Raw genomic sequence first — 57,671 nt, 5'->3', positions numbered from 1 at the left:
CCCGGGAGCGCCGGATTCGACGTATTCGGTCTGGTAGCCGACCTCATCGAGCTGACGGGCCACCCATTGTGCGCACTCGGCTTCGCCTTTGGTGGTCTCGGGTTCGCCGGTGTTGGTGGTGTCAAACCGGATCAACCTGCTGACGACGTCGACCACGTCGTCGTCGGGAGCACCGGCTGGAACGGCCACAGTAGCTTTTCCTACCATTGTGGGGTCTGTGCGGTTGGGGCTGCCCCGGCGATCCGATAGCCTTAGCTGCCAGCCCTGGGTGGGTGGTCTTGTCCGAGTGGCGGAATGGCAGACGCGCTAGCTTGAGGTGCTAGTGCCCTATTACTGGGCGTGGGGGTTCAAGTCCCCCCTCGGACACCGTGGTGAGTCATCTGTCACCGATGTGGTGACCTCACCCACCGTTCGGACCCGGTGATCGTGCCGGTGCGACGGTCAGGTGATTCGCGAAACCCAACCTCTGGCGGGAAAACGGTGACGGTGGCCCCGAAACGCCGCACTGCACACATCGTCGGCGGGCTGGGTCCGTTCAGCACCCAGCCGGCAACCGGTCGGGCTTGCGCCGAACTGTCACCGCAGCGCCGGCTGCGGGGTTTGGATTCCTGGCCATACACCCAGCCGTGCCGTGGTGCCGGCCCGGTGCCGATTGCTTGTGGCGCGGCGAGGGCAGACCGTGGTGTTGAAATCGCGAAACCCATCTCGGTTAACCGGTCTCCGTAGCCCGCCCGCCGGTCGTAGGCTGGGGTGGCCAGCTCGGGAAGAATGGTGAGTACGACCAATGAACCGATCGAGTGGCTTTCTCCGGCGGGCATGGACACGCACCTTCCGTGACCGCCGCGAGGCCGGCCGCGTGCTGGCCCAAGAACTGGCGTCCTACCGCGACACTGCGCAGCTCGTCGTCTTTGGGCTGGCGCGCGGCGGCGTGCCCGTGGGCTGGGAGGTCGCCTCGGCGCTGCACGCTCCGCTGGATGTATTTCTGGTCCGCAAGCTGGGCGTCCCGCACTGGAGCGAACTGGCCATGGGGGCGCTGTCCAGCGGCGGCGGGGTGGTGATCAACGACAACGTGGTGTCGAGCCTTCATATCAGCGACGAACAGCTTCAAGCCGTGATCGACCGGGAAAAAGCCGAGCTCATCCGGCGCGAGCAGGCGTATCGGGGCGGCCGGCCGCTCACCGATCCGCGCGGCAAGACGGTGATCTTGGTCGACGACGGGATCGCGACGGGCGCGAGCATGCTGGCGGCGGTGCGGGCGGTGCGGGCCGCCGGGGCGGAGTCGATCGTGGTCGCGGTACCGGTGGGCCCGCCCTCGGCCTGCCAGCAGCTTGCCCGGGAAGCCGACGACGTGGTGTGCGCAACCATGCCGCCCGGATTCGAGGCGGTGGGGCAGGCTTACGTCGATTTCCACCAAGTCACCGACGACGAGGTGCGCGAGCTGCTGGCCACCCCCACTGACACGAGCGGCCCGAAAGACTGACCCGCGGCGGCCCGGGTTGCGGCCAGTGATTCAGCCCGTGCTGTCGTCGGCGTCGCTGCGGCCGTGGTCCGCGGGCACACCGGAGTGCTCACCGACGTCGGATAGCGATATGCCCTCGGCATCGGCGACGTCCGCATCCGGCGTGTCCTCAGGGTAATCCGCGTCGACGGCCTGCTGAGTGTCACCCTCGACAGCACTGGTCGCCGCCTCCGCGCCCGCATCGTCTGCGTGCGGCGGCGCGGACGGCTGCTGGCCGACCGGGCCGGCCGCCCGCGCCTGTCGCTCCTGCAGCGCGTCAACAATAAGCAGCACTACGCCCAGCACACTGGCGCCGATGCAGAGCCACGCCACGACTTCGTTGCTGGTGACGACCGCGAACACCAACGCGGCGAGACCGATCACCGCTAACACCAGGGCGATAATGAGCATCGGCAATCCTCCAGCCCAACGGGCGACACCGCCGGGACTACATCTTGCCGGCCGGACGGTCCGGCACGGTTGGGCTAGTTATTACCCCGATTGAACTGACTAAATCCACTTGCCTCAGCGCTGGAATCGACGGGTGCAGCCGACCCGCGCTGCCCTAATTCCTCCAGCTGCGATTCCAGGTAGGTCTTGAGCCGGGTGCGATACTCCCGCTCGAAGGTGCGGAGTTGCTCGAGGCGGCCCTCCAGAACGGTGCGCTGCTGGTTGATGGTGCCCATGATCTCGGAGTGCTTGCGTTCGGCGTCGGCCTGAAGTGCGTCGGCCTTCTCCTGGGCCTGGCGCAGCTGGGCCTCCGATCGAGTTTGCGCATCGGCCAGGATCGCGTCGGCGCGCTGCCGGGCTTCGGTGACGGTGGTCTCAGCTTCCCGCCGGGCATCGCCGAGTATCTGGTCGGCGTTGGCACGGGCATCGGCCAGCAGCTTGTCCGCCTCGGCCTTGGCGTTACTGGTCAGCCGATCAGCGGTGTCCTGGGCCAGGCTCAGGACCCTGGCGGCTTTCATGGCCTGGTCCTCACTCATCTCGGTGGCTGCCGGCGCCGCGGCTTCCCGCGGGGGCTCGTAGAGCGGCATGGCCTCGGTGGGCTGGGCGCTGGCGGTCGCGCGCACGCTGGCCAGCTCCTCATCGAGCTCTTTGACCCGTTGGCGCAGATCGGTGTTTTCTTCGATGAGTCGAGTCAGCTCGTTTTCGACCAGGTCGAGGAAGGCGTCGACCTCGTCCTCGTTGTAGCCACGCTTGCCGATAGGCGGCTTGCTGAACGCCACATTGTGGACGTCGGCTGGTGTAAGCGGCATTGTTTGCCCCCTCGAGTCTGGACAGTCAAACCGATTTTGGAAAGTGTAGAACGGCGCGGTAGCCGTACTGCAACTGCGGCCCATCCTGTCACACCAGACCCGCCTGTTGCCGATTAGCCCAATAAATTAAGAACGAATTTCACACTTTACGACCAAAGAAATCCGGTTCCCAAACGTTCCTGAAATCCGCGCGAGCAAACCCAACTGGGGTCTGCGGCCCCGCCTCCGGCCACCCGGCTGCTAAACGGCCGCCTCGAAAGCCAGCCGCATCCCGATAAAGGCCACCAGCAGCAGCACCATGATGGACAGGTCGAGGCGGACAGAACCGATCGTGAGCTGCGGGATAAGCCGGCGCAAAAGCGTCACCGGCGGATCGGTGATCGACATGATGAGCTCCAGCACCACCACGGTGGCACCCCGCGGATGCCAGTCACGGCTGAACGAGCGGACGAACTCAACGACGATCCGAGCGATCAAAAGCAGCCAGAAGACGAACAGCGCGAAGCCGAGGATCTGGAAGAACAGCCCCAACGAAAGCCCGACCTTAACGACGAGGATGTGACAGTGACGGTATCGCCGCCCCGCGTGCGACGAACGTCAGCCTACCGCGCAGCACCGCCGCGATCCGCGCAAGCCCGGCAGCCACACCGACGCGGCGGCATCCGAAGGCCGCACATCCGCGCCGCTACTGGTATGCGTAAAACCCGGTTTCGGCGATGCGGCGTCGATCCTCCGGGGAGACGTCGATGTCGGCGGGTGAGAGCAGAAACACCTTCGTCGCGACCTTGTCGAAGGAACCGCGTAGGGCAAAGGCCAGCCCGGCCGCGAAGTCGACGAGACGTTTGGCGTCGGCGTTGTCCATCGCGACGAGATCCATGATCACCGGGATACCGTCTCGGAACCGCTCGCCGATGGTGCGGGCCTCGCTATAGTCCTTTGGCCGCAGCGTCGTGATCTTCGACAGCGGGCTGCTGTCGTCGAACATCATCGCCATTCGGCGAGGATCCATGGCCAGCGCACCACGAGTGGTGCCCCGAAACAAGCCGAACCGGGGACGGGCGAGCTCTGTGCGGTCGAAATCGCGGTGACGGAACCGGTGCTCCTCACCGTAACCACCGCGGTAGCCGCCGGGCGGGTACTCGTCCGGCTCGCCGCGCGGATGGTCGTAGTCGCGCACCTCGTAGCGGCCGTAGCCGTCATCGAAGCGCGGGCGCGGGTAACCATGCTGGGTCGGAGCACGGTCGTCGTAGTACTCGTCGTCGTAGTCCTCCATCGGCGCCATACCGAAGTAGGCCTTGACCTTGTGGAGTGTGCTCATCGCGGGAACCCTTCTGGGCATCTGGCGGTTGTGGTGTCTGTGATGAAAGTGTGACTACAGTGACTGTTCACGGTGACCGTAGCGGTCGCGGACCCAATAACGCGGTACCGACACGCACACACGTCGAACCATGTTTGACGGCGAACTCCAGGTCGTGCGACATCCCGGCCGACAACCCCACCGCGCCAGGGTGGGACTCGAGCACCCGGCGATGTTCGGCGCGCAGCCGGGCGAACGCTTCGTCCGGGTTCCAGCCCAGCGGCGGTATCCCCATCAGCCCGACCAGGCGCAGGACATCCGACTCGGCGACCTGCGCGCAGACGTCGTCGACCGCGCCGGGCGCGGAGATGTCCACTCCACCGCGAGACACATCACCGTCGAGGCTGATCTGCACATACACCCGCAGCGGGTCGCGGCGCCGACCCTCGGTGAGCGCTGCGGTGACCGCGCGGTCGAGTGCGGTCACCACACGTGAACTGCTCACCGAATGCACCGTGTCCGCCCACCGGGCCACTGACCGGGCTTTGTTGCGCTGGATCTGGCCGACCATATGCCACTGCACCTGCTGCGCCGCGGGGCCCATCAACCGGGCCAGTTCGCCGATCTTCGCCGACGCTTCCTGATCGCGGGATTCGCCGACCGACCGACAACCTAATCGCGACAAAATGGCGACATCGGTTGCTGGAAAGAATTTGGTGACGGGCAGAAGTTCAATTTTGTCAGCCGCACGGCCCGCCGCCTCGGCGGCCGCCGCCAGCCGCGCCCGCACCCGGGTCAATGCGCGGGACAATTCGTGTTCCCGCCGCTGCGCCGCCGGCGCCGCGGCGCTCATTCTATCCACACCACCGACGCCAGCCGCCCGGTCGGCGCCTCGCGGCGATGACTGAACAAAGCTGGGTCCTCCACTGTGCAGCGCGGGTCGATATCGATGGCCGTGACCCCCAAATCTCGAAGCTGGCAAGCGATTCCGGCTCTAAGGTCGAGTCCGGGCGTGCCGGCCGATGTGGTGGTGCGGCTGCCCGGCAGAGCGGCCTCGACCTCGTCGGCCATCGCGGCGGGCACTTCGTAGTTGCGCCCGCTCACCGCGGGGCCCAGCAGGGCCGAAATATCGCCGGGGTGGGCTCCGACGGCCAGCATCACTTCCAGAGCGCGCGCGACGATCCCGCGCGCCGCCCCGACACGCCCGGCGTGTACCGCCGCGACGACACCGGCGCGGGCGTCGGCCAGCAACACCGGCACACAGTCCGCGGAGACGACCGCCAGCGCCAGCCGCGGTGTGCGGGTAACCACCGCGTCGGTGTCGTCGACTGCGCGGTCGGGCGGCGCGTCGATCACCGCGACGTGAGCGCCATGGACCTGGTTCATCCACACCACCCTGCTGGGGGGCAGACCGATGGTGGCGGCCAGCCGGGCCCGGTTGGCCGCCACCGCAGCCGGGTCATCACCGACATGGTCGCCGAGGTTGAACGTGTCGAACGGCGGCGCCGAAACGCCGCCGGCCCGAGTGGTGATCACTCGGCGCACCCGAAAGCTCATGTACCCAGTATCAGGGCCGCCAATCGTGCGCGAACGTGCGCAGATGTCCACCGGCGATCGGTGTGTCATGTACAGACACGCACGCTCGGGCGGATGGTCAGCGGCGCATGAACGGCGGCACGTCGACGTCCTCGTCGTCATCGCCGCCCACGTTGAGCGTCGAACCGTTGGTCTGGAGTGGCACACTGACCGGGTCAGGCGGCTCGAAGACTGTCGAGGTGATCCGGCCGGCCTGACCCGGCGCGATCGTCTGGCCCTGGGCGCTGCCGAGGATAGGCTTGCGGCCCGGTCCGCTGACGTCGAAGCCGGCTGCGATCACGGTAACGCGCACTTCATCGCCGAGCGAGTCGTCGATGACGGTGCCGAAAATGATGTTGGCGTCCGGATGGGCCGCCTCCTGCACCAGCGAGGCTGCTTCGTTGATTTCGAACAGTCCCAGATCGCTGCCGCCGGCGATCGACATCAGCACACCCTGCGCGCCTTCCATGGAGGCTTCCAGCAGCGGGGAGTTGATCGCGATCTCGGCGGCTTTCAGCGCCCGGCCGTCCCCGCGCGCCGAGCCGATGCCCATCAACGCGGTACCGGCCCCGCTCATGATGCCTTTGACGTCGGCGAAGTCCACGTTGATCAGTCCCGGGGTGGTGATCAGATCGGTGATGCCCTGCACCCCGTTGAGCAACACCTCGTCGGCGCTGCGGAAGGCGTCCATCAGCGAGACATGCGCGTCACCCATCTGCAGCAGCCGGTCGTTGGGGATCACGATGAGCGTGTCGCAGCTTTCCCGCAGCGCGGCGATACCGGCTTCGGCCTGTTGACTGCGCCGCTTGCCCTCGAACGAGAACGGCCGGGTAACCACACCCACGGTCAGCGCCCCCAGCTTGCGGGCGACGGTGGCCACGACCGGCGCCCCGCCGGTGCCGGTGCCGCCCCCTTCACCGGCGGTGACGAACACCATGTCAGCGCCGCGCAGCAGCTCTTCGATCTCGTCTTTGGCGTCCTCGGCGGCCTTGCGCCCCACCTCCGGGTCGGCGCCGGCGCCCAGCCCGCGGGTGGAGTCGCGGCCGACGTCGAGCTTGACGTCCGCATCACTCATCAACAGCGCCTGGGCATCGGTGTTGATCGCGATGAACTCCACGCCCTTGAGACCCTGTTCAATCATCCGGTTGACGGCGTTGACGCCGCCGCCGCCGATCCCCACGACTTTGATGACGGCCAGGTAGTTATGCGGGGGGGTCATCATTCGTCTTCCTCCCTGGTGGGACTGTCCGTGGCGGCTTCCGCCTGGCAAACCCTCAACCTCAACCAGAGGCTTAGAGTTATGTCAAGTAGTTGTGCGCAAACAGAACGGTATGGCCACCGCGCGCGCGATCGACGCAGGCGCGCCGACGGGGCGGCGGGCGAATTTCGGTCGATTTCCGTCACCATCGGGTCACCCGCTGAGAAGAGCAGCGACAGCATCATGGTCGGCCCTGGTCAACCCTTGACCGTGGGAAGGTCCGGGCTTGAGACGTCGTACGTCCGCCCGGGTTGGGTCAACAGTGCCGCCAATTTTTCTGCTTTCTCCTCGGTGCGGTCGGTGGTGCCCCAGATCACCACCCGGCCGTCGGTCAGCGTGAGGGTGATCGACGCCACCGACGGGGCCGCGACCCGGCCCACCTGGCCGGCGACCTCGGGACGCAGCGCGCCCAGCACCGCCAGCGCTGCCCTGGTCGCCGGGTCGGCCGGTCCCGGATTCGCGACGTCGAGGTAGGGCAGCGACGGCGGCGGCGGCGCGGTTGCGAAGTCCACCCCATCCCGGTCGTAGAGATGGGGGCCGTCTGGAAAATCCTTGACGGCCATTGGAATCCGTTCGACGATGGTGATACGCACCGCCGACGGATACTGGCGCTGCACCCGCGCCCTGGCCACTCGCCGGATGGCCGCGACCCGGTCGGCGACCTGACCGGTATCGATCTGCAAAAGTGGTGTCCCGCGCCGTATTCGCGCCGCGTCGAGCACCTCTTGACGGGTCACCGTTCCGGTCCCGACGACGATGATGTGGCGGGCGGACATCGCGGGCGTGAAATAGAGCACCAGCCCAAGCACGACCGCCGCAACAGCCAACACCAAAGTCCACAGCAGCATCGTCAGACCCCGGACCGCGCCGCGCGCGACAGGTTTGGGCTCTGCGGCGGCGTGGCTGCCGGCGCGCCGTTTGGCCTCGCGGCGTGCTTGCTCGATCGCTCGGGCGCGGGCCTGCGCGGCGCGGCGCTGCGCGCGTTCGCGCCGGGCCCGTCGTCGCGGACCTTCAAATTCGGCCTGATCAGGATGTCCGGCGTCGTCTCCCGGAGTCTGCCGGGCCTGCCCGGTGTCCCCCGTCTGGGGCGCGTCCTCGCCCGAGCCTGCCGGTGTGTGCTCGCCGGGTGGGGCCGGCGCATTGCCGGCGTCCTCGGCCGCAACCTCGGCGCCCGGCCCCTCCTCCTGCGGTATCACCGCAACGCCTCCGGCTGCCCCGGCGCACCGCGGTGTGCCCGCACCCGCACTGCGGCAACGATCTCAGGCGCGAGCATGGTGACGTCACCGGCACCCATGGTGACCACGACATCGCCGGGGGCGGTGGCTGCTGCCACCGCCTCAGCAACCTCGGAGAGGTCGGGCAGATAGCGCACCGGCACGCTGACGTGTTCGGCGACACGGGCACCGCTCACCCCGGGGAGCGGTTGTTCTCGCGCGCCGTACACGTCCAGCACAAACACCTCGTCGGCGGCATCCAGCGCACGGCCGAATTCAGTAGCGAAAGCTTTTGTCCGCGAATACAAATGGGGTTGGAATACGACCAGAAGGCGACCACCGTCCTGCTCCAGCAGGCTACGGGCGGCGGCCAGCGTCGCGCTGATCTCCGTCGGGTGGTGGGCGTAGTCATCGAACACCCGCACCGACCCGGCGGTGCCGACCAGTTCGAACCGGCGGCGCACCCCGTCGAAACCGGCCAGCCCGTCAAGCACGGTGTCAGCCGGAGCGCCGATCTCGACCGCGGCCAACAGCGCCCCCAGCGCGTTCAGAGCCATGTGCCGTCCGGGCACCGACAGCCGCATCAGCCGCGGGTGGCGTTCGCCGGCCAGCTGGATATGCGCCACCGCACCGCTGCCCTGCTGCTCCCACGACAACAGCGTGCCGGCCGGCCGGCCGGCCTGCGGGCTGCCGTAGCCCAGCACCCGGATGCCCAGTGCCGCCGTACGTTCGGCCAGGGCCGCAGCTCCCGGATCGTCGAGGCAGACCACCAGCGCCCCGCCCGCGGAAAGCCGCTCCACGAAAGCGTCGAACACCGCCGCGTAGGCAGCAGGACTGCCGAAGAAATCCAGGTGATCGCACTCGATATTGGTGACCACGGCGACATCGGGCGTGTACTCCAGCAGTGAGCCGTCGCTCTCGTCGGCCTCGGCGACGAAACAGTCCCCGCTGCCATGGTGGGCGTTGGTGCCGGCCTCGCCCAGCTCGCCGCCGACGGCGAATGACGGATCGCGCCCGCAGCGCTGCAATGCGACGACCAGCATCGATGTCGTCGTCGTCTTGCCGTGGGTGCCGGTGACCATCACCGTGGTGCGCCCGGCCATCAGTTTGGCCAGCACCGCTGGGCGCAGCAGCACCGGGATCCCGCGGCGACGTGCCTCGACCAACTCGGGGTTGGTCTTGGGGATGGCGGCGTGGGTGGTGATGACGGCGGTCACACCCCCGGGCAGCAGATCCAGACACGACGCGTCGTGGCCGATGCGGATCAGCGCGCCGCGGGCGCGCAGCGCGCGCACCCCGCGCGACTCCTTGGCGTCAGAGCCCGAGACCATGCCGCCGCGGTCCAGCAGGATGCGGGCGATAGCCGACATGCCCACTCCCCCGATACCGACCATGTGCACCCGCCGCAGCTCGGGCGGCAGCGCCCCGGCGGTCATGCTCCCCCCCGCCGACGAGCGCCAGGCTGGCCGTTGCCCGCTGTGCGGGCGATGTCGAGCGCGATCTGAGCGACCTGCCGCGCGGCGTCGCGATGTCCCGCCCGTGCCGCCGCCGCCGTCATCGCCGCCAGCCGGGCCGGGTCGCTGAACAACTCACCCACCTGCGTGGCCACCACATCCGGTGTCAGGTCGGCGTCGGCGATGAGCAGCCCACCACCGGCGTTGACCACCGGAAGTGCGTTGAGTCGCTGTTCGCCGTTGCCGATGGGCAGCGGCACATAGATCGCCGGCAGGCCCACCGCTGAGACTTCGGCGACCGTCATCGCTCCGGCACGGCAGATCGCCAGGTCGGCCGCCGCGTAGGCCAGATCCATCCGGTCCAGATAGGGCACCGCCAGGTAGGGCGGATCCCCGTCGCGCGGGGTGCGCAGGTGCAGGCTGTTCTTGGGCCCGTAGGCGTGCAGCACCGCCACACCGGCGGCGGCCAGAGCAGCGGCCGCGGCCGCCACGGCCCGGTTGATCGAGGCTGCGCCCTGTGAACCGCCGAACACCAGTAACACCCGCGCGTCGTCGGGGAAACCGAAATGGGCCCGCGCCGTTGTGCGCAGCGCCGCGCGGTCCAGCCCGGCGATCGCGGGACGCACCGGAACGCCGACCACGTCGGCGCCGCGCAGGCCGCACTCGGGTACTGCCGAGAGCACCCGGCGGGCGCTGCGCGCACCAACCCGGTTGGCCAGCCCGGCGCTGGCGTTGGCCTCATGGATGACCACCGGGACCCGCCGCCACCGTCCCGGGAGGCCGCGGGCGGCCAGATACGCCGGCAGGGCTACGTAGCCGCCAAAGCCGACGACGACGTCGGCCCCGACGTCGTCCAGCACCGCACGGGTCTGCCGGACCGCGCGCCAGATCCGCGCCGGCAACCGGATCAGGTCGACGCTGGGCTTACGCGGCAACGGAACCGGGGTGATCAGCTCCAGGCGGTACCCGCGTTGGGGCACCAGCCGGGTTTCCAGGCCTCGCGACGTGCCCAGCGCAGTGATGCGCACCCGCGGATCCAGAGCGACCAGCGCGTCGGCGACCGCCATGGCCGGCTCGACATGACCGGCGGTGCCGCCGCCGGCGAGCAGCACCGACACCGGGGCAGCACCGCGGTGTGTCCCGTCCTCATCACGAGTCCGAAGCCCACCAACCGGCTCTGTGACCGAGTCGTTCACCCGTAACGCTGACCTTCCAGGGCGCGAGCCCGCCGTATCGGACGCTGGCCGGCAGAGCGCTGACCAGCTCCATGATGCCCCGATCGGCGGGCCGGGCGATGGTCGGTCCGGCGTGGTCGGGGCGCGCCCGCGGCCCGGCCGGCCACCGGCGCCCGGTCCGACTTGCGCGCCGGTTTGACCGGGTGCGGATGTGCGCCGGCCCGGTTCCGCAGCGCCTCGACGCGGGTGGGCAGATACGGCTCCGGCAGCGGTAACCGCAGCAGCCGGTTCACCCGGTCGGTACGCCCGGCGCGCAAAGCGGCCACCGCATCAGGCTCGTGGCGAGCGGCATTGGCCATCACACCCACCATCAAAAGTGTTGTGGCCGTGGATGTTCCACCCGCGGAGATGAGTGGGAGTTGTAGGCCGGTAACCGGCAGCAGCCCGATGACGTAGCCCACGTTGATGAACGCCTGACCCAGCACCCACATCGTCGTGGTGGCAGTCAGCAACCGCAGAAACGGGTCGACGGATCGCTGCGCAATCCGCATCCCGGTGTAGGCGAACAACCCGAATAACGCCAGCAACCCGACCGCCCCGATAAAACCGAGCTCTTCGCCGATGATCGCGAAGATGAAATCGTTGTGCGCATTCGGCAGGTAGTTCCACTTGGCCGTGCCCTGGCCCAAACCGTCGCCGAAGATACCGCCGTTAGCCAGGGCGAACCTGGCCTGTCGGGCCTGATAGCCGGTGTCCTGCGGGTCCATGCCCGGGTTCAGCCAGGAGCGCACCCGCTCGGAGCGGTAGCCCTCGGACACCGCCAGGATCGCCGCCGACAGGATGACTGCGAAAAGTGAGCTCAGGAACACTCGCAGCGGCAGACCCGCGTACCAGAGCAGGGCCAGCAGGATGATGCCCAGCGACACAGTCTGCCCGAGGTCGGGCTGTGCCACGATCAACGCCAACGCCACGACGGCTGCCGGCACCAACGGAATCAGCATCTCGCGCAGGGAGGCTCGTTCCATCCGCCGGGCCGCCAGCAGATGCGCACCCCAGATGGCGAAAGCCACCTTGGCCAACTCCGACGGCTGCATCGACAACCCGGCGACCACGAACCATCCCCGAGACCCATTGGCCTCCCTGCCGACACCGGGAATCAGCACGAGGACCAACGTGACGATGCTCAGCACGAACCCCGGGAAGGCCATCCGCCGCATCAATCGCACCGACATCCGCAGCGCCAGATAGCAGGCCACCAGCCCGATGACCGTCCACAACACCTGCCGACCGAATATCACCCAGGCCGAGCCGTCATCGTCGTACGAGCGCACACCCGACGCCGAGAGCACCATGATCAAACCGAGCGTCGTCAACAGCGCAGCGACGGCGATGATGAGGTGAAACGATGTCATGGGCCGCCCCAGCCAGGTGCCGAATCGGGTGGGCACACCGATTCTGGCCGGCGCGGCGAGCGCTGGTTCAGCCGTTGCGGTGGCCGGGCCGGCAGCCGCGTCGACCGGCCCGGTCGCGCCGCCAGCGGTCAGGTGTCCGGCCGTCTCCGCAGTGGTCGAACCCCGGCGCAGCAACCGGGTCAGAACGCCCGCCACGCCCGCCTACCCGACCGCAGCGCGCACGGCGGCGGCGAACTTCTCGCCGCGATCGGCGTAGCCGCTGAACTGGTCGAATGACGCACCCGCCGGAGCCAGCAGGACGGTGTCACCAGGCCGGGCCAGGTCTCGAGCCGCCGCCACCGCCGCGGTCATCACGCGAGCACCGAGGGCCTCGTCGGACTCCGGGACAGATTGAGTCACAGTTGTAACAGAAGCATCATTCGTCTCACCCACACCAGCATCCTCGCCTGTCACAACCTGGACGACGGGGACTTCGGGCGCGTGTCGCGATAACGCCTTGGCAACCTCATGCCGATCACGGCCGATGAGCACCGCCCCGGCCAGCCGGGAGGCCACACGGGCGACCGTGGCGTCGATGGATGCGCCCTTGAGCAGGCCACCGGCCACCCACACCACCCGCGGGTAGGCCAGCACTGACGCTTCGGCGGCGTGCGGGTTGGTGGCCTTGGAGTCGTCGACGTAGCTGATGTCATCGACGACCGCCACCACCTCGCCGCGGTGCCGGCCCACCCGAAACGACAGCAGCGCCTCGGCGATCGCGCCGGCGGGCACCCCGACGCTGCGGGCCAGCGCCGCGGCGGCCAGCGCATCGAGCACACCCACCGGCCCCGGCAGGGGTATCGACGCGACCGGCGTCAGCGCCAAATCGTCGGCAAACGCGCGGTCGACCAGCAACCCGTCCCGCACACCGAGCTCGCCGCGGGCCGGTTCACCCAGACGGAAGCCAACCCGCACCGGCGCCGCCGCCGTGTTCAGCAGCGCGGCTGCCCGCGCGTCATCCAGCCCCACCACCGCCACCCGGCCGTCCAGCACCCGCGCTTTGGCCGAGGTGTACTCGGCCATGCTGGTGTGCCAGTCCAGGTGATCTTCGGCGATATTGAGCACCGCACCGGCGTCGGGCCGCAGCGATGTCGTCCAGTGCAGCTGGAAGCTGGACAGCTCGACGGCAAGCAGCTCCGCAGGCTCACGCAACGCCTCGAGCACCGGGCTGCCGATATTGCCGCAAAGCCGGGTGCGCAGTCCCGCGGTCGACAACATAGCGTGCAGCATCGCTGTGGTGGTGGTTTTGCCGTTGGTGCCGGTGACCGCCAGCCAGCGCCGCGGCGGTCCGTAGCAACCGGATCTGTCCAGCCGCCACGCCAGTTCGACATCGCCCCAGACCGGCACGTCCGCCGTGGCGGCGGCGGCCAGTACCGGCGCGGTCGGCGGCACACCCGGGCTGGTCACCACCAGGGCATAATCGGCAATCCGGTCCGCCGCGGCCGACGAACCGATGACCGGCACGCCCCGGTCGGCATGCCAGTGCCGGATGGCCGGATTGTCGTCATACACGGTCGCGACCACCCCCAGTGGAGCCAGCGCAGCCAGCACAGCCTTGCCGGTGACCCCGCCGCCGGCCACCAGCACGCGGGCGCCGGGCGCCAGCAGGCCGCCGCCCGCTACACCCCGCGCGCCGTCGTGTCGCATATCACCCACCGATGGTGGCCAGCCACTCACCGTAGAACAGTGCCACGCCCAGCCCGCAGGTGATTGCTGTGAGCAGCCAGAACCGGATGATCACGGTGGTTTCGGCCCAGCCGACCAGTTCGAAATGGTGGTGGAAGGGCGCCATCCGGAACACTCGCCGGCCTGTGGTGCGAAAAGCCAGGATCTGTAGCACAACGGAGGTGATTTCGGCGACGAACAGCGAACCCAGCACGACGGCGAGGATCTCGGTGCGGCTGGTGACGGCCAGCCCCGCGATGATACCGCCCAGCGCCAGAGATCCGGTGTCACCCATGAAGATTCTGGCCGGTGCAGCATTCCACCACAAAAATCCGACACACGCCCCCGCGGTCGCCGCCGCGATCAGCGCCAAATCCAGGGGATCGCGGACGTTATAGCAACCGAGGCCCGGCTGCGTCGCGCAGGCGTTGCGGTACTGCCAGAACGTGATCAGCACATAGGCGGCGGTGACCATCGCCATGCTGCCGCCGGCCAGTCCGTCCAGGCCGTCGGTGAAGTTGACCGCATTGGACCACGCGCTCACCATGAGCACGCAGAACAGCACGAAAAGCGCGGGAGCCAACGTCACGGTGGCGATCTCGCGCACGTAGGACAGGTCGGGGCTGGCCGGTGTCAGCCCCGCCGCGTTGCGGAACTGCAACGCCAACACCCCGAACACGACCGCGGCGCTGATCTGCCCAACTGTCTTGGCCGTTTTGTTCAACCCGAGGTTGCGCGACCGGCGGATCTTGATCAGGTCGTCGACGAATCCGACCGCCCCCAGCGCGGTGGCCAAAAACAGCACCAGCAGGCCGGAGGCCGAGGGTCCCGTGCCCCCGAACGCCAGGCCGGCGAGGTGGGTGCCCAGGTAGGACACCCAGATTCCGGCCAGGATCGCGACCCCGCCCATCGACGGTGTACCGCGTTTGGTCTTGTGGGTGGGTGGGCCGTCCTCGCGGATCTCATGGCCGAATCCCTGTTTCGAGAAAATCCGAATCAGCGCGGGCGTCAACAGAATTGACACCGTCAGCGCTATCGCGACGGCGATGAGGATCTCGATCATTGGCCGGGTTTCCTGGCGCCGGTCTCGGCGACCAGCGCGTCGGCAAGCGCCCCCAGCCCAGCCGCGTTCGACGCTTTCACCAGCACCACGTCGCCGGGCCGCAGTTCGGCGCGCAACAGCGCCAGCGCAGCGTCGGCGTCAGCGACGGCGCTGACCTCACCGCCCCACGAACCTTCCATGACCGCGCCGTGGTGCATGGCGCTCATCGACCTCCCGGTACCGACAACGACGAGTCGAGACACATCTAAGCGCACCGCCAGCCGTCCGATGCGATCATGCTCGCGAATCGTGTCGTCACCGAGTTCGGCCATCTCGCCCAGCACCGCCCAGCTGCGGCGCCGCCGACCGCTTCGACGGGCGATCCACACCAACGCCTGCAACCCGGCCCGCATCGAATCCGGGTTGGCGTTGTAGGCGTCGTCGATGACGGTTACCCCGTCAGCGCGAGTAACCACCTGCATCCGGTGCTGCGACACCGGGCCCGCGGCAGACAGTGCCTCGGCGACCTGGTGGATGTCGGCGCCGCATTCCAGTGCGGCCGCGGCCGCGCACAGCGCGTTGCTGACCTGGTGATCGCCGCTGAGGCGAAGGCTGACCGCGGCGGTGTCGTCACCGGCGTGCAGCGTGAAGCGTGCCCTGGCCAGCTCGTCGAGGGTCACCGGCCCGGCCCACACGTCGCTGGGCCCGGCGGCGGTGCTTGCGGCGCGGCTGACCCGCACCACCCGGGCCGCCGTTGCGCCGGCCATCGCCGCCACCGCCGGGTCGTCGACATTGAGTACAACCACTCCGTGTTCTGAAATAGATTGTGGCAGCTCAGCTTTCGTTGCTGCAATGGCTTCCCGTGAGCCGAATTCGCCCAGATGCGCGGTCCCCACGTTGAGCACCACTCCCACCGCGGGTGGTGCGATGGCCGCCAGCGCAGCGATGTTGCCGGGATGACGCGCTGAGAGCTCCAGAACCAAGTAATCGGTGTCGCCGGTGGCCCGCAGCACCGTCCAGGGATGGCCTAACTCGTTGTTAAACGACCCCGGCGGGGCCACCACCGCACCCAACGGGCGCAGCGCCGCGGCCAGCAGGTCTTTGGTCGAGGTCTTGCCCGATGAACCGGTGATCCCGATGACGGTCAGCCCCCGGGCAATCAGCTCGGCGGCGACCGCGCTGGCCAGGTTTGCCAGCGCAGCCAACACCGCCGCGCCCGACCCGTCGGCGTCGTGCTCGAGCACCCCGGGGTGCGCGTCAGAGCTGGGGTGCGACCGCGGGCGGACCACGATGGCGGGCACCCCGACCGGGCGCGCAGCCAACACGGCAACCGCACCGCCCGCCACCGCCACCGCCGCGTGGTCGTGGCCATCCGCACGCGCCCCCGGCAACGCCACAAACAAACCGCCGGGAGTCGTTCTGCGCGAGTCAAATTCGACGGTCCCAGTGACGCGCGTGGCCGCAGCGGCCTGTGGCGAGATATCGGCCAGCTCACCGCCCACGATCTCGGCGATCTGGGCCACGCTCAGATCGATCACCGGCGGCGCTCCTGCTGGTCGTGTCGGGCTGCATCCCCGGCGGCGGTCATGTGCAGGCCTCGAGCGCTGCGGCGAGTTCCACCCGGTCATCGAACGGGCGGGTGCGCCCACCACAACTCTGCCCGGTTTCGTGGCCTTTGCCGGTGACCAGCACCACGTCACCCGGGCGTGCCCAGGCCACTGCGTGCCGGATCGCCGCGCGCCGGTCGGCGATCTCCACAAGTTCGGCGTCACCGCCCGCCTCGGCCGCACCGGCGAGGATGGCGCGACGGATCGCCGCAGGATCCTCACTGCGCGGGTTGTCGTCGGTGATGACGACCAGATCGGCCAGTTCCGCGGCGATCTTGCCCATCGGGCCGCGTTTGCCGGAGTCCCGCTCGCCGCCGGCCCCGAACACGACCGCCAGGCGGCTGTCCGGGCGGCGCAAGCTCTGCAGCACCGCGCGCAGCGCGCCCGGCTTATGGGCGTAGTCGACCAGCGCGAGAAAGTCTTGGCCGCGATCGATTTCTTCCAGCCGACCGGGTACCCGGGTTTCGCGCAGTCCGCCGGCCGCCTGTTCCGGAGAGACGTTGACGGTATCGAGAATCGCCAGTGCGACAAGACAGTTGGCGACGTTGTAGCGGCCCGGCAACCGAATACCGATCCGGTGATGGACGCCGGCGGGATCGATGGCGGTGAATTGCTGACCGCTGGCGCCGAGGGGGCCGATATCTTCGGCACGCCAGTCCGCGGGCTGGTTTTCCGCGCTCACGGTGATCGCCTCGCCGGCACGCGCAGCCATCGCCCGGCCCGCGTCGTCGTCGACGCAGACCACCGCGGTTTTGGCGTGCAACGGCGAACCCGGGTCGAACAACCGCGCCTTGGCCTCGAAGTACTCGGCCATGCTGGAGTGAAAGTCGAGATGATCGCGAGACAGGTTGGTGAAACCGCCGACCGCGAACCGCACCCCGTCGACACGGCCCAATGTCAGCGCGTGGCTGGACACCTCCATCACGACGCTGTCGACGCCGCGGTCGGCCATCACCGCCAGCAGCGCCTGCAGGGCAGGTGCCTCCGGCGTGGTCAGCGTAGTGGGGATATCGGCGCCGGCGATGCGGATTCCGATGGTGCCGATCAGCCCCGCCGTCCGTCCGGCAGCTCGCAGACCGGCTTCGACCAGGTAGGTGGTAGTGGTCTTGCCCGACGTTCCGGTGACCCCGATGACGACCAGACGCTCGGACGGATGTCCGTACACGGTGTCGGCCAGTCCGCCGACCACCGTGCGCGGCGCGGGGTGGATCAGTATCGGTACGTCTTTGCTTGCGCTACTGTTGATTTCGGCAACACCGACCGCATCGGTGAGGATCGCGACGGCACCGCCCGCGACCGCCTCAGCGGCGTAGCGTGCCCCGTGCGTGGTCGACCCGGCCAGCGCCGCAAACAAGTCACCCGGCTGCGCGTCTTGGGCCCTCAGCGTCACACCGGTGATCCGCACATCCGGAACCACGCTACCGCCGGCGGGGACTGCCCCGACCTGCTCGGCCAGCGCCGCCAACGGCACACCGGCGCCGACGCCGGGGCGAAGCGCAGTGGGCACGGATATCACCTCCCGTCTGTCGCACTGCCGTCGACAGGATTTCAGCCCTGACACCCTATCGTGATCAACCACGACGCTGAATCGACGTGAACTGCGGCGCCAGCACGGCTGCTCGATCAGGCGCTGGCGGTCCAGGCTGCGGGGTGACGCCAATCCACCCTCGCACAGATACCCCTAGGGGTAATACACTGTCAGTCGAGTCACCTCATCCGGTGAGCTCAGTGAGAATCGAGGAGCGTCAATGGCACGAGTCGTCATCCTCGGCGCCGGCATTGCGGGACACACCGCCGCGCTTTACCTGCGCCGATGGTTACCCCGCAAACACGAGGTCGTCGTGGTTTCGCCGAACGCCGACTGGAACTGGATTCCATCGAACATCTGGGTTGGTGTCGGCCGGATGCAACCGTCGCAGGTACTGGTTCCGCTCAAACCGATCTACCAGCGCAAGGGCATCATCTTTCACCAGGGGTTTGCCACCGCGATCCGACCCGAGGGCACGCGTGAACAGCCGTCGCCGTCGGTGGACTTCACCTACACCGATCCGGCGCGCCGCGGCGAAACCGCTCACCTCACCTACGACTACCTCATCAACGCCACCGGCCCGCAGCTGAACTTCGCCGCGACACCCGGCCTCGGCCCTGGGGGCCATTCCTATTCGGTGTGCACCGCCGAGCACGCCGCCGAGACGGCCAAGGCGCTCGAGCAGGTCATCGCCAAGCTGAAGGCCGGGGAAAAACAACGTCTGGTCATCGGAGTCGGACACGGCACCTGCACCTGCGAGGGCGCGGCGTTCGAGTACGTCTTCAACGTCGAGCACGCGCTGCGTGCGGCCGGGGTCCGCGACCTGGCCGAGATCTACTACCTGACCAATGAATACGAACTGGGCGACTTCGGTGTCGACGGCATGCAGTTCGTCGAGAAGGGCTTTGTGCAGTCCAGCCGGATGTGGACCGAGTCGCTGTTCCGTGAGCGCGGCGTCAAGGCCATCACACAGGCCGCCGTGCACGAGGTGATGGACGGCAAGCTGCGTTACGAGCAGCTTGACGGCTCCGAGCACATCCTGGGCTTCGACTTCGCCATGCTGCTGCCGCCGTTTCGGGGGGTGTCCCTCACCGCCTACGACAGCGAGGGCAATGACATCACGTCCACCCTGTTCGCGTCCTCGGGCTTTCTCAAGGTCGATGCCGACTACTCGGGCAAACCGTACGACCAATGGTCCGCCGATGACTGGCCGCACACCTACGAGTCGCCGGCCTATCCCAATATCTTCGCGCCCGGCATCGCGTTCGCGCCGCCGCACCCGATCTCCCGGCCGCGCAAAAGCGCCAACGGGACGGTCATCACGCCCAGCCCGCCACGTACCGGGATGCCGTCGGGCATCATGGCCAAAACGGTCGCGCAGACCATCCGCGACCGCATCAAAAACGCCCAGGCTCCCGCTCGCCGCGCCTCGATGGCGACGATGGGCGCCGCATGCGTCGCCTCGGCCGGCACCGGCGTGCGCACCGGTTCGGCCGCGGCGATGACAATGTTCCCGGTTGTTCCCGACCCGGTGAAGTACCCGCAGACCGGTCGCGATATCACCGGCACGTCGGGCGAACTCGGCCTGGCCGGCCACTGGATCAAGCTGATGTTGCACCACCTGTTCATCTACAAGGCCAAAGCCAGGCCGTTCTGGTGGCTGATACCAGAATGACCGCAATGAAAGGCGCTCGTATGGACGACGACACCGACTCGGAAGTGAACATTCGGACCGCCGAACGCATCGCCGGCGCCCCGTTGCCCACACCTGCCAAGCTGCGGATGCGCCAGAACTTTTTCGTGCAGTTGGGACGTTTCGCGTGCATCAACCTGAGGATGATGCGGATCATCTTTCGCGGACACGGTTAGCCGCGAATCGATTCCCGGTCACATCGGCGCTCAGTCGCCAGCACAACACATATCGCGCCCTGTCGCCGACACCACGACGAACTCCGCCGACCGCGCGCCCTACACCTCCTGTAAGGTCAGCGGCGGCCCGGGATCGGGGGAAAGCGGGATGTTTTCGCGCCGCATGAGCCAGGATGCGATGTTGTGAAACAGCGGGGCGGCTGAGGAGCCCGGTGACCCGTCGGCGGCCCGCTGCGGGTTGTCCATCATCATCCCGATGACATAGCGCGGGTCGTCGGCGGGCGCCATGCCGGCGAACGTGATCCAGTACACGTCGTCGAAATAGCAGCCACAGGCCGGGTTGATCTGCTGGGCGGTACCGGTTTTGCCGGCGATTTGATAACCGTCGACCGCGGCCGCCGGCCCGGTGCCCTGCTGGTAGCCGCGCGGATCGCGCTGCACGACCGCGCGCAGCATGTTCCGCACCGTTTGCGCGGTCTGCGGGGACACCACGCGAACTCCGCCGGGACGCGGCTCTTCGGTGCGGGTGCCGTCCGGGGCGATGGTGGCCTTGACGATCCGCGGCGGAATCCGCACTCCATCGTTGGCGATGGTCTGATACATCCCGGTCATCTGTAGGAGTGTCATCGAAAGACCCTGCCCGATAGGCAGATTCGAGAAGGTACTACCCGACCACTGGTCGATCGGCGGCACCAGACCCGCGCTCTCACCGGGCAGTCCGACACCGGTGCGCTGACCGAGCCCGAACCTCTTGAGCATGTCGTAGTAGCGTTCCGGGCCGACGCGTTGCGCCAGCATCAGCGTGCCCACGTTCGACGACTTGCCGAACACCCCGGTCGTGGTGTAGCGCATCACCCCGTGGTTCCAGGCATCGTGCACCGTGACACCGCCCATGTGGATCGAGCCGGGCACCGAGAGCACCTCGTCGGGATTAGTCAGCCCGTATTCGATGACCGCGGACGCGGTGACCACCTTGTTCACCGAGCCCGGTTCATACGGTGAGGACACCGCGATGTTCCCCAGCTGTTTGTCTCCCTGACGGCCGATGTCTTGCGAGGGGTCGAAGGTGTTGTCGTTGGCCATGGCCAATACCTCGCCGGTCTTGGCGTCCAGCACGACAGCCGAGACGTTGCGGGCACCCGAGAGGTTCTTGGCCTGCTGAACCTGCTGCTGCACGTAAAACTGGATGTCGTTGTCGATGGTGAGCTGCACCGTCGAGCCATTGACAGCCCTGTGGCGGTTGCGGTAGCTGCCCGGGATCACCACTCCGTCGGATCCGCGGTCGTAGGTGACCGACCCGTCGGTCCCGGCCAACACGGCGTCCATGGAGTCTTCCAGGCCCAGCAGCCCGTGGCCGTCCCAATCGATGCCGCCGACGATATTGGCCGCCAATGACCCCCCGGGATATTGGCGCAGATCCTGCCGTTCCGCGCCGACCTCAGGGTATTTGGTGGTGATCGCGGTCGCGATGGCCGGGTCGACGGCGCGGGCCAGATAGACGAAGGTCTCGTTACTTTGCAGTTTCTTCAGTACGGTGGCGCGGTCTGGTTTGTTGTTCAGCCGGGCCGAAACTTCCTGCGCGATCTCGCGCAGCCGCTGCTGCGGGTCGGGCGCAGCCGGGGTCTTCTGCTTGGCTTCAGCCAGTTGCTTGCGGATTTTGCGCGGCTGGAAGGTCAGCGCGCGCGCTTCGATGGTGAACGCGAGCCGGTCGTTGTTGCGGTCGACGATGGCCCCGCGCACCGCTTTTTCGACGTCGGTCACCTTGAGCTGTCCGGCAGCCTCGGCGCGCAGCCCGGCGGCGCGGGGCACCTGCAGGTAAAACAGCTGGGCGGCCGCCACCAGCAGCGCCAGGAAAATCACGGTGTTACCGACTCGATGCCGGAAGACGAACGATGCGCTGCGCATCCCCACGTTCACCGCGTGGCGGGTCCGCTGTTTCCGAGCCGAGTGACCCGGCGTGGTGATGCTGCGTGCCGTCGGCTGCGGTGCCGCGGGCTGCGCGGATTTCCGGATCGCCCTCAATCGGTAGTGGCCACGCAGTTCATCTGATCGTTGCGGCGTGGGGCGACGCCCGCGCCGGTTCGGCTGTGACGGGCGGCTCCGCCGACGGTCGCCGCGGCTCACCTCGCCGTACCCGGGGTCGCGACGATGACCGGACCGAACTGCTCGGCGCGCACCGCTGTTTCGGGAGCGCCGGCACCTGCACCGGTCGCGGACGGCGCGGCGCCGGGTGCCGGCAGCGGGGTGGGCGCCGAGGGTACAGCGGCGGGCGAGCCCGGTATGGCCGGCGGGAACACCACGGCCCCCGGTGGGGTCGGCGCCGCAGCGGCGTTCGGGGGGATTCCGCGACCTGCGGGCAACGGACCGGGCAACGGCGCCGCTGCGGTGGATCCGGACCGGCCGGGCAGATGCTGGGTACCCAGTGTCGTCGCACCGTCGGGGGCGCGCACCAGCACCTCTGGTCCCGAGCCCGTCCGCGGTGTGGGCACGCCGGCGCGGGGCGACACCCGTACCGGCACTTCAGCCGGAGGTGGCGGAGGCGGTGCGGGCTTCTCGTCGGGCAACTTGGTGTTCAGCGGCGGAAGCGGCATCCCCTCGGCCGGCTTGGGGGTGCCGACCACGACCCAGTTGCCGGTGGGATCTTGGATGAGATGAGCGGTGTCTTTGGTCGGGATCATCCCCAATTTGCGGGCCGCTTCAGCCAGCGCCGGAGCAGATTGGGCTTGTAGCACATCGCGCTCGAGTGCTTCCTTTTGCTGCTGCAGTATTTGGTTTTTCGTCCTGGCCTTCCCAAGCTGATAGGAACGCTCTGCGGAGTCCGTGGATAACCACAGTGTGAGGCCCAACCCGATACCCAGCGAACCGATCACTAACACCACAAACGGCACCTTGGCGGCCAGGGTGCGTGGCCGCAGGTCAATCGACGCCAGCCGGGCGGCCACACGATCACGCAGAGGAGCTCGAACAAGCTTGGGCGCCTTGGCTTTTCGGGCCTTCGCGCGCGCTTTGGCCTGGCTGGTGCTTGTCGGCCGGGCCTGCCGCTCAGCGGGGCGGAGCAGTGGCGCGGTCTGCGGTCCGGACCGGGCCACGCGGGGACCGCGGTCCGGCGCCCCGGCCTTTCCGCGCCGCGCCCGGGCGCGGCGCGGCGGTGGATCGGCCGGCCGCAGAGCACTCTTCCGGTGGGCATCACCGTGGCCACCACGACGATCGCCGCGGCGCCCTACAGGCGTTTCACGCTTGCCCGTCATCAGTCGCCCCTCCTTGCACCCGGCGGTCCCGGCTCCACTCGTTGCAGCGCCCGCAAGCGCACCGGCGCGCTGCGCGGGTTGCGGTCGATTTCAGCGGCATCAGCGTGTTCGGCGCCGCGGGTCACCAAACGGAATCGGGGCCTGTGGCCGGGCAATTCGACCGGGAGAGCCACCGGTGTGCGAGAGCTGGCGGCGTCGGTGAACACGCGTTTGACGATGCGGTCCTCGAGCGATTGATAAGACAGCACCACGATGCGCCCGCCGACCTTCAGCGCGTCCAGCGTGGCGGGCAGAGCGCGCCGCAGCGACTCCAGCTCATCATTGACGGCAATACGCAGCGCTTGAAACGTGCGCTTGGCCGGATGCCCTCCGCTGCGCCGGGCCGGGGCCGGGATAGCTTGGTAGATAAGCTCAACCAGCTCTCCAGTCGAGGTGAACGGTTGACGTGCACGGCGACGGACGATGTGTGCGGCGATGCGGCGAGCGAACCTCTCCTCACCGTAGCGGTGCAGGATCTCGACGAGGGCGGTTTCGTCGTACGTGTTGAGGATGTCGGCTGCGGTCAGGGAGGTGTCAGGGTCCATCCGCATGTCCAGCGGTGCGTCCTGGGCATAGGAGAAACCCCGCTCGGCCCGGTCGAGCTGCATCGATGAAACACCCAGGTCGAAGAGCACAGCATCGACTGATTCTGTTGCAGCATAACCAGATTCATTCAGCACAGCGATGATGTCGTCATACCGTCTCCGCGCCAGGGTGATCCGCGCCGAAAATCGTGCCAACCGGGTGCGTGCGATCTGCACGGCGCTGGGGTCCCGGTCCAGCCCGATGAGCCGCACACCGGGCAGTTCGGTGAGGACGCGCTCGGCGTGCCCGCCGGCGCCGATGGTGGCATCCACCAAAACCGTGCCCGATCCGTCCGGATGCTGCCGGGTCAGTGCCGGGGCCAGCAGCGCGACGCACCGTTCCAGCAGCACGGGCACATGACCGAAATCGGCTGAGTCATCGGCCACGGCAACACCTTCCCGTCGAGCAGCCCGGCGGGCCGCCCCTGCATCGAGGTCCCTGTCCGACAGCGCGAACCTGGCGTTGGGGAAGTACGCCAGGGCCGGTTCGGGCAGAGGCCACGTTGCACGGGCGCAAGCCTCAGATGATGTCGCCGAGTGCTTCATCGCTGGCTGCGGAGAAGTTCTCTTCGTGGGTCTGCTGGTAGTCCTGCCAGGCCTGCGCGTCCCAGATCTCGAGGTAGTCGACCGCCCCGATCACCACACAGTCTTTGGACAAGTTGGCATAGCGGCGATGATCGGCCGACAACGTGATCCGGCCTTGGGCGTCCGGATGCTGCTCGTCGGTGCCGGCGGCAAGGTTGCGCAGGAAGGCGCGCGCCTCCGGGTTGTTGCGCTTGGCCTTGTCGGCCAGTCGGCGGGCCAACTGCTCGAACTCCGCGCGCGGGTAGACAGCCAGACTGTGGTCTTGGCTTTTGGTGACCATCAATCCTCCTGCCAGCGCGTCGCGGAACTTGGCGGGCAGCGTCAGCCGCCCTTTGTCATCGAGCTTGGGCGTGTAGGTCCCCAGAAACACCTGGCCACCTCCCGCCCCACCTCAGGCTCCGCATTCCGTTCTCTGCCACCATACCCCACTATCCCCCACTTTGCTCCATATCGCTAGAGAAGGATTGGTATCTTTCCTGCTACAGCCGTGCTGCCGTGGCTTCGCACACAGCCGTTACCTACCCGATTGCGAACCCATCGCGGAAAAAATTTCCTGTTCAGAGCCCTGGAACGGGCTCAGTGGGGCGTTGTGGGGAAAGCCTGCCGGCGCCACGCCCGGGCCGCGGCCTCATCCGCGCCCTCATCCCCGCACGACAAAAACCACGACAAAAACACGACAAGGACAAGGACACGACAAAAACGGGGTAGCGCACCTGGCTACCCCGTGGAAACCCGGCCGCTATTCGTTGAAGCGGCGGCGGAAGCGGTCCTCCATGCGACTGGTGAAGGTGCTGCCCCCACCCTTGGCACGACCTTTCCGCGCTCCGCCGGAGCGGTCCCGCTGCCCGGGCAGCCGCGGACCGGTGATGGCGAACACCACACCGGCGAACATCACGACAAATCCGAAAACCGAAAGGATCGGGAAGCTGCCGATCATCGTGGCTTTGAACGCCACACCGGACACCAGCATCCCCAGACCGATGACGAACAGCCCCGTGCCTTGCACCCGCCGCCGGGTTGTGGGCGCGTGCAACCCCACGCCACGAACACTTGACGCGAACTTGGGGTCTTCGGCGTAGAGAGCGCTCTCGATCTGCTCGAGCATCCGCTGCTCATGATCGGAGAGTGGCATTCGTCCCTCCTTGCCGAAAACCTGTCACGTGGCTGCCGAGAGCACGTGCGCACCCTAGTGTGGGCAACTACTTGAGATGATACGAGGTCAGTCTGCGCCGTACCACTGGTTCGTAGGCCGATTCTAGCGGCGACGGTTTGGCGGTCGGCAGCCGCCGCGCACTCCGATAATGGGGGAATCACCGCAGCGGATCAGCGCCCGAGGAGGACACCGCGAGTTGGCGACATTCCTCATCGATCTGCAGCCGCACGATATGCAGCGCCGCCTTGATGATGCCCTGGGGGTGTACGTCGACGCAATGCGCTACCCCCGCGGCACCGAAAACCAGCGGGCGGCTATGTGGCTGGAACACACACAAAGACACGGCTGGCAGGCGGTGGCGGCAGTCGAGGTCGATAGCCGCCCCGGCGACGCACCGTCGGCCGCGGAACTGAGCAGCGCACCCTTGGTCGGCGTGGCCTATGGATACTGCGGGGCGCCCGATCAGTGGTGGCAGCAGCAAGTTGTGCTCGGCTTGCAGCGCGGCGGCTTCACCGACCCCGAGATAAACCAGCTGATGGCCAGCTATTTCGAGTTGACCGAATTACATATCCATCCCCGGGCCCAGGGCCATGGGCTGGGTGAGGCACTGGCCCGGCGACTCCTCGCCGGGCGTGGGGAAGCCTACGTCCTGCTCTCGACCCCGGAGGCCAACGGCGAGACCAACCGGGCGTGGCGGTTGTACCGCCGATTGGGCTTCACCGACATCATCCGCGGCTACTACTTCGCCGGCGATCCGCGAGCCTTTGCGATTCTGGGCCGAAAGCTGCCGCTGTGACGCGCTGAATGTGTGCACGGCTGCAGCGATGGCGGCAGCGCATCGGGGACACCGGTCTGGCACGATGACCTGGTGCGCGCCAGTGTTCTCCGGTCCGTCGTCCGCGGGTGCATCGGGCGCCAGCGGGTGCTGGCTGCCGCGCTGCTGGTGGTGCTCGTGCCCCTGGTCGCTGGTTGCGTGCGGATCAAGGCGTCGATCACGGTCTCCCCCGACGACCTGGTATCCGGGCAGATCATCGCCGCGGCAAAACCACGCAACACCAAGGACACCGGCCCGCAGCTCGATCCCAACAACGTGCCCTTCAGCCAAAAAGTAGCGGTGTCGAAATATGACAGCGATGGTTATGTCGGTTCGCAGGCGGTCTTTTCGGATTTGACTTTCGCCGAGTTGCCGCAGCTGGCGAATATGAATCCCGATGCCGCCGGGGTGAACCTGTCGCTGCGCCGGGCCGGCAACCTGGTGATCCTCGAGGGCCGGGCCGACCTGACGTCGTTGAGTGACCCCGACGCCGACGTCGAGCTGAGCGTCTCGTTTCCCGGCCCGGTGACCTCCACCAACGGCGAGCGGGTCGATCCTGAGGTGGTGGAGTGGAAGCTCAAACCGGGCGCCGTGAGCACCATGAGCGCGCAAGCCCGCTACACCGACCCCAGTACCCGCTCGTTCACCAGGGCGGCGCTGTGGCTGGGCATCGCCTCGTTCGCGGTCGCAGGGGTGGTGGCGCTGCTGGCGTGGCTGGCCCGCGACCGCTCGCCGCGGTTCACCGAATCGGGTGATCAGGCGTCGCGGTGAGGCCTGCGGGTCAGCAGCGGTCGGGCGCCCAATAGGCGAGCATCTCGGCGAAGGTCTGGAACGCCGCCGCGGAAACACCGTACGTCGCCTCGAAATGCACGCTCAGCGGGAAACCGAGCTCTGCGACCCCGTCTATGACGCGTTTGTACAGATCGACCATGAGCTGGCGCTTGCGGGCGGGTTCGCTCTCCGCCAGTGTTGTCACGAACTCCTGCTCAGCGGCCACGGCAGCGTTGCCCGGATCCTGGATCAGCCACTTGATCAATCCGATCCGGTTTTCCACCTTCGGCACAAATCCGAATGAGAGCAGGATCTCGGGCCGGTGATCGGTGTTCCGGGCAAATTCCGTCAGAAAGCCCACAATCGCGTCGGAATACAGCAACTGGGTGAGCGCGAAGTTAGCGCCGCGCTCGCATTTGAAACCGAACCGGCCCTGCTCACCCGCGCGCGTGGGGATCAAGATCACGCCGCGGTTGTCGACCACGTCACGGTAGATCGACAAGGCATCGGTCGGCGCGACGCCGGATCCCTCACCGTCGTGCATGGTGCGCGGTACCCCGACGAAAACGACGCCCTCCATGCCGGCGGCGCACAGATCGGCGAGGCGCCGGCGCAGGGAGTGCTCATCCATGAAAGCCGTGACCTGGGTACACAGCCCCTTCACGGACAGCACCGGATTGATGAGCGACCAGAACTCAAGCACATCCAGCTTCGGCTTCATCTCGACCGGCCGATCGGCCTCTTCGGCGATCATCCCGGGGATCATGACGTGGCCGATCCGGCCATCGAGGCCGGATTCCGCGGACAGTTGCACCACCTTGCGGGCCTCTTCGGCCGCCTGCTCCACACCGTGTTCCACATTCGGCGGCACCAGCTCCAGTGCGACGGTGTTCAGAGTCACCTTGGCTACTCCTTATCGGACGACTTCTTCCCGTGGCGCGACAGCGTGAGGGCCGCAGCCCTTTCCGTCGCGACGCATTGCTGCCCGCCGGACCGAAACTGCACCGCTCCCTGCCGGCCTCACCGATGCTGTCGAGGACGCAGTCCCTCCCGCTGCCCGGTGAACTGGTGCACGTCATCCGACAGCATAAGTGCCAGATAGTGAGCCTGTCGAAGCAACCGGCGGCGGTTCACAAGCCGGGCAAGCGCACCGAGCTTTACCCTCTACGCTGGATGAACCGAGAACTTTCGCAATTCAGGGCCACCGACGGCGGAAAGGGGCGCCGCACTGAGCGTCGACACACCGGCGACCGCGGAGTTGGCCGGCGTCATCACCGAACAACTGCGGAGGTATTTGCACGGCCGCCGCCGCGAGACCGCCTACATCGGAAGCGACTTCGACGGGCTTGTCGCCGGCCTCGAAGAGTTTGTGCTCAGCGGTGGCAAACGGCTGCGTCCGGCGTTCGCCTACTGGGGCTGGCGCGCGGTCTCAACCCAAGATCCCGATACGCAAGTGCTGCTGCTGTTTTCCGCGCTGGAGCTGCTGCACGCGTGTGCGCTGGTACACGACGACATCATTGACGGTTCCGCGACCCGCCGCGGCCGACCGGCCACCCACCTGAGATTCGCCGAGTTGCACCGGGCGCGGCGCTGGCGCGGCTCACCGGAGAGCTTCGGGGTGGCGTCCGCTATCCTGCTCGGCGACCTGGCGCTGGCCTGGGCCGACGATATCGTCTCCAGGGTTGACCTGCCGCCCGACGCCCACCACCGGGTGTGGCGAGTCTGGGCTGACCTCCGCACCGAAGTGCTGGGCGGGCAGTACCTCGATATCGTCGCCGAAGCCAGTGACGCGCTCTCGATCACCTCGGCGATGACTGTCAACACGTTCAAAACCGCTGCCTACACAGTCGCGCGACCGCTGCAGCTGGGATTGGCCGCGGCAGCGGATCGGCCCGATGTGCACACGGTCTTCCACCAAATCGGCAACGATCTAGGCGTGGCGTTCCAACTTCGAGACGATGTGCTGGGAGTGTTCGGGGATCCCGCTGTCACCGGAAAACCATCCGGCGACGACTTGCGTTCCGGCAAGCGCACCGTATTGATAGCCGAGGCCCTGGAATTGGCCGAAAAGTCGGATCCTTTGGCGGCCAAATTCCTACGTCGCTCAGTGGGGAGCGAGCTGTCTGATGCGCACGTCAGTGAGTTGCGCGAGGTCATTGCGAGGGTCGGTGCGCTGGACGCGGTCGAAGACCGCATCGGTGCCCTTACCCGCCGGGCGCTGGCCACGCTGCAGGCCGCGCCCATCACTGCGGCGGCCAAGACGGGGCTGTCCGACCTCGCCAGGCTGGCTGTGAACCGGTCCTCTTGAGCCGTATGTCCGCGTCGACACCGACTCCCGCTTTCCGCCCGGCAGCCGTTGTGAGCCAACAAATTTCACGCCTACGCGGATTTGCCACCACTGCCGAGGCCCGGCCGGCCCGATGGGGTTTCCTCGGCTCGACGCTGATCACCACAGGCGGGCTGGGGGCCGGCAGCACCAAGCCGCACGACCCGTTGCTTGAGTCGATTCATCTGTCCTGGCTGCGATTCGGCCACGGCTTGGTGCTGTCGTCGATACTGCTGTGGTCGGGGGTCGCGCTCATGCTCATCGCCTGGCTGGCGCTGGGGCGGCGGGTCATCGGCGGCGACGCGACCGGCTACGCCGTGGTGGTCACCACCTGTTTCTGGCTGGCGCCGCTGCTGCTGTCGGTGCCGGTCTTCAGCCGCGACACCTACTCCTATCTCGCCCAGGGCGCGCTGCTGCGCGACGGCTTTGACCCCTATGTGGTCGCTCCAGTCGATAACCCGAATGCCTTGCTGGACAACGTCAGTCCGATTTGGACAATTACCACTGCGCCATACGGTCCGGCGTTCATTCTGGTCGCCAAGCTCGTCACAATCCTCGTCGGCAACCACGTGATCGCCGGGACACTGCTGCTGCGCTTGTGCATGCTGCCCGGTCTGGCGCTGCTCATTTGGGCGGCTCCGCGAATGGCCCGCCATCTTGGCGCCGACGGACCCACTGCGCTGTGGATCTGCGTGCTCAATCCGCTGGTCATCATCCATTTGATGGGTGGCGTGCACAACGAGATGTTGATGGTGGGTTTGATGGCCGCGGGGATCGCACTCACTTTCGGTCGTCACCATGTCGCGGGCATCAGCCTGGTCGCCGTCGCGGTCGCGGTGAAGGCCACTGCCGGGATTGCGCTGCCGTTTCTGGTGTGGGTGTGGACGCGTCATCTGCGCGACGGTCGCGGGGATCGTCCGCTGCGGGCATTCGCGACGGCCGCCGCGACCTGTGTACTGATCTTCGTCGTCGTCTTCGCTGTGCTCTCCGCGGTGGCAGGGGTCGGTCTCGGGTGGCTCAACGCGCTGGCGGGGTCGGTGAAAATCATCAACTGGCTGACGGTGCCGACCGCGACGGCGAATCTGGTCCACGCGGTCGGTGGATGGCTGTTCCCCGTCAACTTCTACGCCGTGCTGCACGTCACGAGGATCGTCGGGATCGTGATTATTGCCGCCTCGCTGCCGGTGCTGTGGTGGCGATTCCGCCACGACGATCGCGCGGTGCTGAGCGGAATCGCGTGGTCGATGTTCATCGTGGTGTTATTCGTGCCCGCTGCACTGCCCTGGTACTACAGCTGGCCGCTTGCGGTGATCGCGCCGCTAGCGCAGTCGCGCACCGCACTGGCAGCCCTCGCCGGCTTCTCCACCTGGATCATGGTGATCTTCAAACCCGATGGCGCGCATGGGATGTACTCCTGGATCCATGTGTCACTGGCGACCGCGTGCGCAGCCCTCGCGTGGTATACGCTGTACCGCGCGCCAGCGCCGTCGGGCGAAACCGCCGCCCAGCCGGCGACGCCCCGCTAGATTAAAGAGGCCACCTCAACGAGGTCAGCTAATAGGCCATCGCCTGCGCTCGGCGCACAACTTCGCGGGCCTGATGGGCATGCAAGGCGTCCACCGGGCGGGCGTTAGTGACGGCATCGCGCGTCCCGTCACGGGTGATGGTCAACGACGGGTCCGGGGTGAACAACCAGCGCATTATCTCGGTGTCGCGGTAGCCGCCGTCATGCAGGATCGTCAACAGGCCCGGCAGGCTCTTGACCACCTCCCCGGATTCGGTGAAAAAGACCCGGGGCACCACCACGTCACCGCCGCGCCGTATCGCGACCAGGTGACCCTCCCGCAGTTGCTGATGCACTCTGCTGACCGATACCCCGAGCAGCTTGGCGACCCCGGGCAGATCATACGTGGGTTCGTCGGGGTCCAGTACGTCCTCACCGGCCGGAATGCTACTCACCGCGCCCAGTGTAGAACTCATGCCGACGCTATGTGTACACGTTCGCACACCGTGAGCACACCGGCACCTACGATGGCCTCGTGACGGAAGCCGTGACGGGAGACGCCCTGGTCGGTGCGATGCTGGAGGGGCGCTACCGGGTTCTGGCTCCGATCGGCGCCGGCGGCACCTCGACGGTCTACCGTGGCCTGGACGTCCGTTTGGACCGCCCCGTCGCACTGAAAGTCTTGGACTCGCGCTACGCCGGCGACGATCAGTTCCTGACTCGCTTTCAGCTCGAGGCCCGCGCCGTCGCCCGGTTGAAGGATCCCGCCCTGGTCGCGGTCTACGACCAGGGCCTGGACGCCCGGCACCCGTTTTTGGTGATGGAGCTGATCGAGGGCGGCACCCTGCGCGAGCTGCTGGTCGAACGTGGCCCGATGCCACCGCATGCGGTGGCCGCGGTGTTGCGGCCGGTGCTGCGCGGGCTGGCCACCGCCCACCGGGCGGGACTGGTCCATCGCGACGTCAAACCCGAGAACGTGCTGATCTCCGACGACGGCGAGGTGAAGATTGCCGACTTCGGCCTCGTCCGGGCTGTCGCCGCAGCGGGAATCACCTCGGCCAGCGTCATTCTCGGCACCGCGGCCTATTTGTCACCTGAGCAGGTTCGCGACGGGAACGCCACTCCCCGCAGCGATGTGTACGCAGCCGGCATTCTCGTCTACGAGCTGTTGACCGGCCAGACACCGTTCCGCGGCGACTCGGCATTGTCGATCGCCTACCAACGTCTTGATGCCGACGTACCAGCGCCCAGCAGCACAATCGACGGCGTGCCCGGGCAATTCGATGAATTAGTGGCCCGCGCGACAGCCCGGGATCCCGGTGAGCGATACGCCGACGCGATCGCGATGGGTGCTGAACTGGACGCGATCGCCGCCGAGTTGGCGCTGCCGGCGTTTCGGGTACCCGCGCCGCGGGACTCCGCCCAGCATCGTTCGGCCGCGCTCTATGACAGCGGCTTGGATGGGCACCAGACCACTGACCGCGAGCCGCGGCAGGCCGCCCCTACCCCAAGACGTCATCCCACTCGCCGGCTCACCCGGGTGCCCGGGGCTTGGCCGGAGGAGCCCCATACACCGTACGAGCACGAATACCGCTTCTTGTCAGGCACGTTCGCCGGTATCGAGATGAGTGAATTCGTTGCGGCGCGGCAGCACGCCCAACGGATGGTGCTGATTTGGGTGGCGGTCGTGCTCGCAGTCACCGGCCTGGTCGCCGCCGCGGCGTGGACGATCGGCAGCAATCTGAGCGCGCTGCTGTAACCTCTCGCGAGAACCCCTCGCGAGCGTGCATGCAATGCCACCGATTGCGGCGTGTCGGTGTGCAAACACGCACGCTCGCAGCGGATGTCAGTCACGCAGCATTTCAGCGACCAGGAACGCCAACTCGAGCGACTGCTGGGTGTTCAGCCGGGGATCGCACGCGGTCTCGTACCGGCCAGCCAGGTCGGAGTCTGAAATATCTTGAGCACCACCAAGACATTCGGTGACATCCTCCCCGGTGATCTCGACATGAATACCGCCCGGGTGGGTCCCCAGCGCCCGGTGCACCTCGAAGAAGCCCTGCACTTCGTCGACAATACGGTCGAAATGCCTTGTCTTATAGCCTGTTGACGACTCGTGGGTGTTGCCGTGCATCGGATCACACTGCCAGATCACCTTATGCCCAGTGCCCTGGACCTTCTCGACGATCGGCGGTAGCAGATCACGCACCTTGTTGTTACCCAGCCGGCTTACCAGTGTCAGTCGCCCCGGTGTGTTGTGGGGATCAAGCCGCTCGACGTATTCCACCGCCAGCTCCGGGGTCATCGTCGGCCCCATCTTGACACCGATCGGGTTGGAGATCACCTCGGCAAACGCGATGTGGGCACCGTCGAGTTGACGGGTGCGCTCCCCTATCCACAAGTAGTGCGCGGACAGATCGTAGAGCTGGGGGTCCCCTTCTTCGTCGGACAGACGCAGCATCGCGCGCTCGTAGTCGAGCACCAAAGCCTCATGGCTAGCGTAGATTTCGGCGGTCTGCAGATTGCGGTCAGCCACCCCGCACGCGCTCATGAACCGCAGACCGCGGTCGATCTCGGTGGCCAGCGCTTCATAACGCGCGCCGGCGGGGCACGTCCGGACGAATTCCTGGTTCCAGTCGTGCACCAGGTGCAGCGACGCCAGCCCCGACGTCGTCAGCGCCCGAACGAGGTTCATTGCCGCGCTGGCGTTGGCGTAGGCGCGCACCAATCGTGACGGGTCGTGTTCGCGCGCAGCGGCATCCGGAGCGAAGCTGTTGATCATATCCCCGCGGTAGGAGCGCAAGCCCAACGCGTCGATGTCAGCCGATCGAGGTTTGGCGTACTGTCCCGCGATGCGGGCCACCTTCACCACCGGCATGCTGGCCCCGTAGGTCAACACCACCGCCATTTGCAGCAGAGTGCGGATATTGCCGCGGATGTGCGGCTCGGTGTTGTCCACGAAGGTCTCCGCGCAGTCGCCGCCCTGCAGCAGAAACGCCTCACCGTTGGCGACCTGGCCCAGCAGGCCGCGCAGCCGCACGATCTCGGAGGGCACCGTCACCGGCGGCACGCTTTCCAGGACCGTCCGCATCGCCCTGGCCTCCTCAGCGGACCAGCTGGGTTGCTGGGCGGCCGGTTTAGCTAACGCGGCGTCCAGCCGCACCCGCAGTTCCGGAGGCAGCGGCGGCAGCGCCGGCAGCTGGTCGATGGGGATGTCGACGGTCCAGTTCATCGGTCCATGGTAACCGGCGAGTTAGCTGATCAGCGCACGCGGTGCGGGTGGGCCTGCGGGTCATCGGGCGTGGTCGGCGGGAACCGTCCCCGCCCGGGCGTCAGCGATGATGAGACGGAAGCGGCGTAGCTGATCGCGGGCATCCACCAGCGCGTCGTGCACATCACGCGAGCGCGGCGGCATCCGCGGGCATCCACGGTCCTCCCATAGCTGACGCAATTCCCGCGTGAACCGGGGCATGGCCGCCGGCAGGTCGCTCATCGGTCCCCACAGTTGGCATAAGGCAACATGGTCGTAGGCTCCCACCCAGGCCCAAAGCTCGATCGGGTCGGCGCCGCCGACACCGAAGAACTGCTCGAGATCGGCGCGGATCTGGCTGCGCGAGCGCCACAGCTGCGAGGACGGCGGCGGCAGCTTGGGCAGCACATGGGTGCGGACCCAGGGACTCGCCCGCTCGGGATCGAACTCGGTGGACACCGCGTAATACTCACGGCCGTCCTCGGCGACAACCCCGATCGAGATCAGCTCGATGGTGCGGCCGTCCTCGATGAATTCGGTGTCATAGAAGTACCGCACGCCGGCAGCCTAACCGGGTGAGGCGGTCATCGGCTCAGAGCAGCGCGGCCGGCCGCCAGCGCGCGCTGAGGTGCCTCCGGCGCCGGGGCGGCATGCACTTCCCGATCCAGCTCGGCGTCGACCGTGCGCTCGTCGGGGAGACGGGGGGTGCCGGCGACCGCGCATTGCAACCACAGTTTGGCGCGCACGATCGGTCGGCGTAACGTACGTTCCCGCTGTAAGGCGCGCCGCATCTTGTCCGGCTGTTTGGTGTAGCGCCAGCGCGCCCACGGGGCATGGGGGCGGGACAACCGGATCGCGCCGATGACCAGCAGCACAACGAAGAACATGCCGACCAGCCCGGTCCACACCTTGCCCTTGAGCAACACCACCACCGCCAGCGGTGGCGTCAGCACCAATCCGCAGATCACCGCGACCCGCAGCAGCGGCGAGTGGGTGGTGTCATGCCATAGGGAAATGAAAAACATCAGCGGATGCAAACCCAGCACGAGCAGTCCGCCGACGGCGGTAGCGGCAAAAACCGCATCCACCGAGGTGCGGCCGTCCTCTTCCCAGTACACGTCGGACAAATGCAAGATCAACGCGTATTCATCGAGAACCAGCGCTGCTCCGATGCCAAAAACCGTTGCGGCTACAGTGAATTCGGGTTCTTTTCCGTCGACGGACAGGGCGACCAGTGTCACACCGGAGACCATCACCAGCACCACCCCGATCACCACGTGGTGAATGTGCACCGACCCGATGTGGATATTGCGCGGCTGCCACCACTTGGGCGGCAGGCCCTGTTCCGCACGGCGCCGGATGAAGCGCACGAAGCTTCTGGTCACGAAGAAGGTCAGGATGAACGCGACCAGACAGCACAGCAACGGCAACCGCCCGCGGTCGATGATGTCATGCTGTAACCAGCTGAGCACGGTTAAAAACGTACGCCCACTTTCGCGCAGACCGGGTTCTGCTATCGCGATCGGCGAACACGGGAGCACCGATAGGCTGTCCTGCGACATGAGTGAATGGCAATCGCCCGACGTGGGCACACAACACGGGCGGATCGCCATTGGGCAGATGTTGCTGTGGTGCGTGCTCTGGCTGCTGGGCCTCGCGGCGCTGGGCTACACCGCCTGGGCGTTGCTTGGGCACACTCCTTATCGCATCGATGTCGATATCTACCGCATGGGCAGTCAGGCCTGGTTGGACGGCCGTCCGCTCTACACCGGCGGTGTGCTGTTTCATACCCCGATCGGATTGGATCTGCCGTTCACCTATCCTCCGCTGGCCGCTGTCGCATTCTGCCCGTTTGCGTGGCTGCGGATGCCTGCCGCCAGCGTGGCGATCACGCTTACCACGTTGGTGCTGCTGATCACCTCGACGGTGATCGTTTTGACCCGCCTGGAGGTGTGGAGCCGCTCGCAGCTGGCGCCCGGGCCTGCGTGGTTACGCCGATGCTGGGTGGCCGTGGCGGTCGTGGCGCCCGCGGCGATCTGGCTGGAGCCGATCAAATCAAACTTCGCGTTCGGCCAAATCAACGTGTTGCTGATGACCCTGGTGATCGCTGACTGCGTGCCCCGCCGTACCTACTGGCCGCGTGGTGTGCTGCTTGGTCTGGGGATCGCCCTGAAGCTGACACCGGCGGTGTTTCTGCTCTACTTCCTGCTGCGCCGCGATACCCGCACGGTGATGACGGTGGTCGCGTCCTTCGCGGCGGCGACTCTGTTGGGTTTCGTGCTGGCCTGGCGCGATTCATGGGAGTACTGGACCGACACCGTGCGTAAAACCGACCGGATCGGCGCGGCGACGTTGAACACCAATCAGAATGTGGCCGGCGCCTTGGCGCGGCTGGGGCTCGATGAGCGTGACCGATTGCTGTTGTGGCTGGCCGGGTGCCTGCTGGTTCTGGCACTGACCGCATGGGCGACGCGGCGGGTGCTGCGCGCCGGCGAACCGTTCCTGGCAGTGATCTGCGTTGCCCTGTTCGGGTTGGTGGTTTCTCCGGTGTCGTGGTCACACCACTGGGTGTGGATGCTGCCCGCCGTGATGGTGACCACGGCGTTGGCGTGGCGGCGACGCAATGCGGTGCTGGCCGCGGTGAGCGCTGCGGGAGTCGCGCTGATGGTGTGGACGCCGATCAACCTGCTGCCCAAACACCATGAGGCGACTGCGCCCTGGTGGCGTCAACTTGCGGGATCTTCCTACGTGTGGTGGGCGCTGGCGGTCATCGTTGCGGCGGGAGTCACCGTGGCAGCTCGTCCAGCGCGCCCGGTCGCGGCGGTGCGCGGTCCGGCGTCGATGACGGCCGTCGGCTGAGCCGAGCGCGCCGCACGGCTGTCCGGGAATCCCGCTACCGAACGCCGTGGTGCCGCGGCCGGCGGTGGGCCGCCCCGGGCTGTCAGCCGACTGCGGGTTGGGGAATCCGATCGGCGTCGCTGGCCGACTCCTCGCCGCCGCTGCCACCGTTTTTGATGCTGGCGGCGTAGATGTCGACATATTCCTGACCGGATAACCGCATCAGCTCATAGATCACCTCGTCGGTGACCGCCCGCTCGATGAATCGATTACCGGCCAGCCCTTCGAACCGGGAGAAGTCCATCGGTCTGCCGAACCGGACGGTCACCCGCCCGAACCGCCACATCTTGCTGCCCGGCGGGTTGACTTTCTCGGTGCCGATCATCGCCACCGGTATCACCGGAACCCCGGTGTGCAGTGCCAGCCGGGCCAGCCCGGTCTTGCCTTTGTACAGCCGGCCGTCGGGCGAGCGGGTGCCCTCGGGATACATGCCCAGCAACTTGCCCTGTTTGAGCAGCCGCTCTGCGGTCTGCAACGCCGCCTGCGCGGCGTCGGCATCGGAACGGTCGATCGGCACCTGCCCGGTGGTGCTGTAGAACCAGCGAATAAACCAGCCCTTCACGCCGGTACCGGTGAAGTACTCCCGCTTGGCGAGGAATGTGATCCGGCGCGGGACCACCAGCGGTAGATAAAAACTGTCCGCCACCGCCAAGTGGTTACTGGCCAGAATAGCTGGCCCCGAGCGCGGGACGTGTTCCAGCCCTTCGACTCTCGGGCGACCCAGTAAGGCCAGGATCGGGCCCATGAAGATGTACTTGAACAACCAGTACCACATGGACCCTCCCTCGTACCCGCGCTGGATGATGTTCTGCGCCAACTGTACCGGCCAGGTGTGGCTGCGACCACCTGGCAAGCGGCCCCAATCGCGTGACACGTCCGCCGGGCGTCGCCGGGCCGGCTACTCCTCGACGGTGACCGGGATGGGCTGGTACCTACTTTTCGTGGCGGCCTCGTCGACGGCGCTCCCGGCATCGGCCCCGCCGCCAGGCGGATGCCCGGGAGGGGGTGTCGACGCCCGTTCAATATCGGCGACGAGATCGCGAACGACCTCCAGCAGCGCGACGCTGTGCTCGGCGATGACGGTCAACAAAGGATGCTGGTCACCTGTCACCAACGCGGCCAGCGCACAAAGCGGGCACCACACCTGCTGGCATTTTCCGGTGGCGGCACCGCCGGCTGAGGCCCGCAGCGCCGCCGCGCGTACCGCCGGGTCAATCCCGTCCAGGATGGCCTGCGCAAGCTTCCGGAGCTCGGGGCCAACGGTGGGGTGAGCGCCGGTCACAATGGCCACACCTCCGGATCTGGTCGAAATCGCACGGTCAGCTCGTTTCCTCGAAGATGCGCGTCCAGCACCGTGCAGCGGCGCAGCACCGATGCCAACCGGACTCGGCGGCGCATCCCACCGACACCGATGATGAGGTCGTCACCGACCCGGCCCAAGGTCAATTCGCCGGGATCGAGTTGTGGCAACTCTAACCGCAACCGATACACCGATCCCAGTCCCGTTCCTGATTCCCGGTCGACGACCGGGCGCAACGGTCCCGGCGGGGCCGAGCCGGCACGGCGATGTGCGCTTTCCAGCAGTTGGCCCAATGCTTTCGGGCCGATCGGCTCGCCGACCAGGTGCGGGGTCAGCACCAGGGCCACGTCACCGATCGTGGCGTCGAGTTCGTCGAGCACGACGCGCTGCTCGCGGATGCGCCCGGCGTACCATTCGAACGCCGGATGATCGGGCAGATTGTGGTATTCGTACGAATCGTCTTGCACCAGAATCTGGTTGACGATTAGCTCGGTAACGCGCACACCCATCAGCGCCAACGAGTTCAGCGTTCGAATCGCCTCAGCCGCCACGACGCGTTCAGCGGTGAGCACCAGGTGAGCACTCACCAGCGTGTCATCGGTCAGCAGCGCGCCGAGCTTCTCCACACCGGCGGCGATCCGCTCGGCCAGCTCCGCCACCGCAGTCAAGCGGGCATCGTCAGCGGCCACGGCCAGCCGTCGATGCCGGGGCCAGGCGCGTTCGACATAGAGCCCGACGGTGGCCGGCAGCGTCAGCATCCGCAACGCATCGGCGGTGGACGCACAGTCGACCACGATGCGGTCCCAGCGCCCGGCTGCCGCCAGCTCGCCGACCTCATGCAGGCCCAGTAGTTCCTGGACTCCGGGCAAAGCGGAGAGTTCTTCGGGCGCAATGGTATCGAGCTCCGACTCGGGAAACCGCCGGCGGAAAGTGCCGACAGCCTCACACCACCGAGCTTCCAGCAGTGCCAAGGTGTCCAGCGCCAGCGCGTCGAGAAACCCGCCGCCGGCATCAGCGTCGTCGGCAAGCACCCGAACGGGGTCACGGTGACCCGTCGGCGGTACGGCGACCCCCAGCACGTCACCCAGTGAATGCGCCTGATCGGTGGACACCACCAGCACGCGCTGACCGGCGCGTGCGTCACGCACCGCTGCAGCACACGCCAGAGTGGACTTCCCTACCCCACCCTTGCCGACAAAAAGGCTGATGCGGGCAGGAGTGGGCGCTGCGGATTCACTCAGCCTCGACTCGTTTCTTCAGATCCTTCAACGCGGTGTCGATCAACCTGCGCTCCGCCTTGCGCTTCAGCAACCCGATCATCGGGATAGCCAAGTCGACGGTAAGCTCATAAGTGACATTTGTTCCAGAGCCTTTGGGCGCCAAGCGATATGCACCATCAAGCGATTTTAACAACGAACTGGAAACCAGTGACCAGCGCACAGAGCTGCGGTCTGCCGGCCAATCGTAGGACAGCACCATAGTGTCTTTGATGACGCTGGTGTCCAGCACCATCCGGGCTACCTTCGGATATCCCTCGTCGTCGGCCTCAAGGACTTCGGTCTCCTTATACTCTGAGACCCACTCGGGGTAGGAACCGATGTCGGCGATCACGTTCATGACTGTGCGTGGATCCGCGTCGATGTAGATCGTCTGCGCCGTCTTCTCCGCCACGTGGTTGCTTCCCTTCAGGCTCCCGCAAGAACGGTACCGTGCTGACGTCGGCGGGGTTAAGCCACCGGAGAGACCCCCACCGGGCGCGACCGTTCCAGCGTCTCTTTGACCTCGAAGGCCATTTTCTTGCCGGCAACCCGACGACGGTGGGTCATTCTGGCGAAATTCATCCGGGCCAGCTGCCAGGCCGCCACGCCCGACGGCTCGGCGTGGAGGAAATAGTGCAGCAACACCCCATCCAGTGACGGCTCCAGCCAGATTTCCATGGTGCCGTGCAGCGCCCCGGTCACCGCCCACCTGATACCTTTCTCGCCACGGTCTTCGACGACCCGCAACCGCAGATCAGGCCACCACCGTCGCCAGCTGACACGATCGGCGATCACCGCACTGACCCGCGCGCCGTCCGCCGCGATAAACGTCTCGTCGGCGATGTGAATACTGTGCACGGCCCCAGCTTCACATACCGCTCAGCGCAACTCACCCCGGACACCGGCATCGTGGCCGCACCCCTGCGGCTCGTGCGGTTTCACCGCAGCTGTCGGGTCCGCATCGTCGCCGGACTAGGCTGGGGCACAGCGAGCCGACACCCCGGAAACGTCCCGTCAAGCGAGGTCAAAACAGTGCGTGAATTCAGTGTCCCCGCCCCGTTTACCGTCGGCGAGCACGACAATCTCGTCGCATCGGTCTTCGGACATGAGCGCGACGACCCGCACTACGTGATTTTCCAGCGCCTGGTCGACGGCGTCTGGACCGATGTCACCTGCTCCGCGGCGGCCGCCCAGATTCGCTCAGCCGCATTGGGTTTGATCGCGCTCGGGGTGCGGCCCGGCGACCGGGTGGCGATCTTTTCGGCCACCCGGTACGAGTGGGCGATCCTCGACTTCGCGATCCTGTCCGTCGGGGCGGTCACCGTCCCGATCTACGAGACGTCGTCGGCCGAGCAGGTGCGCTGGGTGATGCACGACTCGGAGGCAGTGCTGCTCTTCGCCGAAACCGACGCGCATGCGATGCTGGTCGCCGAGCTCACCGCTGAGCTGCCCGCGCTGCGGCACGTGTTGGTGATCGATGGTTCCGGCCCGAACGCGCTCGACCAGCTCGCCGGGCACGGCGCCTCGGTCGAGCCGGCCGAGCTGACCGCACGGGTGGAGGCGCTGCGGTCAGCCGACCCGGCCACACTCATTTACACCTCGGGCACCACCGGGCGCCCCAAAGGCTGCCAGCTCACCCACTCCAACCTGGTGTACGAAGCCAAGGGAGCCAAGCAAGTGCTTCCGACGCTGCTGCGCGAAGGTGAGCGGCTGCTGGTCTTTTTGCCCCTGGCGCATGTGCTGGCCCGCGCACTCACGCTGGCCGCCTTTCACTACAAGGTCACCGTCGGATTCACCAGTGACATCAAGAATCTGGTGCCGATGTTCGCGGTGTTCAAGCCGACGATCGTGGTTTCGGTCCCACGGGTGTTCGAGAAGGTCTACAACACTGCCGCGCAGAACGCCGCCGACCAGGGCAAGGGCCGCATCTTCGCCATGGCCGCGCAGACCGCGATGGACTGGAGTCAGGCCTGCGACCGCGGGGGACCCGGGCTGCTGCTGCGCCTCAAACACGCCCTGTTCGACCGGCTGGTGTATCACAAGCTGCGCGCGGCGCTGGGCGGTGACTGCCGGGCCTCCGTCTCGGGCGGCGCACCGTTGGGCGCACGGCTGGGCCACTTTTACCGCGGTGTGGGACTGAGCGTGTACGAGGGCTACGGGCTGACCGAGACCAGTGCGGCGATCACTGTCAATCGGATCAACGATCTGAAAATCGGTACCGTCGGAAAACCGTTGCCCGGCAACAGTATCCGCATCGCCGATGACGGTGAGCTGCTGGTCCGTGGCGGTGTGGTGTTCAGCGGCTATTGGCATAACGAGCAGGCCACCGCCGAAGCCTTTACCGATGGCTGGTTTAAGACCGGTGACCTGGGCGCGGTAGACGACGACGGCTTTTTGACCATCACCGGCCGCAAAAAGGAGATCATCGTCACGGCCAACGGTAAGAACGTCGCTCCCGCGGTATTGGAGGACCAGCTGCGGGCGCACCCGCTGATCAGCCAGGCGATGGTCGTCGGCGATGCCAGACCGTTCGTCGGGGCTTTGATCACCATCGATCCCGAGGCACTCGAGGGCTGGAAGCAGCGCAACGGCAAGGCGGCCGACACGCCGGTCGGCGATCTAGTCAGCGACCCCGATCTGGTCGCCGAGGTGGATGCGGCAGTCAAGCAGGCGAATCTGGCGGTCTCGCACGCCGAGTCGATCCGTAAATTCCGGATCCTGCCGGTCGACTTCACCGAGGCCAGCGGCGAACTGACCCCGACGATGAAGGTCAAACGCAAGGTGGTGGCCGAAAAATTTGCCTCCGAAATCGAGGCAATCTACAGCAAGGCCTAGCGAGGTTCGGCCGAAGCTGGTCAGCGGCATTACCTATCACCTGGGCGAGCCGCTTTATTCGGCCACCGTAATTGACTGCCGTAACCGCGAGGTGATCGGGTACGCATCAAGAGTATGTTAAGACGGTCCCGGCCGAAGTCAGGAATTCGTTAAAGAGCTTTGCATCGGCGTCTCTGTGCCTCAAGATGACGGTATGCGAATGGTAACCGGCCACGCCTGGACGGAGCGTGGACCGACGTCCACGAGGCGCCGTCACGGCATGGGTCGATCGGACCGAAATACCCACGCGCGCTGACAAATACGGTTAACCTGGGTCGGCCTGGCGACGGACGTGGTCCCGCACCCCGGGACATGACTTGTCGTTAATGGGGGACGTCTTCTCGTCATGTCGTCGGCGGCGGCTTAAAAAGCTGCAGCCTTAATTTTCCCGGTGCCGTCGTCATGGCGCGATTACCGACTGGCGCGGGTCGACTTAACCCGTTGAAGATATCCAGTGCTGGTATATACGCGACCGCCGAAACAAATGTGTGGAATCGAATTGGTAAAGCTCATAGGAATAATGCTGACACACTTTGGAAGCGAGGGTGACTGATGTCATTTGTGACCGTACTCTCTGAAGAGATTGTCGCAGCCGCCGACAAATTGGCAGGGATCGGCTCGGCAGTGACAGCTCAGAACGCGGCCGCGGCCGCCTCGACTACCAATGTGCTTCCCGCAGCCGCCGACCAGGTATCGGTACGGCAGGCCGGGCTGTTTTCCGTCTACGGCCAGCTCTACCAGCACATCAGCGCCCAGGCGACGGCGATTCACCAGGCATTTGTGAACACCTTGGCCGCCAGCGCGGGTTCGTATGGCACCACCGAGATTGCCAACATGGCCACCGTCAATACATCCGGATCGGGCATCTCTGGGCTTCTTGGCGCGCTGTTCGGCGGCGCCGGATCGTCATCGAGTTCGTCGAGTCTCGCAGGGGTTCTTGGAAACACCGGGATTGCGGGCCTGTCGGGCAACCCGGCGAGCATGCTCAACGTCGGGGCCGGAAACTGGGCCTCGGCCATGTCGGACGTGATCGGCCTTGCCGGTGGCGGTCTTATCGATGCACCGGAGGAGGCCATCGCACAGGTGAGCGGGCCTGCGGGTCTGGACGCGGCGTTGCTGACCGGCTCGATGACCCCGGCGGGCTCCGCGGGCTTGGGTGCGGCGCCGGTGCTGGCACGCGTGGGTCAGGGCTGTGTGGTAGGCGGGTTGTCGGTGCCACCGAGCTGGGCTACCGACTGGGCTACAGACGTGGACCCGGCGGGGGGCACCGGCGCTTCGATGACGCTGGCGAACTGGACCACCACTGCCCCGGCGCCCGCGGCGACGCCAGCAATCCCGGCCGGGATACCGACCGCAGCCGCGGCGGGCAAAGCCGGCAGCTTCGGTGCGCCCCGCTACGGCGTCAAGCCCATCGTCATGCCCAAACCGGCGGTCGTCTAGCAACATCGGCAAGTCTCGGAGCCGGTTCACCACCAGCTGACACGACGCAGGAGCCACACCAATGGTTGTCGACTTCGGAGCATTGCCCCCCGAGGTGAACTCCGCCCTGATGTACACCGGTGCCGGGGCCGGACCGATGATGGCGGCCGCAAGGACCTGGAACAGTCTGGCCGCCGAGTTAAGTTCGGCAACGTTGTCCTACCACTCGGTGATTGCGACGCTGGCTGGTGACGAGTGGCGCGGACCGGCGTCGCAGGCGATGGCCGCGGCAGTCACACCCTACTTGCGCTGGATGGACACCACCGCCGCGGCTGCCGAGCACGCGGCCAACCAGGCCCTGGCCTCCGCGGCCGCCTACGAGGCAGCCTTCGCCATGACCGTGCCACCCGAAGTGGTCGCGGCTAATCGCGCACAACTGGCCGTCCTGGTCGCGACGAACTTGCTGGGGCACAACACTCCGGCGATCATGGCCACCGAGGCCCACTACACCGAAATGTGGGCCCGGGACGCTGCCGCCATGTACGGCTATGCTGCGTCCGCGCAGCTGGCCGGCAAGCTCCAGCCGTTGACCGCTCCTGCACAGACCGTCAATCCGTGCGGAATCGCGGCCCAAGCCGCCGCGGTCGGCGCCGCCGGAACCAGCGGTGCCCAAACCGAGCTGTCACAATTGATCTCGGGCCTGCGCACCGCCGTGGCGAGCCTCGCCTCCCCGCTGTCGAGCGCCGGCAAAGCCGCGGGGCTCGCCGAAAGTCTGCAGTCGGTCAACAGCTTCCTCGGCATCCCGTTTGTGTCAGACACCGTCAACGGGTCGGTGAACACCGCGGCCTGGTTTGTCGCGAACACCATCCCCACCGCGGTGGCACTGGGGCACACCGTAGGCGACATGACCCCGGCGGCCGCTGTGGCCGACGTCACGGCTCCGGCAGGATTGGCAGCAGACCCGGGACCGGTTCTGGCCGGCTCGGTGGCGTCTGCCGGTGCAGCGGGCGTGGCCGGGCCGGGCGGGATACCGGTGCTGGCGGGCCTGGGTTCGGCGTCATCGGTCGGCGGGTTGTCGGTGCCGGCCGGTTGGTCGGCGGCCACCCCGGCAGGTACTGGGGCTGCGACGTTGGGCGGGTCGGGCTGGACCGCCTCTGCAGATCAGGCCACATCGTGCGCGGCGGTGCCGGCCGGGATGCCGGCCGCCGCCGCAGGCGGACGCGGCGGATTCGGTTTCGGCGCCCCCCGCTATGGTTTCAAGCCCACGGTGATGCCCAAACAGGTTCTCGTCTAACCGAAAAAGGAATAACGGAGTCGATAGCGAGACTACAGAGACAAAGTCGTCGGCAAGCCGTCACGGCTGTGAACGCGGCGACACGTCGGCCGGACGGTGTCCGGACATAGGGCCGTTCGGGTCTGCGTGGGCGTTTTGCCGACTCCGGTCTTGGTCGACGACAGCCTGACCGCCGGGGGCAGTCGGGGACGGGCGAACACGGTGGTGGATGGGGCCACAGTTGAGGCCGACAACACAGCCGGCAGGGTAGCCGCTGAGCTCCGGAACGGCGACCGCGTCTGCGCTCGGGATTGTTTGGCTCGCCGCGACTGCGGGCACGATCCCGCTCAGCAGCAGTGCAGCGCCTGCGACCCACAATTTCCTTGGTCGCCCGCGTGACACAACGACCCCTTCTTGGCTCCTCGCGGGGCCGGACCAACCCCGGACTTCGATGAGTTCGCAAGCGAACAGTCGAATCTTAACGGGATATTTACATCCGGCCAAATGCCCGCGACACCGAACTGCGGGTGCAGGGATGTCGACCGAACCTACGGGAGCCCGGCTGGCCCGTTAGTGACTGCTCGACCGTCGAGCAGGTTGGCCAGGCGCGCGGCCAGCGTGTCCCAGCGCCAGTGAGCCGTCACCCAGCGCCGCCCGGCCGCGCCCATGGCCTCTCCCCGCGCACGATCCACCAGCAACTCACTGACCGCACCAGCGACCTGATCGACCGAGCGGCCGTCGACAACCAGACCAGTTTTGTTGTGCCACACGGTTTCCGGCGCTCCACCCGAGCAGCCAGCCACTACCGGGATCCCGGTGGCTGAGGCTTCCAGGAAGACGATTCCCAGTCCTTCCACGTCCAGCCCGGCGCCGCGGGTGCGGCACGGCATCGCGAACACATCAGCCATCGCGTAATGGGCCGGGAGCTCAGCGCCCGGTATGCCACCGGTGAAGGTCACATGCTCGGCCACCCCAACCCGCTGGGCCAGGCGGCGCAACCCCGCAAGGTACGGGCCGCCCCCGGTGATCACCAGTGCGGCGCCGTCAACCCGCCGGCGGATCAGCGGCAACGCGCGGATGAGCGTGTCCTGGCCTTTACGCGGCACCAGCCGCGACACGCAGACCACGGTGGGCCGTTGACCCAGCCGATACCGGGCCCGCATTTGGGCACGGGCCGCGGGGTCGGGCCGGAACCGGTCGGTGTCCACTCCCGGGGGCAGATACTCCAGGGCCGTGCGGGGCCCGAAGGCCGATGCGAACCGCGATCGCGTGTACCGGCTGACGAAGGTGACGACGTCGCAGCTCTCGCCGATGCGGCGCAGTACCGACCGGGCGACCGGAAGCATCGACCAGCCGACTTCATGACCGTGTGTGCTGGCCAGGACCCGGGTAACTCCCTGCTGGCGCGCCCGGTGGGCCAGCAGGGCCAATGGCGCCGCGGCTCCGAACCAGATGGTGTCGATCTCGTACTTGGCGATGAGCCGGCGCATCCGCGTGTCAACAGCCGGGCCCGGCATCATCAGTGTGCCCGGATGGCGCACCACCTGATAGCCGGCCGTCGCCGCCGAACGGTCGAAGGTGTCGGCACCCTTCCACTGCGGCGCATACACGGTCACCGCATGCGACTGAGCACTGACCATCCGGCTCACGAACTCTGCCAGATAAGACTGAATGCCGCCGGGGCGAGGCGGGAAGTCGTTGGTCACCAGCAGCACCCGGCTCACGTCGTCAGGCTAGCCCGGCGGTGTGGCACGCGGGGAACCAAGCGTGTTCGCGTCGTCAACTCAGCCACTGCCGCCAGCCGGCGATTAACCCGGCGGTGTCGGTCCCCAGGACGTGCTCGACGGCGGCGGGCAGGTCGCTGTGGCCTGGTCCGCATGCCGCTACATACAGTGCCCGCAATGTCCCGGCTCCATACCTATCGGCGATAAAACGGGCGAACCACCAGGCACGGTCGTAGCCGAGCACCCGCTGGGGCCCCGGGACATCCAGGTCGGGGTCTGACGGCAACGCCTCAGGCAACGGCACCGCGTCGGGTACCGCGGTCGCGGGCCGCGCGACGAAATCGGCGACGCCTTCGGTGAGCCACCGGGGTGCATCTGCCGCGGTGTCTGCCCGTGCCGCATAGTGAAAAAGCTCGTGCGTCAAAACTATTCGCAAGGCTGCGTCACTCATCCCGACCGCGCCGGGCGCGAATACGATGCGTTGACCCGACGCTGACCGTTGTTCCGGATCCACCCGGTCGGCGACCGCCACCGCGGCGATGTCGGCCCACTGCGTCCGGCTGCCGCCGCCCGCCTGGGCGCGGAACTGCTGATCCGAGTCGGTGGTTATCACCGTGATCCGGTGCGGCCAATCGACTCCCCAGAAGGCCTCGACGTCATGAACCGCCGCGCCGAGATCGGCCGCGATGCGGGTGCGCAGACCGTCCGAGCCCGCCCCGGCGAAGGTCACCACTCTGCCGCCCACGCGGACCACGAGGGGTGCTGCGCGGGGTGTGGCGCCGGTGGTGAACGGTCTATGGGCGAGCGTCGGACTGGTCAGCGCGACCGAGCCGGCCACGAGCACACCAACGAGCACGCACGCCGCCACCGTCGATACGCATCGCCCGGCGGTGTGCGGCCGCGCAGCGCCGAGGCGGGCGGGCAGCGTGACCGTGCGAAGCCGGGCAACCCGGCCCGGCGCGGCGCCGGCACGGACCGCGCAGCGGCGCGACCGGTCTTCAGTAACGGCGGGCGTTGTAGATCGGACCGGACGCGGTCATCGGCACCACCCGCACCGGCTGACCATAGGTGGAGGAATGCACCATCAAGCCGTCCCCGATGTAGATGCCGGCATGAGATGCGTCGGAGTAGAACGTGAGCACGTCGCCGGGCTGCAGGTCTGACAGGGCGACCGGCTGCCCGCCGTGGGCCAGCGCCTGGCTGGAGTGCGGCAAGGCGATCCCCGCCTGCTGGAACGCCCACATCACCAAACCGGAGCAGTCGAATCCGCCAGGGCCGGCCCCACCCCATGCGTACGGCGCGCCGACCTGGCTCAGCGCCGCTTGAACCACGGTGGCGGCCCCCCCACCGCTGTCCGGGGCCGGCAGCGCGCCGGGTGCACCCGCACCCGGTGCCCCACCGGGTGGCGCCTCCCCGGGCGGCAACGCTGCAGGTCTCGGCGCCGCGGCGGTCAGCGTAGCGGGCACCGGTCCCGGATCGGCTAACGCGGTGCGCTGTTGCGGGGTCAATGCTTGATACTGCGACTTGACGATCGCGATCTGCAACTGCAGCCGGCTCTGCTTGGCCTGCAGATTTGCCCGCACCGTGGCCGCCTGTTCGGCTGCTGTCCGGGCATCGGCTGCCGACTTGGCGGATGCCTGTTCGGCCTTCGCCGCTTGTTCACCGGCTGCCCGGTAACTGGCCATCTTCTCGGCCATCTGGGCCGACAGCACTCGTTGCACGGCCAGCTTGCCGATCAGTTGCTGGGGTGACTGGGCCGTGAGAATAGCGTGCATGCCGTCGGTGCGTCCGCCTATATACAGCGCGGCAGCAAATCTGTTGACGGCAGCCTGGAATGTTGCCAACTGTTCCCTGGCCGCAGCTAACGCGGCCTGGTCGTCGGCGTGCTTTTTATCCGCGGCCCGCTGCAGGGCCAGCTTCTCGTTCAGGTCGAGCTCGGCGCTGTGCATCGCCTCGGTAGTCTGCTCAGCCTGCCGGGACAGTTCGTTGAGTTTTGCCAACGCCTCATCGGCTGGATCGGCCAGCACACGGGTGGCGGTCATCGCCGACAGGAATGTCAGCCCAGCTAGTGCACCAGCAGCAAATCGCTTGCCGAAGCCCGCAGTCCAGTGCCCACGGCTCTTCCCCAACCCCAAGACGATGCGTCCTTCAACCCGTCGACGAGACAATCGATCTGCTTTAGGTCTCAGACAGGTTACGAAACGGTATAGCCTTTGGCCAACAGCGGAACATTAAGAAATCGGCAAGATTTCACGAGGCGGGGCTCAGGCCGCGCCCGGGGGGTCGCGGCGCACCGGCACCAGACGCAGTCTCGGAGCCAGGCCCGCGTCGGCCAGCACCTCCAGCGCAGCACGCTCCTCGTCCAGCAAAGTCTCGGGGACTCCCAGCAGGACACTGATGACGCAGTCGTGACATCGCACGCCACGAACCGCGCAGTCGTCACAATCCACACGCACCGATCCGCTCACCGGGGCCGCGCTCTCATCCCGGGCACGGTCACCCACGTTGCGGGCTCTCTCGATTTGTGCCATCTGCCTGGTCCTCTCGGTATCTGAGTCGGGCTACCGGCACGCTAGCCGCTGGCACCGACAGGGGGCGTGCGGTTGTGCGAGTGATCGGCACCACCGCGGTGCCGCGTGGGAACCGGACGGTGTCGGCGCGGGGGCCTAACGTCGCGGTCATGCGCATGATCGACGCGCAGCAGTTGAGCTTCGCCGATATAGACCCGGGGGCGGGCTTGTGTCCGGCCCGGGGCAGCGCCGACACCGTGGCCGACAGTGCGTCCCCGGATGAGCTGACGCTGAGCGAGACCACGTTCGTCGTAGTCGACCTGGAAACCACCGGCGCGCGGATCACCGGCACCGCCGACGCACCCCCCGACGCCATCACCGAAATCGGGGCGGTCAAGGTGCGCGGTGGCGTGGTGCTCGGTGAGTTCACCACCCTGGTCGACCCGCAGCGCAGCATCCCGCCGCAGATCGTCCGGCTGACCGGCATCACCACCGCGATGGTGTGCGATGCCCCGACCATCGACTCGGTGCTGCCGATGTTCTTCGAGTTCGCCCGGGGCGCGGTGCTGGTGGCCCACAACGCCAGGTTCGATATCGGGTTCCTGCGGGCCGCAGCCGATCGGTGCGGTCTGTCCTGGCCCCATCCGCCGGTGCTGTGCACGGTGCGGCTGGCCCGCCGGGTACTCGACCGCGAGGAGGCTCCCAGCGTGCAATTGGCCGCCTTGACGCGGCTGTTCGCCCTTGCCGCCGAGCCCACCCACCGCGCCCTGGATGACGCCCGCGCCACCGTCGAGGTGCTGCACGCCCTCATCGAACGGGTGGGTAACTGCGGTGTCCACACCTATGCGGACCTGCGTTCCTACCTGCCGGATGTGACCCCGGCCCAGCGCCGCAAGCGGGTGCTCGCCGAACATCTCCCCCATCGACCGGGGGTCTACCTCTTCCGCGGACCCTCCGATGAGGTGCTGTACATCGGAACTGCGAAAGACCTGCGGCGCAGGGTACGTCAGTACTTCACCGGCGCGGACGCGCGCAAACGGATCAAGGAGATGGTCACGCTGGCCAGCCGCGTCGACCACGTCGAATGCGCCCACGCGCTGGAAGCCGGTGTGCGCGAACTGCGAATGCTGGCTGCGCATGCTCCGCCCTACAACCGCCGCTCGCGGTTCCCGCATCGCTGGTGGTGGGTGGTGCTGACCGACGAACCCTTTCCGCGCCTGTCCGTCACGCGTCGCCCGGCGCACGACCGCGTGGTGGGACCGTTTCGCTGCCGCGCCGACGCCGCCGAAACCGCGGCCCTGCTGGCGCAGTTCACCGGGCTGCGCACCTGTACCCGGCGGTTGGCGCTATCGGCGCTGCACGGGCCGGCCTGCCGGCAGGGTGAGGTGTCGGGCTGCCCCGCCGCCCGCGACGTGACTGCCGACCAGTACGCGCCGGCCGCGCAGCGCGCCGCCGACTTGATTGCGGGCGTCGACAACACCGTTCTGGCGGCAGCGGTTCAGCAGATCACCGCGCTCGCCGAACGGCACCGCTACGAAAACGCTGCCCGGCTGCGTGATCGCACGGCGGCCGCGATCGAGGCGCTCTGGCGCGCCCAGCGTCTGCGCGCATTGGCTGGCGTGCCCGAGCTGGTGGCCGCCGCCCCCGACGGTGACGGTGGCTGGCAACTCGCCGTCATCCGCCACGGTCAACTCGCCGCCGCCGGCACCGCCCGCCGCGGTGTGCCGCCCATGCCGGTGGTCGACGCGATCCGCGCCGGCGCCCAGGCGATCCTGCCGCAGCCCCGCCCGCTCGGCGGCGCACTGGTCGAGGAGACCGCGCTCATCGCCCACTGGCTGACCGGCCCGGGGGTGCGCATCGTCGCAACCCGCTGCGAGGACGCCGCGGGGTGGGCTTCGCCGCTGCGGTCGGCCGGGCCGTGGGCGGCGTGGGCGGCGTCGGCCCGGTCGGCCCGCGCGGCTGCCGAGCAACTTCTCACCAAGGGCGAGTCAGATCGTCTGACTGAACCGCACCCAACGCGCGAGCAGCTGTTCGGCCGCGCCGGTGTCGATCGCCGCGGCCGCCCGGGCCAGCCCGTCCTCCCACGCTGGAAGCCACTCGGCGCGGCTGGATAGCCCGGCATGGGCGACAAGGGCCCCTGCGGCGTTGAGCACAACAGCGTCACGGACGGGTCCCTTCGCGCCGGCCAGCACCGAACGTGCTTCTGCCGCGTTGGTTTCGGCGTCTCCGCCAAGCAAGTCGTCAAGCTCGGCCCGGGCGAAACCGAATCCGGCGGGATCGAAGGTCAGCCTGTCCACGGTGCCGGCCTGCACCCGCCAGATCGTGCTTGTCGTGGTGGTGGTCAACTCGTCGAGTCCGTCGTCGCCGTGCACCACCAAAACGCTCGAACGCCGGGCCGCGAACACCCCCGCCATCACCTCGGCCAGATCGGCGAACGCGCAGCCGACCAGCCCGGCCCGCGGTTGGGCCGGGTTCGTCAGTGGGCCAAGGAGATTGAAGACCGTCGGCACCCCCACTTCGCGCCGCACCGCCGATGCGTGCGCATAGGAGGGGTGAAATCGCGGGGCGAAGCAGAACCCGATCCCGACTTCGGCGACGCTACGGGCCACCTGATCGGGCCCCAGGTCGATGCGCACCCCGAGGGCCTCGAGGGTGTCAGCTCCCCCGGAAAGCGAGGAAACCGCCCGGTTGCCGTGTTTGATCACCGGCACACCCGCCGCTGCCGTCACGATCGCCGCCATCGTGGACACATTGACGGTGTTGACGCCGTCGCCGCCGGTACCGACCACGTCGACGGTGTCGGTGCCGGCCAGGCCCGGTAACTGCTGCGCATGGCTGAGCATGACATCGGCCAGTTCGGTGACCTCGGCTGCGGTCGGCCCCTTCATCGTCATCGCCACCCCGAAGGCCGCGATCTGCGCCGGCGTCGCACGACCGGTCATGATCTGCTCCATTGCCCAGGCGGCCTGACCGCGGGGGAGGTGCTGAAACATCGTCAGTCGTGCCAGTATCTGCGGCCACGAGCTGGCCGCCGGCGGCTCCGACGGGACCGGTGCAACTGGCCTGTGAGGTGACCCAGCCACCCGCTGATGGTCGCACGGGGTCCCCTCACGGCCCAAGCACCGCCGGCGCCGCTGCGCTGCGATTGCCGTCGCTATTGCCGCCCCCGGGTAGAGGTCGACAACTACAAAGCGTCATACTTGCGGTGTGACGAGCGGTGTGGGGACTTCAGGCACGGCGATCACCTCGCGTGTGCATTCGCTGAACCGGCCCAACATGGTCAGTGTCGGCACCATCGTGTGGCTTTCCAGCGAGCTCATGTTCTTTGCCGGGCTGTTCGCGATGTATTTCACGGCGCGCGCGCAGGCCGGGGGCAACTGGCCGCCACCGCCCACTCACCTGAACCTGTACCAGGCGGTTCCGGTCACCTTGGTGTTGATCGCCTCGTCCTTCACCTGCCAGATGGGCGTGTTCGCCGCCGAACGCGGGGACGTGTTCGGGCTGCGCCGCTGGTATGTGGTGACCTTTTTGATGGGCCTGTTTTTCGTGCTCGGCCAGGCCTACGAGTACTACCACCTCAGCACCCACGGCACCACCATCCCGTCCAGCGCCTACGGCAGTGTGTTCTACCTGGCGACCGGCTTCCACGGGCTGCACGTCATCGGCGGACTGGTTGCGTTCATCGTCTTGCTGGCGCGCACGGCGATGAGCAAGTTCACACCCGCGCAGGCGACCGCCGGGATCGTCGTCTCCTACTACTGGCATTTCGTCGACATCGTGTGGATCGCACTGTTCACCACGATCTATTTCATCCGATGAGCAAGCCCCTCAACAGGCGTGGCGCGGACAGGAGTGCTCGGTTGAAGATCCGATGGTTCACCAGCGATCGGTCGCGGCGGCGCCTTCGCCGCCGCGCCTCAGCAGGTTTGCTGCTACTGGCCGCGCTGACACTGGCCGGCGGACTGGCCGCGGTGCTGACCCCTCGGCCGCAGGTGGCGGTCGCCGACGAATCCTCATCGGCGCTGCTCCGCACCGGCAAGCAGCTATTCGACACCTCGTGCGTGTCCTGTCACGGCGCCAACTTGCAGGGTGTGCCTGACCGCGGTCCCAGCCTGATCGGTGTCGGCGAGGCCGCCGTGTACTTTCAGGTGTCCACCGGCCGCATGCCGGCCAGGCGGGGTGAAGCGCAGGCGGAACGCCAAGAGCGGCCGGTTTTCGACCAGGCGCAGATCGACGCGTTGGGCGCCTACGTGCAGGCCAACGGTGGCGGCCCCACCGTGCTCCGCAATCCCGACGGCAGCATCGCCCAGCAGTCGCTGCGCGGTAAGGATCTGGGACGCGGCGGGGACTTGTTCCGGCTCAACTGCTCCTCCTGCCACAATTTCACCGGCAAGGGCGGAGCGTTATCGTCCGGTAAGTGGGCGCCCGATCTGGGGTCGGCCAATGAACAGCAGATTCTGACCGCGATGCTGACCGGACCGCAGAACATGCCGAAGTTCGCCGACCGTCAGCTTTCCTTCGAGGCGAAAAAAGACATTATCGCCTATGTGAAGAGCGTGACCGAGGAACGCAGCGAGGGCGGTTACGGCCTCGGCGGCTTCGGCCCCGCACCAGAGGGCATGGCGATCTGGATTATCGGGATGGTCGCGGTCATCGGGCTGGCACTGTGGATTGGAGCGCGGTCGTGAGCGACACCAAGTATCCGGTCGGCAGCGACGCCGCGGCCGAGGCTGCGGCCCAACCCGATGAGGCCGCCTTGAACACGATGTCACGCGAGGAACTGGTCGCTTTGGGCGGCCGGCTTGACGGTGTGCAAACCGTGTATAAGGAGCCGCGCTGGCCGGTCCCTGAGACCAGGGCCGAGAAGCGCGCCGAGCGTCGGGTGGCGCTGTGGCTCTCGGCCGGCGGGATTTTCGGGCTGGCGTTGCTGCTGGTGTTCCTGTTCTGGCCGTGGCAGTACAAACCACGCGAGGCCAGCGGCAGCCTGCTGTATTCGCTCACCACCCCGCTCTATGGTTTGACCTTCGGCCTTTCCGTGCTGTCGATCGCAGTGGGCGCGGTGCTATTCCAGAAAAAGTTCATCCCCGAAGAGATTTCGATTCAGGAACGGCATGACGGGGGTGGCGCTGGGTCCCCTGAGATCCACCGCAAGACGGTAGTCGCGAACCTGACCGACGCTTTCGAGGGCTCCACAATCGGGCGGCGCAAGCTCATCGGGCTGTCGTTGGGTCTCGGCCTGGGCAGCTTCGGCCTGGGCACCCTGGTGGCGCTCATCGGCGGCATCATCAAAAATCCGTGGAAGCCCGTCGTTCCCACCGCCAAAGGTAAAGAGGCTGTGCTGTGGACCTCGGGCTGGACTCCCCGCTATCCGGGCGAAACCATCTATCTCGCGCGTGCCACCGGCCAGCACGCCGGCCCGCCGTTCACCAAGATGCGCCCGGAAGATATCGACGCGGGCGGCATGGAAACGGTGTTTCCGTGGCGGGAATCTGATGGCGACGGCACCACCGCGGAATCACGGGAAAGGCTGCAAGAAATCCTGATGGGTGTCCGCAACCCGGTGATGCTCATCCGCATCAAGCCCGAAGACATGCCGCGCGTCGTCAAACGCAAAGGCCAGGAAAGCTTCAACTTCGGCCAACTCTTCGCGTTTACCAAGGTCTGCTCCCATTTGGGTTGCCCGTCATCGCTTTACGAGCAGCAGTCCTACCGCATCCTGTGCCCGTGTCACCAGTCGCAGTTCGATGCGTTGCACTACGCCAAGCCGATTTTCGGCCCGGCCGCGCGCGCGTTGGCGCAGCTGCCCATCACCATCGACACCGACGGCTACCTGGTCGCCAACGGCGACTTCATCGAGCCAGTCGGACCGGCATTTTGGGAGCGCACCTCATGAGTCCAGCACTCGGCGCGATCCTGGCCCGTCAAGCCCAGGACGTCGACATTCGCTATCACCCGGCGGCCGCGGTGCGTCGCCAGCTCAACAAGGTTTTCCCCACCCACTGGTCGTTTTTGCTCGGTGAGATCGCGCTGTACAGCTTCATCGTGCTGTTGATCACCGGGGTGTACCTGACGCTGTATTTCGACCCGTCCATGAACGAGGTGACCTACCACGGCGTCTACCAGCCGTTGCGCGGGGTGACGATGTCGAAGGCCTACGCGTCGGCGCTCGACATTTCCTTCGAGGTGCGCGGCGGCCTGTTCGTCCGCCAAGTCCACCACTGGGCCGCGCTGATGTTCGCCGCCGCGATCATGGTGCACCTAGCCCGGGTCTTCTTCACGGGGGCGTTTCGCCGGCCCCGCGAAACCAACTGGATCATCGGGTCGTTGCTGCTGATCCTGGCCATGTTCGAGGGCTATTTCGGGTACTCACTGCCCGACGACCTGTTGTCGGGGATCGGGCTGCGCGCGGCGCTGTCGTCGATCACCCTGGGAATCCCGGTGATCGGGACCTGGCTGCACTGGGCGTTGTTCGGGGGCGACTTTCCCTGCGGCGGTGTGGGATACGATTGCAACACGGCGGGCTACATCGTGCCCCGCATGTACTCATTGCACATCTTGTTGCTGCCGGCGATCATCTTGGCACTCATCGGGATCCATCTGGCGTTGGTGTGGTTCCAGAAACACACCCAGTTCCCCGGCCCGGGCCGCACCGAAAGCAACGTGGTCGGCGTGCGGGTGATGCCGATATTTGCCGTGAAATCGGGGGCGTTCTTCGCGATGATCGTCGGCGTCCTCGGCCTGATGGGCGGGTTGCTGCAAATCAATCCGATCTGGAATCTTGGTCCCTACAAGCCGTCTCAGGTTTCCGCCGGTTCGCAGCCGGATTTCTACATGATGTGGACGGAGGGCCTGGCCCGCATCTGGCCGGCGTGGGAGTTCTATTTCTGGCATCACACCATCCCCGCGCCGGTTTGGGTTGCGGTGATCATGGGCCTGGTGTTCGTGCTGCTGACTATCTACCCGTTCCTGGAGAAACGATTCAGCGGCGACTATGCGCATCACAACCTGCTGCAGCGCCCGCGTGATGTGCCGGTGCGCACATCGATCGGCGCTATGGCGATCGCGTTCTACATGGTGCTGACGCTGAGTGCGATGAATGACATCATCGCGCTCAAGTTCCACATCTCGCTCAACGCGACCACCTGGATCGGCCGGATCGGGATGGTGGTGGTGCCGCCGATCGTCTACTTCGTCACCTACCGCTGGTGTATCGGGTTACAGCGCAGCGACCGCGCAGTGCTCGAGCACGGCATCGAAACCGGAATTATCAAGCGGTTGCCCCATGGCGCCTATGTTGAGCTGCACCAGCCGCTCGGACCGGTCGATGAGCACGGCCACCCGATACCGCTGGAGTATCAGGGCGCGCCGGTACCCAAACGTATGAATAAGCTCGGATTGGCCGGCTCCCCTGGCAGCGGCAGTTTCCTGTCCGCTGATCCGGCGTCAGAAGATGCGGCACTGCGTGAGGCGGCGCGCACCGCCGAGCACCGGGCGCTCACCGCATTGCGCGAGCACCAAGAAAGTATCAACGGGTCCAGTGACGGCGAGCACTAACGCGGGCGGCCGCCCGGCCCGGCGGCACCACAGCACCGGTTCTGGTCAGCTGAGGGGCGGTCGGGCGACCGATACGATCACGGGCCCATCAGAGCGGTCGCGGCAAAGCTCAGCTGCGGATCACGACCGGCAAAGTATTCGCGCAGCGCGGTGGTGAGGTCGGCGAGCTCCCAGGCCGGCGCGTCGGCACTGAACTGATGCTCGGCGGTGGGCGCGGACAACAGTGTCACGCGCGGACCGTAAACGATGAACACCTGACCGTTGACCGCCTCGGACGCTGGGGACGCCAGAAACTGGACCAGGGTGACCACGTGCTCGGGTGACAGCGGGTCGATCTGACCCTCGCTGAGCGGGGGCGCAGCGCCGAAGATTTCGGCGGTCAGCCCGGTGCGCGCCCGCGGACAGATCACGTTGGCGCGGACCCCATAACGGCCCAGCGCCCGCGCAGCCGAGAGGGTTAGCGCCGTGATGCCCGCCTTCGCCGCAGCGTAGTTGGCCTGGCCTGCCGGTCCTACTAGAAATGCCTCCGACGAGGTGTTGATGATCCGCCCGTACACCGATCCGCCGGCTTCCCTGCCCTGCTTGGCTTTGTGACGCCAGTAGGTAGCCGCGTTGCGGGTCAGCAGGAAATGGCCCCGCAAATGCACCGCGATCACCGCGTCCCACTCCTCGTCGGACATGTTAAACAGCATCC

At 67.1% G+C, this 57,671-nt stretch carries 52 protein-coding genes, 1 tRNA gene and 2 pseudogenes (2 of these 55 running past the window's edge); 18 read left to right on the top strand and 37 right to left on the bottom strand.

Going from position 1 to position 57,671, the window contains the following annotated elements:
• Positions 1–207: the beginning of a M20/M25/M40 family metallo-hydrolase gene (locus G6N08_RS14575; RefSeq protein WP_163758410.1), read on the bottom strand. It extends 1,149 nt beyond the left edge of the window; the window shows 207 of its 1,356 coding nt (coding positions 1–207); it begins with the start codon at positions 205–207; its stop codon lies beyond the left edge, outside the window.
• 73 nt (positions 208–280) lie between these two features.
• On the opposite strand from G6N08_RS14575, the gene G6N08_RS14570 reads away from it, so the two are divergent.
• Positions 281–366: transfer RNA gene (locus tag G6N08_RS14570), tRNA-Leu, on the top strand.
• A gap of 409 nt (positions 367–775) precedes the next feature.
• Positions 776–1,480: pseudogene (locus G6N08_RS14565) on the top strand (phosphoribosyltransferase); the annotation flags it as partial.
• Positions 1,481–1,510: 30 nt separating this feature from the next.
• On the opposite strand, the gene G6N08_RS14560 reads toward G6N08_RS14565, so the two are convergent.
• The 15 genes from G6N08_RS14560 to G6N08_RS14490 form a co-directional block, all read right to left on the bottom strand.
• Positions 1,511–1,909: a cytochrome d ubiquinol oxidase subunit II gene (locus G6N08_RS14560; RefSeq protein ID WP_163758406.1), complete on the bottom strand. Its 399-nt coding sequence runs from the start codon at positions 1,907–1,909 to the stop codon at positions 1,511–1,513.
• A 74-nt stretch (positions 1,910–1,983) separates the two neighbouring features.
• Entirely contained in the window at positions 1,984–2,757 is a 774-nt protein-coding gene (gene wag31, locus G6N08_RS14555; protein WP_163758403.1) for a DivIVA-like cell division protein Wag31, read from the bottom strand.
• Between the two features lie 240 nt (positions 2,758–2,997).
• The gene (locus tag G6N08_RS14550; protein ID WP_163758401.1) at positions 2,998–3,288 is read right to left on the bottom strand and encodes a YggT family protein; all 291 of its coding nucleotides are present in this window, start codon (positions 3,286–3,288) and stop codon (positions 2,998–3,000) included.
• A gap of 154 nt (positions 3,289–3,442) precedes the next feature.
• Positions 3,443–4,075, bottom strand: coding sequence for a cell division protein SepF (locus tag G6N08_RS14545; protein ID WP_163758399.1), 633 nt, complete (start codon positions 4,073–4,075; stop codon positions 3,443–3,445).
• Between the two features lie 67 nt (positions 4,076–4,142).
• Complete coding sequence (locus G6N08_RS14540) at positions 4,143–4,907, bottom strand: YggS family pyridoxal phosphate-dependent enzyme (RefSeq protein ID WP_163758397.1); 765 nt, start codon at positions 4,905–4,907, stop codon at positions 4,143–4,145.
• Positions 4,904–5,611, bottom strand: coding sequence for a peptidoglycan editing factor PgeF (gene pgeF / locus G6N08_RS14535; protein ID WP_163758395.1), 708 nt, complete (start codon positions 5,609–5,611; stop codon positions 4,904–4,906). The genes G6N08_RS14540 and pgeF overlap by 4 nt, the downstream gene beginning before the upstream one ends.
• Before the next feature lie 97 nt (positions 5,612–5,708).
• The gene (ftsZ, locus tag G6N08_RS14530; RefSeq protein WP_163760663.1) at positions 5,709–6,848 is read right to left on the bottom strand and encodes a cell division protein FtsZ; all 1,140 of its coding nucleotides are present in this window, start codon (positions 6,846–6,848) and stop codon (positions 5,709–5,711) included.
• 236 nt (positions 6,849–7,084) lie between these two features.
• Positions 7,085–8,083: a cell division protein FtsQ/DivIB gene (locus G6N08_RS14525; protein WP_308494713.1), complete on the bottom strand. Its 999-nt coding sequence runs from the start codon at positions 8,081–8,083 to the stop codon at positions 7,085–7,087.
• Positions 8,080–9,537, bottom strand: coding sequence for a UDP-N-acetylmuramate--L-alanine ligase (gene murC / locus G6N08_RS14520; RefSeq protein ID WP_163758393.1), 1,458 nt, complete (start codon positions 9,535–9,537; stop codon positions 8,080–8,082). The genes G6N08_RS14525 and murC overlap by 4 nt, the downstream gene beginning before the upstream one ends.
• A complete protein-coding gene (murG, locus tag G6N08_RS14515; RefSeq protein WP_163758391.1) occupies positions 9,534–10,751 on the bottom strand; it encodes an undecaprenyldiphospho-muramoylpentapeptide beta-N-acetylglucosaminyltransferase in 1,218 nt (405 codons plus the stop codon). The genes murC and murG overlap by 4 nt, the downstream gene beginning before the upstream one ends.
• The gene (gene ftsW / locus G6N08_RS14510; RefSeq protein ID WP_163758389.1) at positions 10,748–12,337 is read right to left on the bottom strand and encodes a putative lipid II flippase FtsW; all 1,590 of its coding nucleotides are present in this window, start codon (positions 12,335–12,337) and stop codon (positions 10,748–10,750) included. Before ftsW ends, murG begins: the two co-directional genes overlap by 4 nt.
• A gap of 6 nt (positions 12,338–12,343) precedes the next feature.
• Positions 12,344–13,828: a UDP-N-acetylmuramoyl-L-alanine--D-glutamate ligase gene (gene murD / locus G6N08_RS14505; RefSeq protein WP_163760658.1), complete on the bottom strand. Its 1,485-nt coding sequence runs from the start codon at positions 13,826–13,828 to the stop codon at positions 12,344–12,346.
• 1 nt (position 13,829) lies between these two features.
• A complete protein-coding gene (mraY, locus tag G6N08_RS14500) occupies positions 13,830–14,909 on the bottom strand; it encodes a phospho-N-acetylmuramoyl-pentapeptide-transferase (RefSeq protein WP_163758386.1) in 1,080 nt (359 codons plus the stop codon).
• Complete coding sequence (locus G6N08_RS14495) at positions 14,906–16,426, bottom strand: UDP-N-acetylmuramoyl-tripeptide--D-alanyl-D-alanine ligase (protein ID WP_163758384.1); 1,521 nt, start codon at positions 16,424–16,426, stop codon at positions 14,906–14,908. The genes mraY and G6N08_RS14495 overlap by 4 nt, the downstream gene beginning before the upstream one ends.
• A gap of 46 nt (positions 16,427–16,472) precedes the next feature.
• Entirely contained in the window at positions 16,473–18,056 is a 1,584-nt protein-coding gene (locus G6N08_RS14490) for a UDP-N-acetylmuramoyl-L-alanyl-D-glutamate--2,6-diaminopimelate ligase (protein WP_246216849.1), read from the bottom strand.
• 187 nt (positions 18,057–18,243) lie between these two features.
• Here G6N08_RS14490 and G6N08_RS14485 point away from each other — a divergent pair, with 187 nt between their 5' ends.
• Together G6N08_RS14485 and G6N08_RS14480 are read left to right on the top strand one after the other, a co-directional pair.
• A complete protein-coding gene (locus G6N08_RS14485; RefSeq protein ID WP_163758382.1) occupies positions 18,244–19,698 on the top strand; it encodes an NAD(P)/FAD-dependent oxidoreductase in 1,455 nt (484 codons plus the stop codon).
• A gap of 5 nt (positions 19,699–19,703) precedes the next feature.
• Positions 19,704–19,892: a hypothetical protein gene (locus tag G6N08_RS14480; RefSeq protein ID WP_163756971.1), complete on the top strand. Its 189-nt coding sequence runs from the start codon at positions 19,704–19,706 to the stop codon at positions 19,890–19,892.
• 99 nt (positions 19,893–19,991) lie between these two features.
• On the opposite strand, the gene G6N08_RS14475 is transcribed toward G6N08_RS14480, so the two are convergent.
• From G6N08_RS14475 to G6N08_RS14455, 5 genes are all read right to left on the bottom strand, one after another.
• Entirely contained in the window at positions 19,992–21,905 is a 1,914-nt protein-coding gene (locus tag G6N08_RS14475) for a peptidoglycan D,D-transpeptidase FtsI family protein (RefSeq protein ID WP_371869063.1), read from the bottom strand.
• A gap of 107 nt (positions 21,906–22,012) precedes the next feature.
• Positions 22,013–23,140 carry a cell division protein FtsL gene (ftsL, locus tag G6N08_RS20255; protein ID WP_246216766.1) on the bottom strand — a complete coding sequence of 376 codons (1,128 nt, stop codon included), beginning with the start codon at positions 23,138–23,140 and terminating at the stop codon, positions 22,013–22,015.
• Positions 23,140–24,150, bottom strand: coding sequence for a 16S rRNA (cytosine(1402)-N(4))-methyltransferase RsmH (gene rsmH, locus G6N08_RS14465; protein WP_371869032.1), 1,011 nt, complete (start codon positions 24,148–24,150; stop codon positions 23,140–23,142). The genes ftsL and rsmH overlap by 1 nt, the downstream gene beginning before the upstream one ends.
• Before the next feature lie 133 nt (positions 24,151–24,283).
• Entirely contained in the window at positions 24,284–24,718 is a 435-nt protein-coding gene (gene mraZ / locus G6N08_RS14460; protein WP_163758376.1) for a division/cell wall cluster transcriptional repressor MraZ, read from the bottom strand.
• Positions 24,719–25,087: 369 nt separating this feature from the next.
• The gene (locus G6N08_RS14455) at positions 25,088–25,480 is read right to left on the bottom strand and encodes an SCO2097 family morphological protein (protein ID WP_163758374.1); all 393 of its coding nucleotides are present in this window, start codon (positions 25,478–25,480) and stop codon (positions 25,088–25,090) included.
• A gap of 217 nt (positions 25,481–25,697) precedes the next feature.
• Between G6N08_RS14455 and G6N08_RS14450 the strand changes: the two genes are divergently transcribed.
• Together G6N08_RS14450 and G6N08_RS14445 are read left to right on the top strand one after the other, a co-directional pair.
• On the top strand, positions 25,698–26,297 hold the full coding sequence (locus tag G6N08_RS14450) for a GNAT family N-acetyltransferase (protein WP_163760654.1): 600 nt from the start codon (positions 25,698–25,700) through the stop codon (positions 26,295–26,297).
• A 111-nt stretch (positions 26,298–26,408) separates the two neighbouring features.
• On the top strand, positions 26,409–27,086 hold the full coding sequence (locus tag G6N08_RS14445; RefSeq protein WP_163760652.1) for an LppM family (lipo)protein: 678 nt from the start codon (positions 26,409–26,411) through the stop codon (positions 27,084–27,086).
• A gap of 10 nt (positions 27,087–27,096) precedes the next feature.
• On the opposite strand, the gene G6N08_RS14440 is transcribed toward G6N08_RS14445, so the two are convergent.
• The gene (locus G6N08_RS14440) at positions 27,097–27,987 is read right to left on the bottom strand and encodes a mycobacterial-type methylenetetrahydrofolate reductase (protein ID WP_163758372.1); all 891 of its coding nucleotides are present in this window, start codon (positions 27,985–27,987) and stop codon (positions 27,097–27,099) included.
• A 357-nt stretch (positions 27,988–28,344) separates the two neighbouring features.
• On the opposite strand from G6N08_RS14440, the gene idsA2 reads away from it, so the two are divergent.
• Together idsA2 and G6N08_RS14430 are read left to right on the top strand one after the other, a co-directional pair.
• The gene (idsA2, locus tag G6N08_RS14435) at positions 28,345–29,394 is read left to right on the top strand and encodes a bifunctional (2E,6E)-farnesyl/geranyl diphosphate synthase (RefSeq protein WP_163758369.1); all 1,050 of its coding nucleotides are present in this window, start codon (positions 28,345–28,347) and stop codon (positions 29,392–29,394) included.
• 5 nt (positions 29,395–29,399) lie between these two features.
• On the top strand, positions 29,400–30,938 hold the full coding sequence (locus tag G6N08_RS14430) for an alpha-(1->6)-mannopyranosyltransferase A (RefSeq protein WP_163758367.1): 1,539 nt from the start codon (positions 29,400–29,402) through the stop codon (positions 30,936–30,938).
• A gap of 28 nt (positions 30,939–30,966) precedes the next feature.
• Here the strand turns inward: G6N08_RS14430 and G6N08_RS14425 are convergent, their stop codons facing one another.
• On the bottom strand, positions 30,967–31,371 hold the full coding sequence (locus tag G6N08_RS14425; protein ID WP_218033382.1) for an Rv2175c family DNA-binding protein: 405 nt from the start codon (positions 31,369–31,371) through the stop codon (positions 30,967–30,969).
• Positions 31,372–31,451: 80 nt separating this feature from the next.
• On the opposite strand from G6N08_RS14425, the gene G6N08_RS14420 reads away from it, so the two are divergent.
• Positions 31,452–32,675, top strand: coding sequence for a protein kinase domain-containing protein (locus G6N08_RS14420; RefSeq protein ID WP_163758363.1), 1,224 nt, complete (start codon positions 31,452–31,454; stop codon positions 32,673–32,675).
• Between the two features lie 87 nt (positions 32,676–32,762).
• Here the strand turns inward: G6N08_RS14420 and G6N08_RS14415 are convergent, their stop codons facing one another.
• Genes G6N08_RS14415 through G6N08_RS14405 form a run of 3 tightly spaced genes read right to left on the bottom strand, consistent with a single transcriptional unit; the run spans position 32,763 to position 35,728 of the window.
• Positions 32,763–34,148: a class II 3-deoxy-7-phosphoheptulonate synthase gene (locus tag G6N08_RS14415; RefSeq protein ID WP_163758361.1), complete on the bottom strand. Its 1,386-nt coding sequence runs from the start codon at positions 34,146–34,148 to the stop codon at positions 32,763–32,765.
• Between the two features lie 60 nt (positions 34,149–34,208).
• The gene (locus tag G6N08_RS14410) at positions 34,209–34,724 is read right to left on the bottom strand and encodes a polyadenylate-specific 3'-exoribonuclease AS (protein ID WP_163758359.1); all 516 of its coding nucleotides are present in this window, start codon (positions 34,722–34,724) and stop codon (positions 34,209–34,211) included.
• A gap of 26 nt (positions 34,725–34,750) precedes the next feature.
• Positions 34,751–35,728: a hypothetical protein gene (locus G6N08_RS14405; protein ID WP_371869031.1), complete on the bottom strand. Its 978-nt coding sequence runs from the start codon at positions 35,726–35,728 to the stop codon at positions 34,751–34,753.
• Here G6N08_RS14405 and G6N08_RS14400 point away from each other — a divergent pair.
• Positions 35,727–37,025 carry a glycosyltransferase 87 family protein gene (locus G6N08_RS14400; RefSeq protein WP_163758357.1) on the top strand — a complete coding sequence of 433 codons (1,299 nt, stop codon included), beginning with the start codon at positions 35,727–35,729 and terminating at the stop codon, positions 37,023–37,025. The genes G6N08_RS14405 and G6N08_RS14400 overlap by 2 nt on opposite strands.
• Before the next feature lie 82 nt (positions 37,026–37,107).
• Here the strand turns inward: G6N08_RS14400 and G6N08_RS14395 are convergent, their stop codons facing one another.
• The 5 genes from G6N08_RS14395 to G6N08_RS14375 all read right to left on the bottom strand — a co-directional run bounded on the left by G6N08_RS14395 (position 37,108) and on the right by G6N08_RS14375 (position 40,481).
• Positions 37,108–37,839 carry a lysophospholipid acyltransferase family protein gene (locus G6N08_RS14395; RefSeq protein ID WP_163758355.1) on the bottom strand — a complete coding sequence of 244 codons (732 nt, stop codon included), beginning with the start codon at positions 37,837–37,839 and terminating at the stop codon, positions 37,108–37,110.
• A gap of 123 nt (positions 37,840–37,962) precedes the next feature.
• On the bottom strand, positions 37,963–38,346 hold the full coding sequence (locus G6N08_RS14390; protein WP_163758353.1) for a hypothetical protein: 384 nt from the start codon (positions 38,344–38,346) through the stop codon (positions 37,963–37,965).
• Entirely contained in the window at positions 38,343–39,605 is a 1,263-nt protein-coding gene (locus G6N08_RS14385; RefSeq protein ID WP_163760648.1) for an ArsA family ATPase, read from the bottom strand. Before G6N08_RS14385 ends, G6N08_RS14390 begins: the two co-directional genes overlap by 4 nt.
• A complete protein-coding gene (locus G6N08_RS14380) occupies positions 39,598–40,035 on the bottom strand; it encodes an SRPBCC family protein (RefSeq protein ID WP_163758351.1) in 438 nt (145 codons plus the stop codon). Before G6N08_RS14380 ends, G6N08_RS14385 begins: the two co-directional genes overlap by 8 nt.
• 56 nt (positions 40,036–40,091) lie before the next feature.
• Positions 40,092–40,481: a polyketide cyclase / dehydrase and lipid transport gene (locus tag G6N08_RS14375; RefSeq protein WP_163758349.1), complete on the bottom strand. Its 390-nt coding sequence runs from the start codon at positions 40,479–40,481 to the stop codon at positions 40,092–40,094.
• A 174-nt stretch (positions 40,482–40,655) separates the two neighbouring features.
• On the opposite strand from G6N08_RS14375, the gene G6N08_RS14370 reads away from it, so the two are divergent.
• The 3 genes from G6N08_RS14370 (at position 40,656) to G6N08_RS14360 (ending at position 45,210) form a co-directional block, all read left to right on the top strand.
• Positions 40,656–42,458: an AMP-dependent synthetase/ligase gene (locus G6N08_RS14370; protein WP_163758347.1), complete on the top strand. Its 1,803-nt coding sequence runs from the start codon at positions 40,656–40,658 to the stop codon at positions 42,456–42,458.
• A 591-nt stretch (positions 42,459–43,049) separates the two neighbouring features.
• A complete protein-coding gene (locus G6N08_RS14365) occupies positions 43,050–43,937 on the top strand; it encodes a PE family protein (RefSeq protein WP_163758345.1) in 888 nt (295 codons plus the stop codon).
• A gap of 61 nt (positions 43,938–43,998) precedes the next feature.
• Positions 43,999–45,210 carry a PPE family protein gene (locus tag G6N08_RS14360; RefSeq protein WP_163758342.1) on the top strand — a complete coding sequence of 404 codons (1,212 nt, stop codon included), beginning with the start codon at positions 43,999–44,001 and terminating at the stop codon, positions 45,208–45,210.
• A 527-nt stretch (positions 45,211–45,737) separates the two neighbouring features.
• Here the strand turns inward: G6N08_RS14360 and G6N08_RS14355 are convergent.
• The 4 genes from G6N08_RS14355 to G6N08_RS14340 form a co-directional block, all read right to left on the bottom strand.
• Positions 45,738–46,913 (bottom strand): glycosyltransferase family 4 protein, encoded by a 1,176-nt coding sequence (locus tag G6N08_RS14355; RefSeq protein WP_163758340.1) that lies wholly within the window; start codon positions 46,911–46,913, stop codon positions 45,738–45,740.
• A gap of 55 nt (positions 46,914–46,968) precedes the next feature.
• A complete protein-coding gene (locus G6N08_RS14350; RefSeq protein ID WP_170301284.1) occupies positions 46,969–47,781 on the bottom strand; it encodes a hypothetical protein in 813 nt (270 codons plus the stop codon).
• A gap of 130 nt (positions 47,782–47,911) precedes the next feature.
• Positions 47,912–49,042 carry a peptidoglycan hydrolase RipC gene (gene ripC / locus G6N08_RS14345; protein WP_218033381.1) on the bottom strand — a complete coding sequence of 377 codons (1,131 nt, stop codon included), beginning with the start codon at positions 49,040–49,042 and terminating at the stop codon, positions 47,912–47,914.
• Positions 49,043–49,177: 135 nt separating this feature from the next.
• Complete coding sequence (locus tag G6N08_RS14340; RefSeq protein WP_163758338.1) at positions 49,178–49,444, bottom strand: hypothetical protein; 267 nt, start codon at positions 49,442–49,444, stop codon at positions 49,178–49,180.
• Positions 49,445–49,593: 149 nt separating this feature from the next.
• On the opposite strand from G6N08_RS14340, the pseudogene G6N08_RS14335 reads away from it, so the two are divergent.
• A pseudogene (locus G6N08_RS14335) lies at positions 49,594–51,474 on the top strand (DEDD exonuclease domain-containing protein); the annotation flags it as partial.
• Here the strand turns inward: G6N08_RS14335 and trpD are convergent.
• Positions 51,412–52,506 carry an anthranilate phosphoribosyltransferase gene (trpD, locus tag G6N08_RS20800; protein ID WP_281352756.1) on the bottom strand — a complete coding sequence of 365 codons (1,095 nt, stop codon included), beginning with the start codon at positions 52,504–52,506 and terminating at the stop codon, positions 51,412–51,414. The pseudogene G6N08_RS14335 and the gene trpD sit on opposite strands and share 63 nt — an antisense overlap.
• A 124-nt stretch (positions 52,507–52,630) precedes the next feature.
• On the opposite strand from trpD, the gene ctaE reads away from it, so the two are divergent.
• From ctaE to qcrB, 4 genes are read left to right on the top strand one after another with little or no spacing between them, the layout of a single operon-like run.
• A complete protein-coding gene (gene ctaE, locus G6N08_RS14325; RefSeq protein ID WP_163758332.1) occupies positions 52,631–53,242 on the top strand; it encodes an aa3-type cytochrome oxidase subunit III in 612 nt (203 codons plus the stop codon).
• Positions 53,239–54,111, top strand: a complete 873-nt coding sequence (gene qcrC, locus G6N08_RS14320; protein ID WP_163758330.1) for a cytochrome bc1 complex diheme cytochrome c subunit — start codon at positions 53,239–53,241, stop codon at positions 54,109–54,111. The genes ctaE and qcrC overlap by 4 nt, the downstream gene beginning before the upstream one ends.
• Entirely contained in the window at positions 54,108–55,316 is a 1,209-nt protein-coding gene (qcrA, locus tag G6N08_RS14315; protein ID WP_246216765.1) for a cytochrome bc1 complex Rieske iron-sulfur subunit, read from the top strand. Before qcrC ends, qcrA begins: the two co-directional genes overlap by 4 nt.
• The gene (gene qcrB / locus G6N08_RS14310; RefSeq protein ID WP_163758328.1) at positions 55,313–56,977 is read left to right on the top strand and encodes a cytochrome bc1 complex cytochrome b subunit; all 1,665 of its coding nucleotides are present in this window, start codon (positions 55,313–55,315) and stop codon (positions 56,975–56,977) included. Before qcrA ends, qcrB begins: the two co-directional genes overlap by 4 nt.
• A 77-nt stretch (positions 56,978–57,054) precedes the next feature.
• Here the strand turns inward: qcrB and G6N08_RS14305 are convergent, their stop codons facing one another.
• A protein-coding gene (locus G6N08_RS14305) for a 3-oxoacyl-ACP reductase (protein ID WP_163758325.1) crosses the window boundary here: on the bottom strand, positions 57,055–57,671 show its 3' portion. 307 nt of this gene lie beyond the right edge of the window; 617 of the gene's 924 nt are visible here — the last part of the coding sequence; the start codon falls outside the window, past its right edge; the stop codon is at positions 57,055–57,057.

Origin of the sequence: Mycobacterium botniense (assembly GCF_010723305.1) — a bacterium.
In the GTDB taxonomy this organism is placed as follows: domain Bacteria; phylum Actinomycetota; class Actinomycetes; order Mycobacteriales; family Mycobacteriaceae; genus Mycobacterium; species Mycobacterium botniense.
This window is presented reverse-complemented; position numbering and strand designations above follow the sequence as displayed.

Bases quoted from the DNA above. Each gene is read 5' to 3' on its own strand.
- G6N08_RS14560 (WP_163758406.1), bottom strand. From the start codon at position 1,909: ATGCTCATTATCGCCCTGGTGTTAGCGGTGATCGGTCTCGCCGCGTTG.
- wag31 (WP_163758403.1), bottom strand. From the start codon at position 2,757: ATGCCGCTTACACCAGCCGACGTCCACAATGTGGCGTTCAGCAAGCCG.
- G6N08_RS14545 (WP_163758399.1), bottom strand. From the start codon at position 4,075: ATGAGCACACTCCACAAGGTCAAGGCCTACTTCGGTATGGCGCCGATG.
- G6N08_RS14540 (WP_163758397.1), bottom strand. From the start codon at position 4,907: ATGAGCGCCGCGGCGCCGGCGGCGCAGCGGCGGGAACACGAATTGTCC.
- pgeF (WP_163758395.1), bottom strand. From the start codon at position 5,611: ATGAGCTTTCGGGTGCGCCGAGTGATCACCACTCGGGCCGGCGGCGTT.
- ftsZ (WP_163760663.1), bottom strand. From the start codon at position 6,848: ATGACCCCCCCGCATAACTACCTGGCCGTCATCAAAGTCGTGGGGATC.
- murC (WP_163758393.1), bottom strand. From the start codon at position 9,537: ATGACCGCCGGGGCGCTGCCGCCCGAGCTGCGGCGGGTGCACATGGTC.
- murD (WP_163760658.1), bottom strand. From the start codon at position 13,828: ATGCGACACGACGGCGCGCGGGGTGTAGCGGGCGGCGGCCTGCTGGCG.
- mraY (WP_163758386.1), bottom strand. From the start codon at position 14,909: ATGATCGAGATCCTCATCGCCGTCGCGATAGCGCTGACGGTGTCAATT.
- G6N08_RS14485 (WP_163758382.1), top strand. From the start codon at position 18,244: ATGGCACGAGTCGTCATCCTCGGCGCCGGCATTGCGGGACACACCGCC.
- G6N08_RS14480 (WP_163756971.1), top strand. From the start codon at position 19,704: ATGAAAGGCGCTCGTATGGACGACGACACCGACTCGGAAGTGAACATT.
- ftsL (WP_246216766.1), bottom strand. From the start codon at position 23,140: ATGACGGGCAAGCGTGAAACGCCTGTAGGGCGCCGCGGCGATCGTCGT.
- G6N08_RS14455 (WP_163758374.1), bottom strand. From the start codon at position 25,480: ATGCCACTCTCCGATCATGAGCAGCGGATGCTCGAGCAGATCGAGAGC.
- G6N08_RS14430 (WP_163758367.1), top strand. From the start codon at position 29,400: ATGTCCGCGTCGACACCGACTCCCGCTTTCCGCCCGGCAGCCGTTGTG.
- G6N08_RS14415 (WP_163758361.1), bottom strand. From the start codon at position 34,148: ATGAACTGGACCGTCGACATCCCCATCGACCAGCTGCCGGCGCTGCCG.
- G6N08_RS14400 (WP_163758357.1), top strand. From the start codon at position 35,727: ATGAGTGAATGGCAATCGCCCGACGTGGGCACACAACACGGGCGGATC.
- G6N08_RS14405 (WP_371869031.1), bottom strand. From the start codon at position 35,728: ATGTCGCAGGACAGCCTATCGGTGCTCCCGTGTTCGCCGATCGCGATA.
- G6N08_RS14395 (WP_163758355.1), bottom strand. From the start codon at position 37,839: ATGTGGTACTGGTTGTTCAAGTACATCTTCATGGGCCCGATCCTGGCC.
- G6N08_RS14365 (WP_163758345.1), top strand. From the start codon at position 43,050: ATGTCATTTGTGACCGTACTCTCTGAAGAGATTGTCGCAGCCGCCGAC.
- G6N08_RS14360 (WP_163758342.1), top strand. From the start codon at position 43,999: ATGGTTGTCGACTTCGGAGCATTGCCCCCCGAGGTGAACTCCGCCCTG.
- G6N08_RS14340 (WP_163758338.1), bottom strand. From the start codon at position 49,444: ATGGCACAAATCGAGAGAGCCCGCAACGTGGGTGACCGTGCCCGGGAT.
- qcrC (WP_163758330.1), top strand. From the start codon at position 53,239: ATGAGCAAGCCCCTCAACAGGCGTGGCGCGGACAGGAGTGCTCGGTTG.
- qcrB (WP_163758328.1), top strand. From the start codon at position 55,313: ATGAGTCCAGCACTCGGCGCGATCCTGGCCCGTCAAGCCCAGGACGTC.